Source organism: Bacillus sp. 204(2023) (assembly GCF_037027505.1).
Classification (GTDB): Bacteria; Bacillota; Bacilli; order Bacillales; family Bacillaceae; genus Bacillus; species Bacillus subtilis.
Map to the genome: position 1 here is coordinate 461,374 of NZ_JAXCHE010000002.1, position 57,671 is coordinate 519,044.

The window sequence follows — 57,671 nt, forward strand, 5'->3', positions numbered from 1 at the left end:
TCGGTGTCTTTTTAGAGTCATTCGGCTCTAACAGTTACATTGTCCGCTGTCACCCGGCCTGGTTTCCAAAGGGAGAAGAAGCAGAGCTCATAGAAGAAATCATTCAGCAGGTGCTCGACTCCAAAAATATAGATATTAAAAAACTCCGCGAGGAAGCGGCGATTATGATGAGCTGCAAAGGCTCCATCAAAGCAAATCGCCACCTCAGAAATGACGAAATCAAAGCGCTTCTGGACGACCTCCGAAGCACATCAGACCCATTTACATGCCCGCACGGCCGCCCGATCATCATTCACCACTCGACATATGAGATGGAAAAGATGTTCAAACGCGTGATGTAGCGGGGGTGGTAGGCATTGATCCATTCTCTGAATGGATCAATGCTTTTTTTCTACTCCTTCGAGTGTCAGATTATAAGGAACGGTTGTAAACGAGTGGGCAGTGTTAACGCATTATACTTCATGGATATATCCCTCTGTATAACAAAAATTCCATTTACAGGTAATTGAAATTAATGTATATTTTGGGTGAGGGGGTGGAAACATATGGCATGTGGACCAAAGATAATTGTCTTTTTGGATGAACTTGATGATCCGAATGTAAGAATCATTTTAGAATGCAGAATTTAAATTACAACATTGTGTTTTGCTCCCTGTTCGTGTGAACAGGGAGTCAGCTTGTAGAGAAAACGGTGTTTTTTTCTACAAGCTTTTTTGTTTTGTGCTGTTTCTTTACATATTCATCTGATTTCAGGTGCAGAAAAAGCACTCCCACATGCCTAGCCTTGCTTGGCTAGGTATGTGGCAATCTTCTTCATGTTTTGGCATGCGGCTGTGAGGAGAACTTGTTCGCTCACATTCCGTTTTCCCCTCAACCTGCAATAGCGAAGCCCGTGCAGTTGTTTTGAATCTGCAAAGCTTCGCTCTATTTTTTCTTTTCTTTTTTTGTAGAGGTTTTTTCCTGAAACAGACAAGCGATTTTGTCTGACCTTTTCTTTATGATCTTCCCATACATGCCGGGTGATGACTTTCTGATGTTTTTTTGATTTTGTGCAGTTTTCAAGAAAAGGGCATGAGGAACATGTTTCAGGATTTGATTTATATGACCTGTATCCTTTTCGGTCAGTTGTTGAGTATGTGAGTGTTTGCTGGTTCGGGCAAATGTACCTGTCTTTTTCAATGTCGTAATGAAATTTCCATTTTGGAAACAAGCCTCTAGTAGGGTGATATCGTCTGTGGGCAATGACGCCAAAAATATGACGGTCAGATAATCCTTTACAGATAGGAGCTGTTAAATATCCGGAATCAAGGGCGACAGCTTCTACTTGAAAACCAAATCGTGCGATTTGGTGATCTAATCGGTCAAGATAAGGCACAGAATCATGGACATTTCCCGGTGTGACATGGGCATCGGTGATAATGTTGTATTTCATATCCGTTGTGCGGTGATCTAAATAGAAAAAACCTTCTGGTTTGTTTTCGCGATACAGATATCCACTTTCGGGATCAGTTGTACTGTGGCGGATCTCTTTTTCAGCTTTCACCTCCTCTTTGACTATTAGTGGCTTTTTTCCGTGTTCCTCTCGATCTTCTTGGATGGCGTCATTTAAATCTTTGATATAGTTTTGTGTATCCTGTTCAATCGTTTTTCTTGTGTATTTATGCTTGTTGGCATTGGCTTTAAGGTGAGTGGAATCGGTGAATAGGACACGTCCGCCCACCATGTCATGATTGATAGCCTGAAGAACGATCTCATCAAAAATATCTTGGAAGATGGTTGTATCTTTAAAACGTGTGCGTCTGTTCCAGCTGATGGTGGAGTGGTGTGGAACTGGATCGTTTATGTTCAATCCGAGAAACCATCTGTACGCCATATTGTAGTAAATTTCTTTTTCGAGCTGTCTTTCTGAACGGATACCATAGAGGTATCCGATAAACATCATTTTGAATAAAATCAGCGGATCAAGTGAGGGGCGGCCTTTGTTTTCACTGTAGTAAGGTTTAACCTTTTCAATGATGAAAGAGAAGTCTATGTATTGATCAATTTTTCGAAGCAGGTGATCCTCTTCGACGAGTTGGTCAAGCAGAACAAATTCGGCTGTGTTTTGAGAAGAGTTTCTTGTGTGGAACATGAGAAAGACACCGTCCTTTTCAGTCTTTCTTTTATTTTATTACAGGGGAATTGATATTTTAAGGGAAAAATAAAGGCTGTCGAGATTTTCTCGACAGCCTGGCTCCCTGTTCGTGTGAACAGGGAGTTTTTTTCGTTTATATAACTGATGATGTCCAAATATAAGGTGTTATGAATTCTCCATATCTCCCATCGGCATTTTTAAGCTGCTTCTCTATTAGGCTGGTTATCAAAAGCAAGTTCAATGAAAGCCATGAAAGCTGATATCACAACAAGCAAGATATCTGGAATATAAATAGACTGCATAAAGTAATCTGCAAAACAGATCGTTATAAGATTGCTGATAAAATACAGTATAAAAGCAAAAAGTGCAGTCTTTTTCAATGAAAGTGATTTTGCCAAAATGATAGAGATAATCTTTGTGAGTGGGTCTATGATTAAACCTACAGCAAAGCAGGCTAAAATAAATAAAGCTAATGTTTGATTGGAAGCGTATGTGATGCCAAGTATGGAGAATAAGCCTTTCATCCCGAAGAAAAAGCCGCCGAAGATGACTGCAAGCGCAATGGCCGCGATAAAAGTAATAGATACAATTCCGATTAATTTTGATCTCAGGTTAAAATCTTTAGAGTGCTCGTTCTGTTCTTTATGGTTCAAGTATGACACTCCCTTCACTGCTTACTCATACAAACAGTACCCTTGAATCAGCCCAAAATATCTATAAGTCTGTTTTCTAACGAAAATAGTATAGCATATTTTAACAAAACCAAAAAAGGTCCTTTCCACTGGGGAAGGGCCTTTTTCTTCATGTTAACTCCTGAGATTCGCCGAAGCTTTCTCTTTTTTTGGCCAAATAAAATAGCTGGCTGTAATGAGAAAGTCAATGCCTATAATGACAGTCCACAGTTTAAGAATGCCGCTCAATGCCTCGGTTCGGGCAGAGTCATTGATAAAATAGATCATCCCTGCCAATAGTCCCGCACCAATTAAGTAGGCCAGCACATGTCTTAGCCAGCCTTTCGCACCGTGCTTGGCATGGTCCATTCCAAAACGTTTCAGCGGTTTTGTGCCTTTTTTTGTCACATAATATTGAAATTTTTCATCTGCCCATTGAATCATTTGTTTCCCATAAGCGATCGATATACCGATGTAAACAGCTGCAATCCCATGGGCTGCGGTCGCTGAGGCTCCGCGGTAAAGGTCCACACCAGTTGCCGCTAACAAGATCAAATCAATAACTGGAGTTAAGGCAAGGAATAGAAGTCCTAATGTATGTCGTTTGAATACGTAACGTACAGCAAGTCCCAAAACAATGACAACCCAAAACGCAATTTCACAGAAAACAATCATCCATGCGATACCGTTCAATCCATTCCCCTCTTTTCAATACAGTTGTATTATTTAAATAATATGTTACCATCTTTGTTTTTGTAACACAACTGTATTATAAAAATTGCCCTCTCATTATTTTCTTGTTACAATAAAGCTATGCCAAAACAAATTGACCATGAGAAAAGAAGAAAACAAATTGCAGAAGCAACGTGGCGCGTCATTTTAGAACGAGGGATGGAGGGAGCATCAGCCAGGAACATTGCAAAGGAAGCAGGATTGTCATTAGGTGCGCTGCGTCATTATTTCTCTACACAGGATGAATTGCTTGCTTTTGCAATGAAACTTGTCCAAGAAAAGGTGACGGCCCGAATTAAGGACATTGCAGTGAGGGATTTGCTCCCTAAGAAAAAAGTGTTGCAAATTTTGCTTGAAATGGTCCCAACGAATGAAGAAACGATTAGAGAGATGGAGGTTTGGTTTGCTTTTACTGCTTACGCCAGACATAAAAAGGATATGTTTGATGCGAATCATGACGGGATTTTCAGCGGCATGCGGAATCTGATTGCCTATTTAGATGAATCCGATTTACTGAAGCAGAATGCTGATAAAGACATTGAAGCTGAGAGACTTTACGCGCTTGTTGACGGCTTGGCTTTACATGCCATGCTTGACCCTGTGCGCGTGAATAAAGACCGAATCAAGCGGGTCATTATGCAGCATGTAGAGTCAATTTGCGTGGAAGATACACGTGAGACACAAAAACGACATCCTTAAGGCACTAGTGCGAAAAGCGATTCTTGTTGGGCATGCGTCCAAAAGAGTCGCTTTTTTATTTTCAAAGAACAAGGATCTCTGAAAAAAATGGAAAACAATCATGCTGTTTGGTAAAGTGGAATGAAAGACGGACTGAGGGGTGAACACTGGTCCATCGTTTAAGAACTTTACATGATAGGGATGGTATAAATGAATCTTACTTACAAGGTGCATCCAATTAAAACAAGGTATCAGGGCTGGACGAATTATTGCTATATCATTGAAGATATTGTAAGCAGATCTGCAATTGTTGTTGATCCCTCATGGGAATTGAGTAAGATAACCACTACACTTTCTGAACTCGAAGCGGAATTAAAGGCAGTCGCATTGACACACTCTCATTATGATCATGTAAATCTGGTAGACCCGCTGACGAAGATGTTTAACGCTCAAGTTTATATGTCAAAAAAAGAAATTGATTATTATCAATTCCGATGCAGAAATTTAATTAGCCTAGATGATCATCAGACAATCAGCATAGGAAACACAAGAGCACAATGCCTTCTCACACCGGGGCATACAGCCGGCGGAATGTGTTATTTGTTTTCTGAGAGTATTTTTACCGGAGATACGGTGTTTACAGAAGGGTGCGGCATATGTGAGGATGATGGCAGTTCTGCGGAAGAGATGTTTGATAGCATTCAAAGAATAAAGTCGGAAGTTTCACCCCATGTACGGGTGTATCCTGGTCACTCATTTGGCAAATCGCCCGGCCATTCAATAAAGGATCTTTATCAGCATAATATTTACTTTCAAATTGATAAGAAAGAATATTTTGTGAAATTTCGCACTCGTAAAAACCAAAAAGGTATTTTTGATTTTAAATAATCCTTCTGAATCTATTATCCTATTTTTCTTCGAATATCTAAATGATTTTTATTTTCGAAAATGATTACATAGAAGGTGTTATTTATTTTGAAAACTCATTTGAAAGAAAATGACGCGCATTATCATGATATGGCGCCCTATACATAATTCGGGTCTTTTTTCTTATGTTCTGTTATATCTCCTGATCCTTTATTCCTCAATGGAAAAAAGCAGAAAAACAATCGAGCAAACTGTAGGAAAAATTAACTTGACGGATAATATTTACAGAGGTTACCATCAACATGAACATGCTACTATTTATCCGGTCATCACTATTATAAAGTCATACAGAAGTGAAACACATCTACTAATCGGAAGGGTGGCTTTGAGAGAATGATCACATATGTTTTTCCAGGTCAGGGTTCACAGAAACAGGGAATGGGCAGCGGCCTATTCGATGAATTTAAAGAACTGACGGATCAGGCAGATGAGATCTTAGGATATTCAATCAAACGTCTTTGCCTGGAAAATCCTTATTCCAATTTAAACAAAACGCAATTTACTCAGCCGGCGTTATATGTGGTAAACGCACTAAGCTATCTGAAAAAAATCAAGGATGAAGAAGTTAAACCTGACTTTGTCGCCGGGCACAGCTTGGGTGAATACAATGCGTTATTTGCAGCTGAAGCCTTTGATTTTAAGACAGGTTTACAGCTTGTCAGAAAAAGAGGCGAACTGATGAGTCTGATAAGCAACGGCGGTATGGCAGCTGTTATGGGACTAAATGAAGAGCAGGTTGCAAAGGCTCTGAAAGAATATCATTTACATGATGTTGATATCGCTAATGTGAATGCCCCATATCAAATTGTAATTTCAGGAAAAAAAGATGAGATTGAAAAAGCCGCATCTCTTTTTGAAACGATGACTGAAGTTACAATGGTACTCCCCTTAAACGTAAGCGGCGCGTTTCATTCCAGATACATGAATAAAGCAAAAGAAGAATTCGAGGAATTCCTTCATGCCTTTTATTTTTCGCCTCCGTCTATCCCGGTTATTTCTAATGTGTATGCCAAACCGTATACATACGAATTCATGAAACAGACGCTGGCTGATCAAATTAATCACTCAGTGAAATGGACTGACAGCATAAGATACTTAATGAAAAAAGGCCATATGGAGTTTGAGGAGGTAGGGCCTGGAAATGTTTTAACTGGGTTAATTCATCGCATAAAGAAAGATGCGGAAGCAATGCCCCGCTAAAGCATTTGCCCCTATGGCCGTGTACCTCATCAATCAGATCTAAACACAGATTTCCTTTCATTTAAGGTATAAAGTTTTAAAGATTCAATCGTTCGATTGACACTGTTTCTAATTGAATAACTTTATATACTGTTACATAAAGAGGCTGATAAATTAAGTTAGACATTTGAACTATGTCAGCCGGTCTGTCAAACCATCGCTCCCACATCTAGATGGTCCATTTTTTAACCTCACCCACCAATCATAGAGTCGATGTTCTTTGCTGATCCTGTTATCATGTTACATCAATTTTGAGATATCAACATACATCTACGATCACATCATAAATGAACCGCATCCAGAGCACCAATAGCAATCCTTCCAAGTTGAATCTCCTTTACTTTTTCACATATGTCTTTTCCATTTATTAATTTCATTTCAATCGCTGCTATGTGCTTTACAACATACATGGAAATAAGAAATCCAATAGCCGTCATAAATATAAAAAAAGAAGGTTATACACATGAATGAACCGCTTGTTTTTATGTTTTCCGGGCAAGGTTCCCAATACTATCACATGGGGAAAGAACTATTTAAGGAAAATACCGTGTTTCGCCAATCTATGCTTGAAATGGATGACATTGCAGCACGGCGAATTGGCACATCCATTGTTGAAGAAATCTACCATCCAGGTAAACGTATGTCAGATCCGTTTGACAGTATTCTTTTTTCCCACCCCGCCATTTTTATGATTGAGTATTCCTTATATAAGGTTTTGGAAGACAGGGGAATGTATCCTGATTACGTATTGGGATCAAGTCTGGGAGAATTCGCAGCAGCGGCAGTTTCTGGTGTGTCAGACGCAGAGGATATACTGGATTGCATACTTGAACAGGCTATTATCATCCAAAATTCCTGCGATAAAGGAAAAATGGTGGCCATTCTGGACAAACCGCAATTGCTGAATGATCATCATCAACTGTTTGGAAATAGTGAACTCATTTCTATCAATTATGATTCGCACTTCGTCATTTCTGGTGAAGAAGATCATATAAGGAGGATTATGGAGGATTTAAAGGAGAAGCAGATTCTTTTCCAGCTGCTTCCTGTGTCCTATGCCTTTCATTCTTCGCTTATTGATCCGGCAGAGAGTGCCTATGCAGAATTTTTAAGATCAAAATCTTTTAAAAAACCGTCAATACCGATTGTATCGAGCTTAACGGGAAGCTGCCTTCACGTAATGGACGAGAATTTCTTTTGGAATGCGGTCAGAAAGCCAATGATGTTTCGTGAAGCGATTCGATATTTGGAAAGCCAGCATGCATGCAAGTTTATCGATTTAGGGCCATCCGGCACCTTAGCTGCTTTTGTGAAACAGCTGATTCCGGGTGATTCAGCTGACCGTTGCTGCTCAATCATAACACCATTTCATCAGGAGCTGAAAAATCTGAATACGGTTGAGTATTTCCGTACACCAGAAAGGAAGTTTACAAGATGATTACATATGTCTTTCCAGGGCAAGGCTCCCAGCAAAAGGGGATGGGACAAGGCCTATTTGAACAATATCAGCATTTGACTGATCAAGCAGATCAAATATTGGGCTATTCAATAGAGAAGCTATGTACCGAAAAATCCTATTTGGATGTAAATCATACTGAATACACGCAGCCGGCTTTGTACGTTGTTAATGCACTCAGTTACTTGAAGAGAGTGGAGGAGACCGGCAGAAAACCTGATTTTGCGGCAGGACACAGCTTAGGAGAATACAATGCGCTGATGGCAGCCGGTGCCTTTGATTTTGAAACCGGATTAAGGCTCGTCAAAAAAAGAGGAGAATTGATGGGACGAATTACAGGGGGCGGAATGGCTGCTGTGATCGGCCTGAGTAAGGAACAAGTTACAGCCGTTTTAGAAGAGCACCGTCTTCATGACATTGATGTGGCAAATGAAAATACGCCCCGGCAAATTGTGATTTCTGGCCCGAAAAAAGAGATTGAAAAAGCTCGTGCTGTTTTTGAAAACACCAAGGATGTAAAGCTGTTTCATCCATTAAATGTGAGCGGAGCTTTTCATTCCAGATATATGAATGAAGCCAAACAGGTATTTAAGCAATATATTGACTCATTCCAGTTTGCACCTTTGGCGATCCCGGTTATCTCCAATGTCTATGCAGAGCCATACCATCAAGACAGATTAAAAGATACATTATCTGAACAAATGGACAACACAGTGAAATGGACGGACAGCATTCGTTTCCTGATGGGAAGAGGAGAAATGGAGTTTGAAGAGATTGGGCCTGGAACTGTTTTAACTGGTCTCATTCATCGGATTAAAAATGAAGCTGAACCATTGACATATATACCGAAAAAGAACCCCGCGATCAGTGCGAATCTAAAGGAGCAACGCAATGTTCAAGCTGGGATTACGGCAGAATCTTTAGGAAGTGCTGAATTTAAACAAGATTATCATCTTACATATGCTTATCTTGCAGGAGGAATGTACCGCGGGATTGCTTCGAAAGAAATGGTAGTAAAGCTGTCAAGAGCGGGAATGATGGGGTTCTTTGGCACAGGAGGTCTGAGCCTGAAAGAGGTTGAAGATGCGATCCATGCTATACAAGGTGAATTAGGGAAAGGACAAGCCTACGGCATCAATCTAGTCCACAATATGAAACATACTGAATCAGAAGAAAAAATGATCGATCTTTTATTGAGGAATCAAGTGAGCATTGTGGAGGCTTCAGCATTTTTAAGTGTCACTCCTGCATTAGTAAGGTACCGCGCAAAAGGAGTGAAACGAAATCAAAATGGTGACGTTATAAGCTCAAATCGTCTCATAGCAAAAATATCACGGCCGGAAGTTGCAGAATCATTTCTGAGTCCTGCGCCTGAGAATATGCTGCAAAAGCTTTTAGGAGAAAATAAAATCACTATGAACGAAGCTGAGTTGTTGCGGTGCATTCCGATGGCTGACGATATTTGTGTAGAAGCTGATTCAGGCGGTCATACAGATGGCGGTGTAGCATACAGCCTGATGCCGGCAATGACATCTTTAAGAGATGAAATGATGAAAAAATATCAATACCGGAAAAAAATAAGAGTTGGTGCAGCTGGAGGAATTGGAACACCTGAGGCAGCGATGGCGGCTTTTATGCTAGGAGCTGATTTTATTCTAACAGGCTCAATCAATCAATGTACGGTTGAGGCGGCAACAAGTGATAAAGTAAAGGATTTGCTTCAGCAGATGAATGTACAAGATACAGCCTATGCGCCTGCAGGTGATATGTTTGAATCGGGCAGTAAAGTGCAGGTGCTAAAGAAAGGCGTGTTCTTTCCCGCACGGGCAAACAAGTTATATGAACTGTATCAGCGGTATGGGTCTATACGTGAGCTGGATGCAAAGATGCTGGCCCAGCTTGAGGAGAAATACTTTAAACGCAGTATAGAAGACATATATAAAGATATTGCATTGCATTATCCCGCTGCAGACATTGAGAAGGCTGAACAAAATCCGAAGCATAAAATGGCTTTGATTTTTCGATGGTATTTCAGATACAGCTCAAAATTGGCAATCAGCGGAAGCGAACATTCGAAGGTCGATTATCAAATTCACTGCGGTCCCGCGCTGGGAGCCTTTAATCAATGGGTTAAAGGATCGCAATTAGAAAATTGGCGAAACCGCCATGTGGATGAAATCGGAAAAAAATTAATGACAGAAACGGCAGTATTGCTTCATGAACGGATGCAATCGATGTATCAGCCGTCGCATGAAACAGACAGCATAAAAATGAAAGTTTGAATATTGTGAAAATATACCTATAAAAATCATTAAAATAATCCCTTTGAAGGAGAGAGCGTATTATGGATAAACAGAGAATCTTTGAAGTACTAATCACCAATATTTGCGAGGTGCTTCCTGAATTAGACGGACACAGATTTGAGCCTGAAGATCAGTTAGTTGAGCTAGGAGCTGACTCTGTAGACAGAGCTGAAATTATCACGATGGTGCTAGAGGATTTATCGTTAAAAATCCCTCGCATTGAGCTATCCGGGGTGAAAAACATCGGTGAATTAGCTGAGGTGCTTTATGACAAAGTGCAATCTGCCTGAGGTGGTGGTGACCGGTGTAGGCGTCACGGCCTCTATCGGTCAAGGGAAAGAGGACTTTGCTTCCTCGCTCTTGTCCGGCAGACATGCCTTTGATGTCATGAAGCGTTCAGGCAGACAAAAAGACAGCCGGTTTATCGGAGCCGAAATTGCGTCATTGTCTTATCCTGACCGACTCTCTAAAAAAATGTTGCGAAAAGCATCATTCTCCAGCCGCGTTGCATTGGTAACTCTCACAGAGGCTTGGGAGGAGGCTGAATTGGACGATGCAGATTCCTCACGTATCGGACTGGTTGTTGGCGGATCAAATTTTCAACAGAGAGAAAACTTTGAAGTTTATGAAAGGTATCAAGACCGCTCCGGTTTTATTTCTCCGGCGTATGGTCTGTCTTTCATGGACAGCGATCTTTGCGGGATATGTACAGATCAGTTTGGCATCACGGGATTAGCATATACGGTGGGAGGAGCTTCGGCCAGCGGCCAGTTAGCAGTCATTCATGCGATTCAGCAAGTCCTGTCAGGCGAAGTTGATACTTGCATAGCACTTGGTGCTTTAATGGATCTTTCTCATATGGAATGCGAGGCGCTAAGGGCTTTAGGCGCTATGGGGACGGACAAATATGCTGATGAACCTGAAAAAGCGTGCCGTCCCTTCGATCAAAACAGAGACGGGTTTATCTATGGAGAATCGTGCGGTGCATTGGTAATAGAACGAAAGGAGACGGCTTTACGAAGAGGTCTTAAACCTTATGCAGCATTGTCTGGCTGGTCAATCAAACTGGACGGAAACCGGAATCCTGATCCTTCATTAGAAGGAGAGATTCATGTCATACAGAAGGCACTGGAGCGTGCCAGGCTTTTACCAGAAGATATTGATTATATTAATCCTCATGGAACAGGCTCTTTTATTGGAGATGAAATAGAATTAAAGGCGCTCCGTGCATGCCGGCTTTCCCATGCTTATATCAATGCAACAAAATCGATAACCGGACACGGGCTTAGTGCGGCGGGCATCGTAGAGATTATTTCTGTTTTGCTGCAAATGAAAAAATCTGCCCTGCATCCGAGCAGGAATTTGGATCATCCAATCGATGATTCCTTTCATTGGGTAAATGAGAAATCGATTTCATACCGCATCAAAAATGCGCTGAGCTTAAGCATGGGGTTTGGCGGAATGAACACCGCGGTTTGTATACAAAACATTGAGAAATGTGGAGGCGAATCATAAATGGTTTCAGCCGGAATAGAAGCGATGAATGTCTTTGGCGGAACGGCATACCTTGATGTCATGGAGCTGGCCAAATACAGACACTTAGATACTGCGAGATTTGAAAACTTATTAATGAAAGAAAAAGCGGTAGCACTGCCTTATGAAGATCCCGTGACCTTCGGAGTCAATGCAGCTAAGCCGATTATTGATGCTTTATCTGAAGCAGAGAAGGACCGGATTGAATTGCTGATCACTTGCTCTGAATCCGGGATCGACTTTGGGAAATCGTTAAGTACATATATCCATGAATATTTAGGTCTCAACCGCAACTGCCGTTTGTTTGAGGTTAAACAGGCGTGTTATTCAGGGACAGCGGGATTTCAGATGGCGGTGAATTTTATATTATCCCAGACTTCTCCGGGTGCCAAAGCACTGGTTATCGCCAGTGATATTTCACGTTTTTTAATCGCTGAGGGCGGAGACGCTTTAAGCGAAGATTGGTCTTATGCGGAACCGAGCGCCGGAGCGGGAGCGGTGGCCGTTTTAGTTGGCGAAAATCCCGAGGTGTTTCAGATAGATCCCGGAGCAAATGGTTATTACGGCTATGAAGTGATGGACACGTGCCGCCCCATTCCCGACAGTGAAGCGGGAGATTCTGATCTGTCTTTAATGTCATATTTGGATTGCTGCGAACAGACCTTTCTGGAATATCAAAAGCGTGTACCGGGTGCCAATTATCAGGACACGTTTCAATATCTTGCTTACCATACGCCCTTTGGCGGGATGGTGAAAGGTGCGCACCGGACAATGATGCGTAAGGTGGCGAAGGTGAAAACATCCGGGATTGAGCCGGATTTTTTAACTCGGGTAAAACCAGGTTTAAACTACTGTCAACGGGTTGGAAATATTATGGGGGCAGCTTTGTTTCTGGCATTGGCCAGCACGATAGACCAAGGGAGGTTTGATTCCCCTAAACGAATTGGCTGTTTTTCCTACGGATCCGGCTGCTGTTCTGAATTTTACAGCGGAATTACAACTCCGCAAGGCCAGGAGCGTCAGCGAACATTTGGTATTGAGAAGCATTTGGACCGCCGGTATCAGCTCTCCATGGAAGAGTATGAGCTATTGTTTAAGGGGAGCGGGATGGTGCGGTTTGGGACGCGCAATGTAAAGCTGGACTTTGAGATGATACCGGGCATCATGCAGTCCACTCAAGAGAAGCCGCGCTTGTTTTTAGAAGAAATTTCTGAGTTTCATCGGAAGTACAGGTGGATCTCGTGACCTATCAAACGATAAAGGTCCGCTTTCAAGCGTCGGTTTGCTATATTACCTTTCACCGTCCTGAAGCGAATAATACGATTAATGACACGCTGATAGAAGAATGCTTGCAAGTGTTAAACCAATGTGAAACATCAACGGTGACGGTTGTCGTTTTAGAGGGGCTTCCCGAGGTGTTTTGTTTCGGAGCGGATTTTCAAGAAATTTATCAGGAATTGAAAAGGGGCAGAAAACAGGCAAGCTCCCAAGAGCCTCTCTATGATTTGTGGCTGAAATTGCAGACCGGCCCTTATGTCACGATTTCGCATGTCAGGGGAAAAGTGAATGCCGGCGGTCTTGGATTTGTATCTGCCACAGATATTGCCATTGCTGATCAGACGGCGTCATTCAGTCTCTCTGAGCTGCTATTCGGCTTGTACCCTGCTTGTGTTTTACCGTTTCTGATCCGCCGTATCGGCCGGCAGAAAGCGCATTATATGACGCTTATGACAAAGCCGATTTCCGTTCAGGAAGCCAGTGAATGGGGGTTAATAGATGCTTTTGATGCTGAAAGTGACGTGCTGCTGAGAAAGCATTTATTGCGTTTGCGGAGGCTGAATAAAAAAGGAATCGCACATTATAAACAGTTTATGAGCTCACTTGATCATCAAGTCAGTCGTGCGAAAGCCACCGCTTTAACTGCAAATCAAAACATGTTTTCTGATCCTCAAAACCAAATGGGAATCATCAGGTATGTTGAAACAGGACAATTCCCATGGGAGGATCAGTAACCGTTTAAAAATGACAATCAGAACCGTTAGGAGGACATCATGACGCATTCTGTTGTAGAGCTTATCGAAATTGAACCCGCCATTATTCAGGTAAAGATGCAAGATCGCACTCATAAAAACGCGTTTTCACAAGAACTTACAGACGGTTTAATTCAAGCGTTTGAATACATACGGCAGAACCCCAAATACAAAGCGGTCATTTTGACAGGATATGATAATTATTTTGCTTCAGGAGGAACGCAAGAAGGACTGCTACGAATTCAACAGGGATTGACCAAGTTCACAGATGACAATCTTTATTCTCTGGCGCTGGATTGTGAGATTCCAGTTATTGCGGCAATGCAGGGCCATGGAATTGGAGGCGGCTTTGTCATGGGGCTCTTTGCTGACATAGTCATTCTGAGCAGAGAAAGCGTGTATACGGCTAATTTTATGAAATACGGATTTACGCCTGGAATGGGCGCTACCTTTATCGTTCCTAAAAAACTGGGTTTCAGCCTGGCCCAGGAAATATTATTGAATGCGGGCAGCTACCGCGGAGCTGATCTTGAAAAAAGAGGGGTTCCCTTTAAGGTGCTGCCCCGTGCAGAAGTGTTAGATTATGCAGTGGAGCTGGCGCAAGAACTGGCGGAAAAGCCGAGAAACTCACTGGTTACACTGAAAGATCATTTGGTTGCCCCGCTTCGCGATCAGCTGCCGCGCGTCATTGAACAGGAATTGATGATGCATGAGAAAACATTTCATCATGAAGAAGTCAAAAGTAGAATCAAAGGTTTATATGGGAATTAACTGAAAATATATAAAAATTTCGCAGGTGAAATGGAGGCAGCGTGATGAGAAATAATGATAATATCCGCATATTGGCTAATCCTTCTGTCAGTCATGGTGAGCCTTTACATATATCTGAAAAGCAGCCGGCAACAATACCTGAAGTTTTATACAGAACGGCGGCGGAGCTTGGGGATACAAAGGGAATCATTTATTTGCAGCCGGATGGAACTGAAGTTTACCAATCATACAGACAATTATGGGATGATGGACTGCGCATTGCGAAGGGGCTTCGCCAATCAGGCCTGAAAGCAAAACAAAACGTGATTTTGCAGCTTGGTGACAATTCACAGCTTCTCCCTGCGTTCTGGGGGTGCGTGTTAACAGGGATTGTTCCGGCTCCGTTAGCCGTTCCGCCAACGTATGCTGAATCGAGCAGCGGCACTCAAAAGCTGAAAGACGCATGGACGCTTCTTGACAAGCCAGCGGTGATCACGGACCGGGGGATGCACCAGGAAATGCTCGATTGGGCAAAAGAACAAGGGCTTGAAGGGTTCAGGGCAATTGCTGTAGAGGATCTGATCAGCGCTGAAGCGGACACAGATTGGCATCAATCCAGTCCCGAAGACTTAGCGCTTTTATTGCTGACTTCAGGCAGTACGGGAACGCCCAAAGCAGTTATGCTTAATCATCGTAACATTATGAGCATGGTGAAAGGGATTATTCAAATGCAAGGCTTCACCAGAGAGGATATTACGTTTAACTGGATGCCGTTTGACCATGTCGGAGGGATCGGAATGCTGCATTTGCGGGATGTTTATCTTGGCTGTCAGGAAATTAACGTCTCAAGCGAAACAATCTTAATGGAGCCGTTGAAATGGCTGGATTGGATTGATCATTACCGAGCTTCTGTTACGTGGGCGCCGAATTTTGCGTTTGGTCTGGTCACTGATTTTGCAGAAGAAATAAAAGATAGGAAATGGGATCTGTCTTCAATGCGATACATGCTAAACGGCGGTGAAGCAATGGTAGCCAAGGTAGGGCGCAGAATACTTGAGCTTTTAGAACCACATGGACTGCCCGATGACGCTATCCGACCTGCATGGGGAATGTCCGAAACTTCATCGGGCGTTATTTTTTCTCATGAATTTACCCGGGCTCGAACAAGTGATGATGATCATTTTGTTGAAATAGGCTCTCCAATCCCCGGCTTCTCTATGAGAATTGTGAATGACCATAATGAATTGGTTGAAGAGGGCGAGATCGGCCGTTTTCAAGTCTCGGGTCTTTCTGTTACTAGCGGTTATTACCAGCGGCCTGATTTGAATGAGAGTGTGTTTACAGAAGACGGCTGGTTTGAAACCGGAGATCTTGGCTTTTTGCGAAACGGGCGCTTAACCATAACAGGCCGTACGAAAGATGCAATTATCATTAACGGCATTAATTATTACAGTCATGCAATTGAGTCTGCTGTTGAAGAATTATCTGAAATTGAAACTTCTTATACTGCTGCCTGCGCTGTCCGTCTGGGCCAGAATTCAACAGATCAGCTGGCTATCTTCTTTGTTACTTCCGCAAAATTAAATGATGAGCAGATGTCTCAGCTTCTTAGAAACATACAATTCCATGTCTCACAGGTGATCGGAGTCACCCCGGAATATTTGCTGCCTGTACAAAAAGAAGAGATTCCAAAAACGGCTATCGGAAAGATCCAGCGCACCCAGCTAAAAACTTCATTTGAAAATGGAGAGTTCGACCACTTGCTACATACACCCAATCGGATGAACGATGCGGTCCATGATGAGGAGATACAGCAAGCAGACCAGGTGAAAAGAGTAAGGGAAGAAATACAGAAGCATCTGCTCACCTGTTTGACTGAGGAGCTGCATGTTTCCCGCGATTGGGTGGAGCCAAATGCAAATATCCAAAGTCTTGGTGTGACTTCTATCAAGATGATGAAGCTCATTCGATCGATTGAGAAAAACTATCATATCAAACTAACAGCCAGAGAGATACATCAATATCCTACAATTGAACGCTTAGCCAGCTATCTATCAGGACATGAAGACCTCAGCAGTTTGTCTGCTGACCAAGACACATATAAAACCGAACCGGAAAGGAGTCAGGCAACTTTTCAGCCTCTCTCTGAGGTTCAAAAAGGATTATGGACATTGCAAAAAATGTCACCCGAAAAAAGTGCATATCACGTACCTCTCTGTTTTAAATTTTCGTCAGGGCTTCACCATGAAACATTCCAGCAGGCTTTTGGCCTTGTATTGAATCAGCACCCAATCTTAAAGCACGTCATCCAAGAGAAAGACGGAGTGCCATTTCTTAAAAATGAGCCAGCACTTTCAATTGAAATCAAGACAGAAAATATCTCAAGTTTGAAAGAGTCTGATATTCCTGCTTTTCTTAGAAAGAAGGTAAAGGAACCGTATGTAAAGGAAAACAGCCCGTTAGTGCGTGTCGTGAGCTTTTCCAGATCTGAACAAGAGCATTTTTTATTAGTTGTCATTCACCATTTGATTTTTGACGGAGTATCGTCTGTCACATTTATACGCAGTCTGTTTGATACCTATCAGCTTCTTTTAAAAGGACAGCAGCCGGAAAAAGCTGTTTCTCCTGCCATTTATCTTGATTTTGCGGCATGGGAGAAAAACATGCTTGTCGGCAAAGACGGTGTGAAGAATCGTACATATTGGCAGAAACAGCTATCGGGAACTTTGCCGAATCTTCAGCTGCCTAAGGTCAGCGCAAGTTCAGTCGATTCTGAGTTTAGAGAGGATACATACACCAGGCGGCTGTCCAGCGGCTTCATGAATCAGGTCAGAATGTTTGCGAAAGAGCATTCTGTAAATGTCACGACGGTATTCTTAAGCTGCTATATGATGCTGCTTGGCCGTTACACCGGCCAAAAGGAACAGATCGTCGGCATGCCGGCCATGGTGAGGCCGGAAGAAAGATTTGATGATGCCATTGGACATTTTCTCAATATGCTCCCGATTCGGAGTGAGCTGAACCCGGCAGACACATTTTCTAGCTTTATTTCAAAATTGCAATTAACGATATTGGATGGGCTTGATCATGCAGCATATCCTTTTCCAAAAATGGTGAGGGATCTGAATATTCCTCGCAGTCAAGCAGGTTCACCGGTATTTCAAACCGCTTTTTTCTATCAGAATTTTCTTCAATCCGGAAGCTATCAAAGCTTGCTGAGCCGCTATGCTGACTTCTTTTCTGTCGATTTCGTTGAGTATATTCACCAAGAGGGCGAATACGAATTAGTATTTGAACTGTGGGAAACAGAAGAAAAAATGGAGCTGAACATCAAGTACAATACTGGTCTGTTTGATGCGGCTTCTATATCCGCCATGTTTGACCATTTTGTTTATGTAACAGAGCAGGCGATGTTGAATCCTTCTCAGCCTTTAAAAGAGTATTCTTTATTACCTGAGGCAGAGAAGCAGATGATTCTCAAAACATGGAACGCCACAGGAAAAACGTATCCATATATCACTTTTCATGAGTTGTTTGAGCAGCAGGCGAAAAAGACGCCTGATAGAGCGGCTGTCAGCTATGAAGGTCAAACATTGACGTATCGGGAGCTTGATGAAAGAAGCACACAGCTGGCCATTTATTTGCAGGCGCATGGAGTGGGTCCTGACCGTCTGGCGGGGATCTATGTGGATCGATCGCTGGACATGCTAGTGGGTTTATTAGCGATCCTCAAGGCTGGGGGAGCGTATGTGCCGCTAGACCCGTCCTATCCAGCTGAACGATTGGAGTACATGCTTGAGGACAGTGAAGTTTTCATTACACTGACGACATCGGTATTAGTAAATACGTTGAGTTGGAATGGTGTCACAACAGCTCTTTTAGATCAAGATTGGGATGAAATTGCTCAAACAGCCTCTGATCGAAAAGTGCTTACACGCACTGTCACGCCGGAGAACTTGGCATATGTCATTTATACATCCGGCAGCACAGGAAAGCCAAAAGGTGTCATGATACCGCATAAAGCTTTGACAAACTTTCTCGTTTCGATGGGGGAAACACCAGGTCTTACGGCAGAGGATAAAATGCTTGCTGTCACAACCTACTGTTTTGATATCGCAGCTCTGGAATTATTTTTGCCTTTAATAAAGGGCGCACACTGCTATATTTGTCAAACGGAGCATACAAAAGACGTTGAAAAACTGAAACGGGACATCCGCACGATCAAACCGACAGTGATGCAGGCAACCCCTGCTACGTGGAAGATGCTCTTTTATTCAGGCTGGGAAAATGAAGAGAGCGTGAAAATTTTATGCGGAGGCGAAGCATTGCCTGAGACATTAAAACAATATTTCCTGCATACGGGCAGCGAAGCCTGGAATATGTTCGGGCCAACCGAAACAACTATCTGGTCAGCGGTTCAGCGTATTAACGATGAATGCTCTCATGCCACGATAGGAAGGCCAATCGCCAATACACAAATCTATATTACGGATTCTCAGCTCGTGCCAGTGCCGGCAGGTGTCCCGGGTGAGCTGTGCATTGCAGGAGACGGTGTGGCGAAGGGCTACTACAAAAAGGAAGAATTAACGGATTCGAGATTCATTGACAACCCTTTTGAGCCTGGGTCTAAGCTTTATAGAACGGGAGACATGGCCCGCTGGCTTCCGGGAGGGCGAATTGAATATATAGGCCGCATCGATAATCAAGTAAAAATCCGCGGATTCCGTATTGAACTTGGTGATATTGAAAGCAGGCTTAGTGAGCATCCCGGCATTCTGGAATGCGTTGTGGTCGCAGATATGGATAACCTAGCTGCCTATTATACAGCTAAACATGCAAATGCTTCTCTCACAGCGAGAGAGCTGCGTCATTTTGTGAAAAACGCTTTGCCTGCCTATATGGTGCCTTCTTATTTTATTCAGCTTGATCATATGCCGTTAACTCCGAACGGAAAGATAGATAGAAACAGCCTTAAGAATATCGATTTATCAGGGGAGCAGCTAAAGCAAAGGCAGACCTCTCCTAAGAACATTCAGGATACTGTTTTTACCATTTGGCAGGAAGTGCTGAAAACGAGTGACATTGAATGGGATGACGGATTTTTCGATGTGGGCGGGGATTCTCTTCTCGCGGTCACTGTGGCTGATCGCATCAAACATGAACTATCCTGTGAGTTTTCTGTCACAGACCTGTTTGAGTATTCAACCATTAAAAATATCAGCCAGTACATCACTGAACAGCGAATGGGCGATGCAAGTGACCATGTGCCGACAGAACCGGCAGCTCATATAGAAGATCAGTCTACCGAGATGAGTGATCTCCCGGACTATTATGACGATAGTGTGGCGATTATTGGCATATCGTGTGAATTTCCAGGGGCAAAAAATCATGATGAATTTTGGGAGAACCTCAGAGACGGCAAGGAAAGTATTGCGTTTTTCAATAAAGAAGAGCTTCAGCGCTTTGGCATTTCAAAGGAGATAGCGGAGAATGCCGACTATGTCCCTGCTAAAGCTTCAATTGAGGGGAAAGACAGATTTGATCCAAGCTTCTTTCAAATCTCTCCTAAAGACGCTGAATTTATGGACCCTCAGCTTCGGATGCTGCTGACTCATTCATGGAAAGCAATAGAAGATGCCGGTTATGCTGCGGGACAGATTCCGCAAACCAGTGTTTTTATGTCGGCAAGCAATAATTCTTATCGCGCGCTGTTACCGTCAGATACAACAGAGAGCCTGGAGACGCCGGACGGCTATGTTTCGTGGGTGCTTGCACAGAGCGGGACGATTCCGACAATGATTTCTCATAAGCTCGGGCTGAGAGGGCCAAGCTATTTCGTTCATGCCAACTGCTCATCATCTCTGATTGGATTGCATTCTGCCTATAAAAGCCTCCTGTCGGCTGAATCTGATTATGCTTTAGTTGGCGGTGCAACGCTGCATACTGAGTCAAATATCGGATATGTGCATCAGCCTGGGCTGAACTTTTCGAGTGATGGACATATTAAAGCTTTTGACGCTTCAGCTGACGGAATGATAGGCGGTGAGGGCGTTGCTGTTGTATTGCTGAAAAAAGCAGCTGATGCAGTAAAGGACGGGGATCATATCTATGCCTTGCTGAGAGGCATTGGTGTAAATAACGACGGCGCTGACAAAGTCGGCTTTTATGCTCCAAGCGTTAAAGGCCAGGCTGACGTGGTCCAACAGGTCATGAATCAAACGAAGATACAGCCTGAATCCATCTGCTATGTAGAAGCACACGGAACCGGAACGAAGCTGGGGGACCCGATCGAGCTCGCGGCTTTAACAAACGTTTACAGGCAATATACAAATAAAACGCAATTTTGCGGCATTGGGTCGGTGAAAACCAATATCGGACATTTAGATACAGCCGCCGGTCTTGCGGGCTGCATTAAGGTCGTGATGAGTCTTTATCATCAAGAGCTTGCACCGAGTATCAATTATAAGGAGCCGAATCCAAATACAGACTTAGCCAGCTCTCCTTTTTACGTCGTCGATCAAAAGAAAACGTTAAGCCGTGAGATCAAAACGCACAGGGCTGCACTTAGCTCGTTCGGGCTTGGCGGGACAAATACCCATGCTATTTTTGAACAATTCAAAAGGGATTCAGATAAGGGAAAGATAGACGGAACCTGCATCGTCCCGATCTCGGCGAAAAATAAAGAGAGGCTGCAAGAGTATGCCGAAGACATTCTGGCCTATTTGGAAAGAAGAGGGCTTGAGAACAGCCAGCTGCCTGATTTTGCGTATACCCTTCAGGTGGGGCGCGAAGCGATGGAGCATCGCGTTGTCTTTATTGCCGATCATGTAAATGAGTTAAAACAGAGGCTCACAGATTTTATCAATGGAAATACAGCGATTGAAGGCTGTTTTCAAGGAAGTAAGCACAATGCCAGAGAGGTTTCATGGCTGACGGAGGATGAGGACAGCGCTGAACTCATACGTAAGTGGATGGCCAAAGGAAAAGTAAACAAGCTTGCAGAAATGTGGAGCAAGGGAGCGCATATAGATTGGATGCAGCTTTACAAGGGTGAGCGCCCAAACAGAATGAGTCTGCCGACTTATCCATTTGCAAAGGAACGATACTGGCCGTCGCAGGATGACCGCAAACCGGTGGCGCAGATATCCGGAAATCAGACAGGGATCGGCTCTATTCATCCATTGCTTCATCAGAATACATCTGATTTTTCTGAACAGAAATTCAGTTCGGTTTTCACTGGTGACGAATTTTTCCTGAGAGACCATGTGGTAAGAGGAAAGCCTGTGCTTCCTGGTGTTGCGTACCTTGAAATGGTGTACGCGGCTATAAACCAGGCGGCAGGAAGTGAAATTGGCCAAGATGTCAGAATCAGATTGAATCATACAGTCTGGGTTCAGCCTGTTGTGGTTGACAGACATTCAGCTCAAGTGGATATCAGTCTCTTTCCTGAAGAAGATGGAAAAATCACCTTTGACATTTACAGTGCACAGGAAGACGGGGACGACCCTGTTATTCATAGTCAAGGCAGTGCGGAGCTGGCATCTGCCGCCGAAACGCCAGTCGCAGACCTCACTGAAATGTCACGCCGCTGCGGCAAAGGAAAGATGTCGCCTGATCAATTTTACGAAGAAGGCAGAAGCAGAGGAATGTTCCATGGCCCGGCCTTTCAAGGAATTAAGAATGTGAATATAGGAAACAGAGAGGTTTTGGCGCAGCTGCAGCTTCCGGAAATCGTTTCTGGAACGAATGAACAGTTTGTGCTGCACCCAAGTATCATGGACTCCGCCTTGCAGACAGCAACGATATGCATCATGCAGGAATTGACGGATCAAAAGTTGATTTTGCCATTTGCGCTTGAGGAACTTGAGGTGATCAAAGGGTGTTCTTCTTCTATGTGGGCTTATGCTCGCTTAAGTGACAGCGATCACTCCGGAGGGGTTGTTCAGAAAGCGGATATCGATGTCATTGACGAGAGTGGAAGCGTATGTGTCAGGATCAAAGGATTTTCAACGAGAGTATTAGAAGGGGAGGTTCATACTTCAAAGCCTTCATCACGGCACGAACGCTTAATGCTTGAACCGGTGTGGGAAAAACAGAATGAAGAACGAGAGGACGAAGATCCTTCGTACACGGAGCATATCATTGTTCTCTTCGAAACTGAACGAAGTGTCACAGACAGCATTGCCTCCCACATGAAAGATGCCCGTGTGATTACTCTAAACGAAGCTGAAGGACATATTGCTGAACGTTATCAATGTTACATGCAGAACATTTTTGAACTCCTGCAAAGCAAGGTCCGTGAGCTTTCTGCAGGCCGTATCATCATTCAAGGGATTGTTCCGCTGGAAAAAGAGAAGCAATTGTTTGCCGGCGTTTCCGGTCTGTTTAAAACAGCAGAAATAGAGTTCAGCAAACTGACTGCTCAGGTCATCGAAATTGAGAAACCTGAAGAGATGATAGACCTTCACCTCAAGCTGAAAGACGACAGCCGGAGACCATTTGACAAACAGATTCGATATGAGGCAGGACACCGTTTTGTGAAAGGCTGGAGGGAAATGGTGCTTCCTTCAGCTGATACGCTTCACATGCCGTGGAGAGACGAAGGTTTTTATCTAATCACAGGCGGAGCAGGAAGCTTAGGCCTTCTGTTTGCAAAGGAAATTGCCAATCGAACTGGCCGGTCTACTATTGTGCTGACGGGACGATCTGTTTTAAGTGAGGATAAGGAAAGCGAACTGGAGGCTCTTCGAAGCATCGGAGCGGAGGTTGTCTATCGAGAGGCTGATGTAAGTGATCAGCATGCGGTTCATCATCTTTTTGAGGAAATCAAAGAAAGATATGGCACTCTCAATGGAATTATTCACGGTGCAGGCAGCATTAAAGATCACTTCATCATTCATAAAACGAATGAAGAGTTTCAAGAAGTATTGCAGCCAAAAGTGAACGGGTTGTTACATGTAGACGAATGCAGCAAGGATTTCCCATTGGACTTTTTCATTTTCTTCTCATCTGTTTCGGGATGTTTAGGAAACGCTGGACAAGCCGATTATGCGGCAGCCAATTCGTTTATGGATGCATTTGCTGAATACCGCCGTTCTCTTGCGGCATCAAAAAAGAGATTCGGCTCCACCATTTCCTTCAATTGGCCGTTATGGGAAGAAGGCGGTATGCAAGTCGGCGCTGAAGATGAAAAGAGAATGCTGAAAACGACGGGAATGGTCCCGATGCCGACAGATAGTGGCTTGAAAGCATTTTATCAAGGGATAGTATCTGATAAGCCGCAAGTTTTTGTGATGGAAGGACAGCTTCAGAAAATGAAACAAAAACTGCTTTCCGCAGGATCGAAAGCCAAGCGGAACGATCAGAGAAAGGCGGATCAGGATCAAGGACAAACTAGAAAGTTGGAAGCAGCCTTAATCCAGATGGTTGGCGCAATTTTGAAAGTAAACACAGACGATATCGATGTCAACACAGAGCTGAGTGAGTACGGATTCGACTCAGTTACATTCACTGTCTTTACAAACAAGATCAACGAAAAATTTCAGTTGGAGCTAACACCGACCATTTTCTTTGAATATGGTAGCGTCCAAAGCCTGGCTGAATATATAGTTGCTGCGTATCAGGGCGAATGGAATCAAGATGCTACTGCTAAAGGCATAGATGAAAGAACAAACTTAGTGCACAGTTTAAGCAGCCTGGAGGCATCATTAAGCAACATGGTCAGTGCAATTTTAAAAGTAAATAGTGAAGATATTGATGTCAATACAGAGCTGAGTGAATACGGATTTGATTCCGTTACATTTACGGTTTTTACAAACAAGATTAACGAAGAATTTCAGTTGGAGCTAACACCGACCATTTTCTTTGAATATGGAAGCATCCAAAGCCTGGCTGAGTATTTGACTGCTGAACATGAGGACACCCTGGTTCAGGAGCGCGAAAAACCAGAGGGGCAGGAAGAGTTACAGACAAAATCCCCTGAAGCGCCGAAAATCACATCACGTAGAAAGCGCCGCTTTACACAGCCTGTTATTGCAAAAGCAGAAAGAAACAAAAAGCAGGCTGCCGATTTTGAGCCGGTTGCAATTGTCGGCATCAGCGGCCGATTCCCTGGCGCTATGGATATAGACGAATTTTGGAAAAACCTAGAAGAAGGAAAAGACAGCATCACAGAAGTTCCAAAAGATCGATGGGATTGGCGGGAGCATTATGGAAACCCAGACACTGACGTCAATAAAACCGACATCAAATGGGGCGGGTTTATTGATGGTGTCGCAGAGTTTGATCCGTTGTTTTTTGGTATTTCGCCGCGAGAAGCTGATTATGTAGACCCTCAGCAGCGCTTGTTAATGACATACGTGTGGAAGGCACTGGAAGATGCGGGTTGCTCGCCGCAAAGCCTTTCGGGTACAGGGACTGGTATCTTTATCGGTACGGGAAACACCGGTTATAAAGATCTATTCCATAGAGCGAATCTTCCAATTGAAGGCCATGCTGCTACAGGTCATATGATTCCTTCGGTAGGCCCGAATAGAATGAGTTATTTTTTAAATATTCATGGTCCGAGCGAGCCAGTAGAGACGGCTTGTTCCAGTTCTCTTGTAGCCATTCACCGTGCTGTGACTGCGATGCAAAACGGTGATTGTGAGATGGCGATCGCTGGAGGCGTGAATACGATCTTAACCGAGGAGGCGCATATTAGCTACAGCAAGGCGGGGATGCTCAGCAAAGACGGCAGGTGTAAAACCTTCTCTGCCGATGCGAATGGCTATGTCAGAGGCGAAGGGGTCGGAATGGTCATGTTGAAAAAGCTGGAAGATGCCGAGCGCGACGGAAATCATATTTACGGCGTTATTCGGGGCACGGCGGAAAATCACGGCGGAAGAGCCAATACCCTGACATCGCCTAATCCGAAAGCACAAGCTGATTTGTTGGTGCGTGCATATCGCCAAGCAGGCATAGATCCAAGCACTGTCACATATATCGAAGCACATGGAACAGGGACGGAATTGGGCGATCCGATTGAAATAAATGGGCTGAAAGCCGCGTTTAAGGAACTATCCAATATGAGAGGCGAGAGCCAGCCGGATGTTCCGGATCACCGTTGCGGCATCGGCTCAGTTAAAAGCAATATCGGTCATTTAGAGCTAGCAGCAGGTATTTCCGGTTTGATCAAAGTGCTTTTGCAAATGAAGCATAAAACGTTAGTGAAAAGCCTGCATTGCAAGACGCTTAATCCTTATCTTCAGCTGACTGACAGTCCGTTTTACATCGTTCAGGAAAAACAGGAATGGAAGTCTGTCACAGATCGTGACGGAAACGAGCTTCCGCGCCGTGCCGGAATCAGTTCGTTTGGGATTGGCGGAGTAAACGCGCATATTGTGATTGAAGAATATATGCCAAAAGCAAATTCAGAACACACGGCTACAGAACAGCCAAACGTAATTGTGCTGTCGGCTAAAAATAAAAGCAGGCTGATGGATCGTGCTTCGCAATTGCTTGAGGCGATTCGCAATAAAAAATATACAGATCAGGATTTGCACCGCATCGCTTACACCCTGCAAGTCGGGCGCGAAGAAATGGATGAGCGTCTGGCGTGTGTTGCGGGGACGATGCAGGAACTTGAAGAGAAACTGCAGGCGTTTGTTGACGGTAAGGAAGAAACAGACGAATTTTTCCGGGGACAGTCTCATCGAAATAAAGAGACCCAAACTATTTTTACAGCAGATGAAGATATGGCGTTGGCACTTGATGCTTGGATCAGAAAAAGAAAATACGCCAAACTTGCTGATTTATGGGTCAAAGGGGTCTCAATCCAGTGGAACACATTATACGAAGAGACCAAACCGCGCCTGATCAGCCTCCCTTCATATCCGTTTGCGAAGGATCACTATTGGGTGCCGGCAAAGGAACATTCAGAAAGAGACAAAAAAGTACTGGTTAATGCGATTGAAGATCGCGCCCCATGTTTTTTGACGAAACAATGGAGTTTGAGTCCAATTGGCTCAGCAGTGCCGGGGACAAGAACTGTTGCCATCCTGAGCAATCATGAGACAGCAGATTTAGCAGCAGAAGTGTCTTCGTATTTTCCGAATCATCTCTTAATAGATGTGAGCCGGATAGAAAATGATCAGTCAGACATTGATTGGAAAGAGTTTGACGGCCTAGTGGATGTCATCGGATGCGGTAAAGATGATGAGGGCCGGCTGGATTGGATTGAATGGGTGCAAAGACTGGTTGAATTCGGGCATAAAGAGGGGCTCAGGCTGCTTTGTGTGACGAAGGGGCTCGAATCGTTTCAAAACACATCTGTCCGGATGGCTGGCGCCTCACGGGCTGGGTTGTATCGAATGCTCCAATGCGAGTACAGCCATCTTATATCAAGGCATATGGATGCTGAGGAGGTTACTGATCATCGCCGTCTCGCGAAGTTGATCGCTGATGAGTTTTATTCCGATTCTCATGATGCCGAGGTTTGCTACAGAGATGGTTTACGGTATCAAGCTTTTCTAAAAGTTCATCCGGAAACAGGTAAGGCCACGGAACAGAGCGCGGTCTTCCCGAAAGATCATGTGCTTCTCATTACAGGCGGCACACGAGGCATCGGACTATTATGCGCCCGTCATTTTGCAGAGTGCTATGGAGTGAAAAAACTGGTGCTGACCGGACGAGAACAGCTTCCTCCGCGAGAGGAATGGACTCGTTTTGACACCTCGAACACATCAGTTGCCCAGAAAATCCAGGCAGTGAGGGAGCTAGAAGCGAAGGGTGTACAGGTGGAGATGCTGTCGCTGACGTTATCTGATGATGCTCAGGTTGAGCAAACGCTGCAACATATCAAGAGAACATTAGGACCGATTGGCGGTGTCATTCATTGTGCAGGTCTGACGGATATGGATACGCTGGCATTTATCCGAAAAACTTCAGATGATATCCAGCGGGTGCTGGAACCTAAGGTGTCAGGTCTTATAACGTTATATCGCCATGTGTGTAACGAGCCTTTACAGTTTTTTGTCTTATTTTCTTCTGTTTCAGCCATTATTCCGGAGCTTTCGGCAGGACAAGCTGACTATGCGATGGCCAATAGCTATATGGATTATTTTGCAGAAGCACATCAGAAACATGTGCCGATCATCAGTGTTCAGTGGCCGAACTGGAAAGAAACCGGTATGGGTGAAGTGACAAATCAAGCGTATCGGGACAGCGGCTTGTTCAGCATTACGAATTCAGAAGGCTTACGTTTTCTAGATCAAATTGTATCGAAAATGTTCGGACCGGTTGTTCTCCCTGCAATGGCGAATCAAACAAACTGGGAGCCGGAACTGCTGATGAAGAGGAGGAAACCGCATGAGGGCGGTTTGCAGGAAGCTGCTTTACAGAGCCCGCCAGCCAGAGACATTGAAGAGGCCGATGAAGTTTCCAAATGTGATGGATTATTATCTGAAACACAGTCCTGGCTTGTTGATCTGTTTACCGAAGAGCTGAGAATAGATCGTGAAGACTTCGAGATTGACGGGTTGTTTCAGGATTATGGCGTGGATTCGATCATTTTGGCACAGGTGCTCCAGCGTATAAACCGCAAATTAGAGGCAGCGCTCGATCCATCGATTCTATATGAATACCCGACAATTCAAAGGTTTGCAAATTGGCTGATCGGTTCTTATTCCGAAAGGCTGTCCGCTTTATTCGGAGGCAGGATATCGGATGCATCAGCACCTTTGGAGAACAAAATAGAGGCGGAGGCATCTGTTCCTGCGGAGGATCGAGCTCTTATACCTCAGATTCAGGCGCCAGCGATTTTGTCACCGGACTCTCATGCAGAAGGTATTGCCGTTGTCGGACTCTCTTGCCGATTCCCTGGAGCAGATACATTGGAATCATATTGGTCGTTACTATCCGAGGGGCGTTCGTCAATCGGCCCGATTCCGGCAGAGCGTTGGGGCTGTAAGACGCCATATTATGCCGGCGTGATTGATGGCGTCAGCTATTTTGATCCTGATTTCTTTTTGCTTCACGAAGAAGACGTAAGGGCGATGGATCCGCAAGCACTGCTCGTGTTGGAAGAGTGTCTGAAACTCTTGTATCACGCCGGTTATACACCTGAGGAAATAAAGGGCAAGGCCGTCGGTGTTTATATCGGAGGCAGAAGCCAGCACAAACCTGATGAAGACAGCCTTGATCATGCCAAGAATCCGATCGTGACAGTCGGCCAAAATTATTTAGCGGCTAATCTTTCACAATTTTTTGATGTCCGCGGCCCGAGTGTTGTAGTTGATACCGCATGCTCGTCAGCTCTGGTCGGCATGAATATGGCCATTCAGGCGCTGCGTGGCGGAGATATTCAATCCGCCATAGTCGGCGGTGTCAGCTTGCTGAGCTCAGATGCCTCTCACAGGCTGTTTGACCGGCGCGGCATTTTAAGCAAGCATTCATCCTTCCATGTGTTTGATGAGCGTGCTGACGGAGTTGTGTTAGGTGAAGGCGTCGGAATGGTTATGCTAAAAACCGTAAAACAGGCACTGGAAGACGGAGATACCATATATGCTGTCGTGAAAGCGGCCTCGGTCAATAACGACGGAAGAACGGCGGGGCCTGCAACACCTAATCTTGAGGCGCAAAAGGAAGTCATGAAAGATGCGCTTTTCAAAAGCGGAAAAAAACCAGAGGACATCAGCTACCTTGAGGCAAACGGGTCAGGTTCAATCGTAACCGATCTCCTTGAGCTAAAAGCGATCCAATCAGTGTACCGTTCTGGGCACTCATCGCCTCTTTCTCTTGGCTCAATCAAGCCGAACATCGGGCATCCGCTATGTGCTGAAGGGATCGCCAGCTTCATTAAGGTTGTGCTGATGCTGAAAGAGCGCCGCTTTGTCCCATTTTTATCAGGTGAAAAAGAGATGGCGCATTTCGATCAACAGAAAGCGAACATCACGTTCAGCCGAGCCCTGGAAAAATGGACAGATTCGCAGCCTACTGCGGCTATTAACTGCTTTGCCGATGGGGGGACGAATGCCCATGTCATCGTAGAGGCGTGGGAAAAAGATGAAAAACACGCCATCAAGCGCAGTCCAATATCGCCTCCTCAATTAAAGAAACGAATGCTTTCGCCAGGCGAGCCAAAGCAGGAAGCGGAGACTTCAAAAATGACTGCGGCAAACATATGGGATACTTATGAGGTGGAGGTCTAACGTGAAAAAGATAACGAAACAACTCACATTATCGTTAAAAAATCCGTTTATTTATCACCATGTGGTTTACGGACAAAATGTCCTGCCGGGATTGGCTTATATCGATATAATCTACCAGATATTCAGAGAACACGGTTTCTCCTGCTCAGAGCTTCAGCTGCGGAATTTATCCATCTATCAGCCATTGACGGCGGAACAGGATGCAGTAATTGTTCTGAATATCCAATGCGCGGAGAAAAAAGAAGGACAGTGGCAAATCACAGCCAAGGGAATTGAAAAACGTGATGGGAAAGAAGCTTCAGAAGAAAAGCTCTATATGAAGGCTGACATGCACGCAGACTCCCCAGCCATATTTGAAGAAACACTAGATCTCAGTCAAATCAAAGCATCTGCACAGAACGTTGTTCAGCTTGATGATGTATATGAACAATGCAGACGTCAGGAATTGGTGCACAGCGAATATATGAAAGCAAGTGGCTGCATCTATGAAGAGGAAGACGGCGTCCTTCTTGAGCTTTCTCTCGGTTCGGAAGCCATGCTTCACGCAGAAGGCTTTATGTTTCACCCGACTCTCATAGACGGGAGCGGGGTGGGTGCCAATCATTTGCTCACATCTTTGCTTAAAGGAGAGCAGAGGCTGTATTTGCCTCTGTTCTATGAATCCTTTTCAGCTTCTGCACTTTTGCAAACGGATTGCATGACAAGAATTAAGCGCTCCTCCGTCCGGCGGGAAAAAGAGCTGATTTATGTAACACTTGAATTTTTTAATGCGTCGGGAGAAAAAGTGGCTGAGTTGAAAAACTTTACAAGCAAATTGGTGCGAGAAGCGGAGCTGATTAGAGGAAAACATCAAGATGCACAGGAGACACAGATGACAAGAGCGGACACTGCTGAGCGTGATAAACCTGCTGACATGGTATCTTCTCCCGTTAATTCCTTTAGTGGGGCTGAACAGTTCGTAAGCCAATTAATCGCAGAGAAAATCAATAAGCCGGTAGAACAAGTTGAAAAACATGTCGGTTATTACCAAATGGGACTGAATTCATCGGGCTTGCTTGAGGTGGTAGAAACGATCAGTGATAAGATCGGTGAGAGCCTTTCGCCGACTCTTCTGTTTGAGCATACCACCATAGCGGAGCTGTCAGCGTTTCTTGCCGAGGAATATGCTGAGCATTTTAGTGCCGCTGGTTCCCTTGACCTTGGCCAGAATGAAAGAGAACGCGTTTCCGACACAATAAACGATCGTAAGACTGTTGAAGCTTCTCATGCTGTACCTATTGAGGCAGCAGGCGACATTGCGATTATCGGCTTGGCGGGCAGGTATCCGAAGGCAGCCAATATTCATGAATTTTGGAACAATCTGAAAGAGGGGAAGGACTGCGTTAGCGAGATTCCTGAGTCGCGCTGGGATTGGCAGCGACTTGAAGGAATCACATCTCCTTCGGGTAAGGACATTTCCAAATGGGGAGGATTTATTGATGATCCCGACTGCTTCGATCCCCAATTTTTCAGAATCACGCCAAGAGAAGCGGAGACAATGGACCCACAAGAGCGGCTGTTTTTAGAAACATGCTGGGAAACGATTGAGGATGCGGGCTATACGCCAAAGACGTTGGCCAAGCCTAAAGGACGAAATAAAAGGCAGCATGTAGGAGTTTTTGCAGGCGTCATGCACAAGGATTATACATTAGTCGGAGCTGAAGAAGCATCAGCAGAAAATGTGTTTCCTCTTTCGCTCAACTATGCGCAAATCGCCAACCGTGTTTCTTACTTTTGTAATTTCCACGGTCCGAGTATGGCTGTCGATACGGTATGTTCATCCTCTTTGACCGCAGTGCACTTGGCGTTGGAAAGCATACGTCACGGTGAGTGCGATGTTGCGTTAGCAGGCGGAGTGAACCTGTCTTTGCACCCGAATAAATATATGACATACGGGGTCTGGGATATGTTTTCCACTGACGGACACTGCCGTACGTTTGGAAAGGATGGGGACGGTTATGTGCCTGCCGAGGGTATAGGCGCGGTTTTATTAAAGCCTTTGCGCCAGGCGGAGGAAGACGGAGATCGCATTTATGCGGTTATTAAAGGAAGTACTGTGAATCATGTGGGCACTGTAAGCGGCATTTCAGTGCCGAGCCCTGTTTCTCAAGCTGATCTGATTGAGACATGCTTGGAGAAAACGGGAATCGATCCGCGGACGATCAGTTATGTGGAAGCCCATGGTACCGGCACGTCCTTAGGAGACCCGATCGAAATACAGGGATTAGTGAAAGCGTTCCGCCAATATACGCAGGATCGGCAGTTCTGTTCAATCGGTTCTGTAAAGTCAAACATTGGGCACGCCGAATCCGCCGCGGGGATCAGCGGTTTAAGCAAGGTTGCCCTTCAGCTTCACCATCAAAAACTTGTGCCTTCTTTGCATTCGGAAGAACTGAATCCGTACGTTGATTTTGAAAAGTCTCCATTTTATGTACAGCATGAAACAGAAACGTGGAAGCAGCCTGTTATCAAGGAGAATGGGGAAGACGTCCCTTATCCGCGACGGGCGGGGATCAGTTCCTTCGGAGCAACAGGTTCAAACGCACATATTATCCTTGAGGAATATATTCCTCAAACAGCGGTGCAGGACGTTTCTTTCGATTCTGACATATCCGCAGTTATTCCGCTTTCTGCCCGTAATCAAGAACGTCTCCGTGTATATGCAAAACGTCTCTTGGATTTTCTTCATAATGGGATTCAGATTAGAGATTTGGCGTATACATTGCAGGTAGGCCGTGAACCGATGGAAGAACGGGTTTCTTTCTTAGCATCCGGAATTCAAGAATTGAGTGACCAATTGAAGGCTTTTATAGAAGGACGAAAAGCCATTCAGCATTGCTGGAAGGGCCGCGTGTCAAGAGGAAGCGAACCATCGCGTCCCGCCGAATCGGTACATAAATTGCTGGAGCAAAGAAAACTCGATCAAATTGCGGAGCTGTGGGCGAACGGATCTGGTGTTGACTGGAAGCTGCTTTACGAGGGAAACAAACCAAAGCGGATCAGCTTGCCGACTTACCCATTTGAGAGGGTGCGTTATTGGGTGCCGAAAGCGGAGAAAAAGACTGATCGTTCAAAACAGGAGCGGCACATCCTGCATCCTCTTCTGCATCAAAATGTGTCCGACATATCGGGTGTCCGCTTCCGTTCAGCGTTTACAGGACGTGAATTTTTCTTGAAGGATCATGTCATAAAGGGCGAACACGTTTTACCTGGCGCAGCTTTATTGGAGATGGTTCGGGCAGCTGTGGAAAGGGCAGCTGCGGATCAGTTCCCGGCAGGATTCCGGCTCCGGAATATCGTCTGGGTCCGGCCGTTCGCCGTCACGGAACAGCAGAAAGATATAGATGTACGTCTATATCCTAAGGAGAATGGTGAGATTACATTTGAAATCTGCCGGGACCCTGAAAGCGCAGAGGAGTCGCCGATTGTATATGGGCAAGGGAGTGCAGTGCTTTGTGAGGCTGGTGAAAATCCGGTTATCAACATTGAAGAACTGAAGGCAAGCTATAATGGCCGGACGGTGTCACCTTTTGATTGCTACGAGGCTTATACAGAAATGGGTATTCATTATGGTGACAGCCACAGAGCGATCGACAGCCTATATGCCGGCGAAAACGGAGTTCTAGTGAAATTGACGATGCCTCCTGTAATCTCTGATACAGAAGACTGTTATATTCTGCATCCGAGCATGATAGATTCGGCATTTCAAGCATCTATCGGTTTGAGGCTGGGAGGAGCTACGAGTTTAGAAGACAGAAAGGCAATGCTGCCTTTTGCCATACAGGATGTCCAAATCTTCAAAGGCTGCGAGGCATCTATGTGGGCGCGGATCACATATAGCGAGGGCAGTACAGCTGGGGATCGTATGCAGAAGCTTGATATCGATTTATGCAATGAAGAGGGGCAGGTTTGCGTGCGATTGACGGGCTATTCTGCAAGAGTGTTAGAAACAGGTCAAGAAGATCCTTCTGAAGCGACTGACACGCTATTGTTCGAACATATTTGGGAAGAACGTGCTGCAGAGAGGCAAGAGCTCATAGAGTACGACACACATAAAGTCGTTGTCTGTGATGTTGGAGAACAAATGGAAAGCCTCCAAAATCATCTTGACTGTACAGTTCTGCAGCATGATACAGAGACAATTGATGAACGGTTTGAAGGTTATGCCATACAGTTATTTGAAGAAATCAAACAGCTAATGCACTCAAAAACAGGGGGACATACATTCATTCAAGTGGCGGTGCCTGCGTTGGACGAGCCTCAGCTATTAAGCGGCTTAACTGGATTGCTCAAAACGGCTGAACTGGAAAATCCAAAACTGACAGGACAGTTGATCGAAATAGAAACCGGGATGTCAGCTGGTGACCTATTCGAAATATTGGAGGAAAACAGACGCTATCCGCGTGACACGCATATCCGCCACTGGCAAGGAAAGCGATTTGTAAGCAAGTGGAAAGAAGTATCTGGTGAGCACCTAAGAGCTGACATGCCATGGAAGGATAAAGGCGTGTATCTGATCACAGGCGGTGCAGGCGGTCTTGGATTCATCTTTGCAACTGAAATTGCGAACCAAACGAATGACGCGGTTGTGATCCTGACAGGACGCTCTCCGCTTGATGAAAGGAAGAAGAAGAAGCTTCAAGCCTTACAGAAACTTGGCATCCAAGCGATTTACAGACAAGCTGATCTGGCTGACAAACAAACGGTTGATGCCTTATTAAAAGAAACCCAAAACGTTTACGGAGACTTAGATGGCATCATTCACAGCGCCGGTTTAATAAAAGATAATTTCATTATGAAGAAAAAGAAAGAAGAGGTTCAAACCGTTCTTGCTCCAAAGGTCACAGGACTGGTTCACCTTGACGAAGCAACGAAAGATATTCCGCTCGATTTCTTTATCCTTTTTTCCTCAGGTGCCGGAGCAGTAGGAAGCGCGGGACAGGCTGATTATGCAATGGCCAATGCATTTATGAATGCATTCAGCGAATATCGAAATGGCCAAGCAGAGCTGCACAAGCGTTACGGAAAAACTCTTTCAGTGTGCTGGCCGCTGTGGAAAGACGGGGGCATGCAAATTGATGCGGAAACTGCAAGGATGCTGAAAAGAGAAACAGGCATGGTGGCCATGGAAACAGATCGTGGGATTCAGGCGCTATATCATGGCTGGACGTCAGGAAAGCCGCAAGTGTTAGTTGCTTCCGGTGTTACTGATCGGATTCGTGCATTTTTACATGAAACGGGACATGGCAATGGCCAATCTCACAATATCAAAAAAAGCAGTCTCAATCAGGAGGCAGAAAAAGCAGACATGATCGGGGAAATTGATGAAGAGATACTAAGAGAAAAAGCGGAGAACTATTTTAAACAGGTGCTTTCTTCGGTGATTAAGCTGCCAGCCGGCCAGATTGATGCTGAAGCTCCTCTCGAGGATTACGGGATCGATTCTATCATGATCATGCATGTAACGGGTCAATTAGAAAAAGGATTCGGTTCTTTGTCCAAGACGTTGTTCTTTGAATATCAGGATATTCGCTCATTAACACGGTATTTTATTGATTCCCACAGAGAAAAACTGCTGGACATCTTGGGAATTGAAACAGGAAAACCTTCTGTTGAAAGAAAATCAGAACCTGAAAAACAAGAAATCCCAGTTACCCCAAGAAAGTCTGGATTTCTTCCTTTGCAAGATAAAGAGCAGAAGCAGTTAAGAGAGAAGGAAACGGAAGAAATCGCAATCATCGGTATCTCAGGTCGCTATCCGCAGGCAGACAACATTGATGAATTGTGGGAAAACCTGAGAGACGGTCGAGACTGTATTACTGAAATTCCTGCAGACCGCTGGGATCACAGTCTTTATTATGACGACGATAAAGACAAGCCTGGAAAAACCTACAGCAAGTGGGGAGGCTTCTTGAAGGATGTAGACAAGTTTGATCCGCAGTTTTTCCATATATCGCCGCGTGAGGCAAAATTAATGGACCCGCAAGAGCGTTTATTTTTGCAGTGCGTGTATGAAACGATGGAAGACGCAGGCTATACAAGAGAGAACCTCGGCCGTAAGCGTGATGCTGAGCTTGGCGGAAGCGTCGGTGTTTACGTCGGTGTCATGTACGAAGAATATCAGCTGTACGGGGCACAAGAGCAGGTGCGGGGAAGGTCTCTGGCTTTAACGGGAAATCCATCATCCATCGCAAACCGGGTATCTTATTATTTTGATTTTCACGGACCGAGTATTGCATTAGACACCATGTGTTCTTCTTCTTTAACGGCTATCCACTTGGCCTGCCAAAGCCTGCAGCGCGGAGAGTGTGAGGCGGCATTCGCGGGCGGCGTGAATGTGTCAATCCATCCAAATAAATATTTGATGCTCGGGCAGAACAAATTTATGTCCAGCAAAGGCCGGTGTGAAAGCTTCGGACAGGGCGGAGACGGCTATGTGCCGGGGGAAGGCGTTGGAGCAGTGCTTCTGAAGCCATTGTCTAAAGCAGTTGAAGATGGTGATCACATTTATGGAATCATTAAGGGGACAGCCATTAACCACGGGGGAAAAACAAACGGGTACTCAGTGCCCAATCCAAATGCCCAAGCAGATGTCATCAAAAAGGCGTTTGTGGAAGCGAAGATTGATCCGCGGACAGTCAGTTACATCGAAGCACACGGCACGGGAACCTCTCTCGGTGACCCTATTGAAATCACAGGGCTGTCCAAAGTGTTTACGCAAGAAACCGATGACAAACAATTTTGTGCAATAGGGTCAGCCAAATCAAATATCGGGCACTGTGAGAGTGCGGCAGGTATCGCAGGAGTAACGAAGGTATTGCTCCAAATGAAATACAGGCAGCTTGCGCCTTCCCTGCATTCAAACGTGCTGAACCCGAATATTGATTTCCTTAACTCGCCGTTTAAAGTACAGCAAGAGCTAGAAGAGTGGAAGAGGCCGATCATCAGTGTCAATGGCAAAGACATCGAATTACCGAGAATCGCAGGAGTCTCTTCATTTGGTGCCGGGGGTGTGAACGCCCATATTTTAATAGAAGAGTATGCTCCGGAACCTGTGGAGGAACGTTTACCAGGGAGGAAACAGCCGGCTGTCATTGTGCTCTCAGCAAAAAATGAGGAAAGACTTCAGAAACGCGCGGAGCGATTGCTGCATGCCATTCGTGAACAAACATATGTTGAAGCAGATTTACACCGAATTGCCTATACGCTTCAAGTCGGACGGGAAGCGATGAACGAACGGCTGGCGTTCGTTGCGGAATCGATGCGGGAGCTTGAAGAAAAGCTGAATGAATGTATCTCTGGAACAGAAAATCGTGAATATGTCTATCGCGGACAAGTAAAGCGCAACAAGGAAGCCATTGCTGCTTTTGCTGCTGATGAGGATATGTCAAAAACAATTGAGGCATGGCTGCAAAAAGGAAAATATGCGAAGGTTTTAGACCTGTGGGTAAGAGGTTTGCGAATCGACTGGAGCACGCTATATCAGGATCAAAAACCGCGGCGCATCAGTTTACCTGCCTATCCTTTCGCAAGAGATCGCTATTGGATAGACGTACATGCAAAGGCTGAGGAAAAAAGAACGGAGGAGCCATTCGCTCCAGTACAGCCCGTCATTCCAAAGCCGTCTGTAGCCAGAGAAGCCAGCGGCAAGCCTGCCAATATTACGTTACAGCCTTTAATGACCAATCAGGATCGTTTGGAGCGGACAGCACCTCTGGTTCCATCAGATACAGAAACAGAGACGATCACGGCGGAAGCCTTGTGCGATGAACTGACAGCGGGCTTAGCGGAAGTGCTGTACATGGACCAAAACGAGATTGATCCAGACGAAGCATTCATAGATATCGGTATGGACTCGATTACCGGGCTCGAATGGATAAAAGCAATAAATAAACAGTATGGCACATCACTAAATGTCACAAAGGTATATGATTATCCGACAACACGTGATTTCGCTGTTTACTTAGCACATGAGTTAAGCACACAAGCTGGGGAGAAAAAACAAACGGAGACGTACACGCCGATAAGACAAAGAACAGCGGTACCTGCTGCTAAACCGGCTAATATATCTCTGCAGCCGTTAGAACATCATCAGCCAGTGCAAGAGGAGGCTGAAGAAACGATTCAATATGCAGCGGCAGAAATATCTGCATCAAGACAATATACTGTAGCAATTGAAACGCTGCATGAAAAATTGAGGGAAAGCATAGCAGACGTGTTATACATGGAGCCATACGAGGTGGATATTGACGAAGCGTTCATAGATATCGGAATGGACTCGATTACCGGACTCGAATGGATAAAAGCGGTGAACAAGCAATACGGAACGTCTTTTACGGTAACCAGAGTATATGATTATCCAACGATACGTGATTTTGCCGAAATGCTAAAGTCCGAGCTTGGAACTCATCATGATAGAAAGATAGAGCATACTGACTCTTTCGAAGCAGCCCAGCAAAAGCCAGCAGAGCGACCGCTACAGTCTGTTCAACATCCTATAAAGAAAGAACATGAGAAGGAACAAGTCTCTGTTCGTCAAGACCGCCCGGAGGATGCGATAGCGATTGTCGGGATGTCGGGAAGATACTCGGGCGCTCGTAATGTAAGAGAGTACTGGGATAACCTGGTTCATGGGAGAAATGCCATTCGGGACATTCCAACATCACGGTGGGATGTAGACAAATACTATGATCCTGTCCTCAACAAAAAAGGGAAAGTCTACTGCAAATCAATGGGGATGCTTGATGATATTGAACATTTTGATCCGTTGTTTTTTAATATTCCGCCGTCAGAAGCGGAATTGATGGACCCGCAGCATCGAATCTTTTTGCAGGAAGGCTATAAAGCCTTTGAGGACGCTGGGTACAACGCTCGAACTTTAAATGAGAAAAAATGCGGTGTATATCTCGGCATTATGAGCAGTGAATACGGGGTCATGCTGAATCGGCAGGCAAGAGCAAATGCCACGGGGAACAGCTTTGCGATCGCTGCGGCGCGTATTCCGTATTTTCTTAATTTAAAAGGGCCTGCGATTCCTATTGACACCGCTTGTTCATCTTCATTGGTCGGCACACATTTAGCGCGGCAGGCACTTATAAACAAAGAAATTGATATGGCGCTGGTCGGCGGGGTCAGCTTATACCTGACGCCGGAATCTTACATGAGTATGTGTGAGGCCGGCATGCTTTCACCTGATGGACAATGTAAAGCATTTGACAATAGCGCGAATGGTTTTGTGCCCGGCGAGGGTGCGGGTGCGCTGGTTCTGAAAAGGCTGAAAGATGCGGAAGCGGACCGTGACCATATTTATGGCATCATCATTGGCTCGGGTATTAATCAGGACGGGAAAACAAACGGAATCACAGCACCGAGTGCGAAAAGCCAAATGGACCTGGAAAGAGACATATATGAAACATACGGCATACATCCTGAGAGTATCAGTTATGTCGAGATGCATGGCACAGGAACAAAACAAGGCGATCCAATTGAATTAGAAGCTCTGTCCACCGTATTTCAAGAAAAAACAGACAAAAAGCAGTTTTGCGCAATCGGTTCCGTCAAAAGCAATATTGGCCATACATCCGCGGCGGCAGGAGTAGCCGGGGTTCAAAAAGTGTTATTGTGCATGAATCATAAAACACTTGTGCCGACATTGAACTTCACGACACCGAATGAGCATTTTGAATTTGAGCATTCTCCTTTATACGTAAATACGGAGCTTAAGCCTTGGGAAACGGGTGATGGAAAACCGCGGAGAGCATGTGTGAGCTCTTTCGGATATAGCGGAACGAATGCCCATATTGTGATAGAGGAATATCAGCCTGACAAGAGGAACGATCGATTAACAAAGCAGCACCGCTCAGCATTATTTGTACTTTCAGCGAAAAAAGAGAAGCAATTGAAGGCCTATGCGGAAGCAATGAAAGATTTCGTAACTTCCAATGAAGATATCGATCTGGAGGATATGGCATACACGCTTCAGACGGGCCGGGAAGCAATGGATTATCGCATGGCGTTTTTGGCGGATTCGAGAGAAATGCTGATCAAAGCTTTAGATGATTATTTGGCTGAAATGCCGAACAGCAGCATATTTGCTGCTCACGTGAAAACGAAGAAGAGCGAAATCAAGCTGTTTGAAACGGATCATGATGCCAAAGCATTGCTGCAAACATGGATAGAGAAAAAAAGGCTGGAGAAAGTAGCAGAGCTATGGGTGAAAGGGCTGCAGATAGATTGGAACAAGCTTTATCGGGAATACAGGCCTCGCCGAATCAGCCTGCCTGCTTATCCGTTCGCGGAAGAGTATTACTGGCTGCCAACTCAAGAAGGTGAACCCGAAACCATTGCTACAGCTCTGCCTCAATCCGAACTGATGCCAAAGCGCTGCTTTCTGCGTAAACAATGGCAGCCTTGTCTGATTGAACCGGCAGAAATGACGAATCAAACCGTCGCCATTTTGGCAAATAAGGAGACAATGGCATTAGCGGAAGAGCTTTCGACGTATTTCTCGACATACCGTATATTTGACAGCCAAGAGCTGGATCGGGTATCTGCTGCTGACTATGAACACGTTGCTGGAGCAATCGATCTGATCGGGTGCGGAACGAGCCATGAGCATTCTATGGGCTGGATAAACTGGCTCCAAAAGCTGATCGAGCAAGGACGTACAAGCAAGCATCATTTGACGATCTTAGGTGTAACAAAGGGGCTGGAGGCCTACGCAAATGACGCTGTTCATTTGTCTGGTGCTTCACGGGCCGGTTTATACCGCATGCTTCAAAGCGAGTACAGCCACCTTACTTCAAGACATGCAGATATGGAATGCGAAACCTCTTTTGAGGAGCTGGCCAGACTGATTGCAGTTGAATATTATGCCAAGAGCACAGAATCAGAAGTCTGTTATCGAAACGGACAGCGATATCGCGCATATTTGGCAGAGCAGCCAGCAGAAGCCGCTCTTAGTCATAAGCAAGTATCGTTTTCAACAGACAAAGTCCTGCTTATTACAGGCGGGACAAGAGGTCTCGGCTTGCTGTGTGCGCGGCATTTTGTGAAAACATACGGCGTTAAGCGGCTGGTCCTTATCGGCCGTGAAGAGCTTCCGCCGCGTGACCAGTGGAATTCGGTAAAAATGGCCTCGCTTGCCGAGAAAATAAAAGCCGTTCAAGAGCTAGAAGACATGGGTGCGGAAGTTCAGGTGCTGTCTCTGGCTCTCACAGACAGGGTTGCTGTCGAACAGAGCCTGAAGACAATACACGAAACAATGGGGGCGATTGGCGGAGTCATCCATTGTGCCGGGATGGTGAACAAGCAAAACCCGGCTTTTATCAGAAAATCACTAGAAGAGATCGGACAGGTGCTTGAACCGAAAGTTGAAGGTCTGCAAACGTTGTTTGACCTGCTTCAGGATGAACCATTGGCGTTTTTCACCTTGTTTTCATCAGTATCAGCGGCCATCCCTGCACTAGCAGCAGGACAAGCTGATTACGCGATGGCAAATGCTTTTATGGATTATTTTGCGGAGGCTCATCAAGATAAATGTCCCATTGTAAGCATTCAGTGGCCTAACTGGAAGGAGACCGGTTTAGGCGAGGTGCGAAGCAAAGCTTTAGAACAAACTGGATTGATCAGTTTGACAAACGACGAGGGATTACAGCTGCTTGACCAGATTCTATCAGACAGACAGTATGCTGTCGTGCTGCCGGCAGTACCAGATACAAACGGTTGGAAGCCGGACAAGCTGATGCAGCCGTCACTGCCTGTCGAAGCTCTCTCGCATCCTGAGACGAAAGAGCAAACCGGCACTCGCAACCTGTTCCCTGAAACAGTCGACTGGCTCGTAACTCTTTTTTCAGATGAACTGAAAATAGCTGCAGAAGACTTTGAAACGGATGAACCTTTCCAAGAATACGGAATCGACTCGATTATATTGGCCCAGCTGGTACAGCAGATGAACCAACAATTAAATGGAGATATTGATCCGTCAATTTTGTTTGAATACCCGACAATAGAATCCTTTGCACACTGGCTCATTTCGAAATATGACATATCAGCTGTTTTACAGCCATCTGTTCCTGAGAAACAGACACCTCTCAAGCCGCAATCAGCAATGAAACAGAAGCTGGTGCCAGAACAGCGGCCGCTAAGCCATGAAAAAACGGCACTTCTTGCTGAGGACATCGCTATCATCGGTCTTAGTTGCAGGTTCCCAGGAGCAGAAACCCTAGAGGAATACTGGGAACTAATACGTGATGGACGGTCTGCGATTGCGCCTGTTCCGCCTGAACGATTCGGGAACTCCAGCCCAAATTACGCGGGCCTCATTGATGAAATGAACCGATTTGATCATGATTTCTTCATGATGTCCGAAAGCGATGTCAGAGCGATGGACCCTCAAGCTTTGGCTGTATTGGAGGAAAGCTTGAAGCTGTGGTATCACGCGGGTTATACAGAGAAAGAAGTGAAAGGCATGAGGGCTGGTGTTTATATAGGAGGCCGCAGCCAGCACAAGCCTGATCCGGCCAGTCTTTCAAAAGCAAAAAATCCGATAGTCGCTGGCGGACAAAACTATTTAGCAGCTAACATCTCACAATTTTTTGACTTGAAGGGACCAAGTATTGTCCTGGATACCGCTTGTTCCTCTGCGCTGGTGGGGCTGAATATGGCCATTCAGGCTCTGCGAAGCGGAGATATTGAGGCAGCGGTTGTAGGCGGCGTCAGTTTGCTTGATGCTGATGCGCATCGAATGTTTTATGAGCGCGGACTTTTATGTGACAAACCGTCATTCCATATTTTTGATAAGCGGGCAGACGGTGTCATTTTAGGAGAAGGCGTGGGCATGGTTCTCGTCAAAACCGTCAGCAAAGCGCTTGAAGACGGAGATTCCATATATGCAGTCATTAAAGCTGCTGCGATTAATAATGATGGAAGAACGGCTGGCCCATCATCTCCGAATCTCGAGGCACAAAAGGACGTCATGCTGTCAGCGCTTGAAAAAAGCGGCAAAAAGACTGAAGAGATCAGCTATCTCGAAGCGAACGGATCGGGGTCGGCAGTAACAGATTTACTTGAATTAAAGGCAATCCAGTCCATTTACCGTTCTGAATCAAAGGCTCCGTTAGGGCTGGGATCGGTGAAACCTAACATCGGCCATCCATTATGTGCAGAGGGGATTGCGAGCATGATTAAAGTAGCTTTAATGCTGAAGCATAGACAATTGGTTCCGTTCCTGTCAGGTAATGAAAATATGCCGTATTTTGATATAGAAAAAACAGATTTGTATTTCAGCAGATCGCAAGCCGAGTGGAAGGAGACAACGCCGGCTGCGGCAATTAATTGTTTTGCAGATGGCGGAACGAACGCCCATCTCATTATAGAAGCCTGGAATGAATCGGTTGCTCGTCCAATTAGCAGAAAACCTCTGCCTTTGCCGGAATTAAATAGGCAGCCCGTTTTAATCAAACCATCAGCTCAAAACGTGCAGGAAAAAGTGCATTCAGACTCAGGGGCTTCTAAAGATATGTTTTGGAAAACTTTCAAATAAGAGAGGAGTGGGAAAATGATAACTGAACAACTGCACATTTCATTAAATAATCCAATCATGTCCAACCACAAGGTATATGGACAAGCGTTATTACCCGGCCTTGCTTATATAGATTTAATCTACCAAGTATTCCAGGAACATGGTTATGCATACCAAGAGCTTGAATTAAAAAACCTGACCATTTTTTACCCTTTGATCGCAGATGAGTCATATGACATTGCCCTGACCATTCACGTGTCTGAAAGAAAGGAAGGGACATGGTCCATCATCATCGACGGACAAAAACAGCATGGAGAATCACTATCTGACAAAAGACAATATGTGACTGCTGACATGCATCGTAAAGAGCAAACTTCTTTTGCCGAATCAATAGACCCTAATCAGTGGAAAAAAACAGCTGACAGGATTCTGAATTTAGATGAAATCTATGAACAATGCCGCTCTCAGGAGTTAGTGCATACCGGCATGATGAAGGCGGAAGGACAGATTTATGAAACCAAAGAGGGTGCTTTAATTGATTTAGCAGTTGGACAGGACGCCCTGCGCCATTCTGAAGCTTTTCTGTTTCATCCGACGCTTATTGACGGCAGCGGCATAGGTTCAAGCTGCCTGCTCTCAGATCAAACGATGTACCTGCCATTGTGTTATGAATCGTTTTCTGCTTCAGAACAATTGCAAAAAGGATGTACAGCACGAATCCTCTCCTCATCTGTGCGCCAAAAGAAAGAGCTCACTTATATGACGATTGAATATTTTAATTCATCAGGACAAAAAGTGGCCGAGCTGAAACAATTTGCAGGCAAGTCTGTACGGAATATGTCAGCCTTTCATTCTGCAAAAGAAATTCAAGAAGAAAGAGCTGCTGTCTCTCAGAACATCAGTCGGGACTATCCCGCATTTGAAATGTATTTGCGTCAGCTGCTTGCTAAGCAGCTTGAAAGGCCGGCAGAACAAATGGATATCCACGCTGGGTACTATGAGCTTGGTCTGGATTCTCCGTCATTGCTTACCGTGGTTCAGGAAATTGGAGATAAGGTTGGAGCGGATCTTGCTCCGACACTGCTGTTTGAATTTACAACAATTGCAGAACTAGCTGCTCATCTTGCTGATCACTATTCAATTGGAGAGGCGGACGATGCTGTCCGCCAATCTCCTTCACCAATGAAGGATTCTCCTGATGGTGTTACCTCTTCACCAGAGATCGGGGAGGACATAGCCATTATCGGAATGGCGGGACGCTATCCTAAGGCGAAAAATATACAGGAATTTTGGGAACAGCTTAAAGCGGGTACCGACTGCATCACAGAGATTCCAAACTCACGCTGGGAATGGAAAGAAAACAATGGACTGGATTCACCTTCGGGCAAGCCATTGTCAAAATGGGGCGGGTTTATCGAGGATGCTGATTGCTTTGATCCTCAATTTTTCAGAATCTCTCCGCGTGAAGCGGAAATGATGGACCCTCAGGAACGGTTATTTTTAGAGACGTGCTGGGAAGCTATTGAAGATGCGGGTTATACACCAGAGACAATTGCTTCACCGCAGGGAGAAAATAAAAGGCAGCATGTCGGTGTGTTTGCCGGCGTTATGCATAAGGACTATTCCCTTATAGGGGCTGAAGCTCTATCAGAACACAATCCATTTCCTTTATCGCTGAATTATGCGCAAATCGCCAACAGGGTCTCTTACTATTGTAATTTCCACGGTCCAAGCATGGCGGTGGACACGGTCTGCTCTTCCTCATTAACTGCGGTTCATTTGGCAATAGAGAGCATCCGGAATGGAGAATGTGAGGCCGCGCTTGCCGGAGGCGTCAATTTGTCACTGCATCCGGCTAAATATATCAGCTATGGCAGTGTAGGGATGCACTCAAGTGACGGCTATTGCCATACTTTCGGCAAAGGCGGGGATGGCTACGTATCTGGAGAAGGTGTCGGCACAGTATTGCTAAAACCGCTGCGAAAAGCTGAACAGGACGGTGACCGAATCTATGCTGTCATCAAAGGCAGTGCGATAAATCATGTAGGGAAAGTAAGCGGAATTACAGTACCGAGCCCGGTAGCTCAAGCTGATGTTATCGAAGCGTGTCTAGAAAAAACAGGAATTGATCCGCGCACCATCAGTTATGTTGAAGCCCATGGCACTGGCACCTCATTGGGAGATCCGATTGAAATACAGGGGTTAGTAAAAGCTTTCAGCCGCAATACGCAGGACAAGCAATTCTGTTCAATCGGTTCTGTTAAATCGAATATTGGCCATGCTGAAGCTGCAGCCGGCATTAGCGGCTTAACGAAGACTGTTCTGCAGTTGCATCATAAAACCTTGGTGCCGTCATTACATTCAGAAGAGCTGAATCCTTATTTGAAGCTCGATCAAACCCCATTTTTTGTCCAGCATGAAACAAAGGAATGGGAGCAGCCATCTTTTACAGAAAACGGGGTGGACGTCACATATCCCCGCCGTGCCGGTTTAAGTTCGTTTGGCGCTTCAGGATCAAATGCGCATCTTATTTTAGAAGAATATATTCCGGCAGAGAGTCATTCAGAGACGATTTTAACGAAAAATGAAGAAATAGTGATACCTTTGTCTGCGAGAAACAAAGATCGTCTGCAGGCTTACGCTCTTAACCTTCTTGATTTTCTTAGCGAGGACGTCAATCTTTTAGCGTTAGCTTATACCATGCAGGCAGGACGGGTTGAAATGGAGGAGCGTGCGGCCTTCATCGTAAAAGACATAAAAGATTTAACGGCTAAACTTCGGGCGTTTGCCAATGGAGAAGAAGAGATCGAGGGCTGCTGGACCGGACAAGCCAAGGAGAATCAGGAGGCGGCTGGGCCGACATCGGTAAATGCGCTGAATAACCATTTGATAAAAGACAGCGAAATGATGGAAATGGCGAAAGCATGGGTTCAAGGAAAGCGGGTCACCTGGGACGACCTATACGGCGATCGCAAGCCGCTTAAGATCAGTGTTCCGACCTATCCGTTTGCAAGGGAGCGCTACTGGATCCCGGTTCCTGAAATGAAAACCAGCACTGTGAATCATATCTTACATCCGCTGGTGCACCGCAATACATCAGACTTTACTGAGCAGCGCTTTAGCTCTGTATTTACAGGCACGGAATTTTTCCTTTCTGATCATGTTGTACAGGGACAGAAGATTTTGCCGGGCGTTGCCTATTTAGAAATGGCAAGGGAAGCAGCGGAAAAAGCTGCAGGCGATCTGGACGGCGAACAAAGAGTGGTGTCGCTTAAAGACATTGTGTGGGTGCGTCCTATCACGATAGAAAGTGAACCAAAAGAAATACATATTGGCCTTTTTCCTGAGGATAACGGGGACATCTCCTTTGACATTTATAGCAGCTCTGAACATAAAGAAGAAGCCCTGACGATACACTGCCAAGGCCGCGCTGTCATTTCAGATGAAGCGGACACTTCCATTTTAAACCTTTCATCAATACAGACAGAATGCAGTTTGGACACAGTGACGTCAGAACAATGCTATGCAGCGTTTCGAAAGATTGGGCTTGACTATGGAGAGGGCTATCAAGGGATTGAAAAAGTCTATGTCGGCAAAGATCAATTGCTTGCAAAAATCTCGTTACCCGCTTTTCTAAAAAACGATAAGCAGCATTTTGCGCTCCACCCGAGTTTGATGGATTCCGCGTTCCATGCCACAGTCGGTTTTATCGTTAGCTCAGTCAATGCCGCTGGACAAGCTCAGACGCTGTCTCTTCCATTTGCGTTGCAGGAGGTTGATATTTTCAGCCCATGTCCAGAGAAGATATGGTCTTATATTCGATACAGTTCAGACAGTAAAGCGGAGGACAAAGTCAGAAAGTATGATATTGATTTGTGTGATGAGAACGGACACGTTTGTGTGCGAATGAAGGGTGCCTCGATGCGGGCGCTTGATGGAGAGCAGCATTCAATGCCGCAACTATTAACTGATTCTCAGATGACCGGGCATACGATGATGATCCCTGTCTGGGAACCGGTCTCTTCAGATACGGAGGATAATGCTTCGTTTGCTGGTACACGAGTTGTTTTATGCGGTGCTGATGAAGCTAATCGGGCATTAATAAAGCATCATTATCCGCAAGTTTCCTTTATCGATATCCGGCCTGCAGATGACATTGAGGGAATAGCGGACAAACTGCAAGCGTACGGAAGCATTGACCATGTATTGTGGATTGCCCCGTCACACCGGGGAAGTATAGGTAGTGATGGACAAGGAGAAGCTGTTCTTCACTTATTTAAGCTTGTGAAAGCATGCCTGCAATTAGGCTATGGCGAGAAACAACTTGAATGGTCTCTTGTGACCGTCCAAGCGCAGCCGGTTACGCAACATGAGGCAGTACAACCCGCTCATGCAAGCATTCATGGGCTTGCCGGCACAATGGCAAAGGAATATCCACACTGGAAAATCCGTCTTCTCGATCTTGAAAAAGGCTGCACATGGCCGGTAAATCACATGTTTGCGCTCCCAGCTGACCGCCTTGGCCATGCTTGGGCCTATCGTAATCGGCAATGGCATCAGCAGCAATTGATCCCATATCGGCACTCACTGTCAGGCGACACGCTGTATCGGAAAGGCGGAGTCTATGTGGTCATCGGAGGAGCCGGGTATATCGGAGAGGCGTGGAGTGAGTACATGATCCGCCGCTACCAAGCGCAAATCGTTTGGATTGGGCGAAGTCAACTTAATGCTGCCATCCAGTCAAAAATAGACCGACTTTCGGCGCTTGGCCCTGAGCCTTTCTACATTGCAGCCGATGCAGCCGATAAGCATTCATTGCAGCAGGCTTATGATCAAGTGAAAATGCGCCATCCTCATATTCACGGGATTGTTCACTCTGCGATGGTTTTATTTGAGCAAAGCCTGGAAAAAATGAAGCCAGAAGAATTCACCGCTGGACTGGCGGCGAAGATCGATGTCAGTATTCGGATGGCCCAAGTGTTCCGCCAGGAGAATGTAGATTTTGTTTTATTCTTCTCTTCGCTTGTAGCCCATATCAAAAATGTGAAGCAAAGCCATTATGCCTCTGGCTGTACATTTGCAGATGCTTTTGCCCACCAGCTTTCTCAGAGCTGGGCATGCCCTGTAAAAGTCATGAACTGGGGATATTGGGGGGATAGTGAAGCGGCTGAGGATGAACATTATGTACAGCTCATGAATCAAATCGGCTTAGGTTTAATTGAGCCTGCGGAGGCTATGAAGGCGCTGGAAGCACTGCTTTCTGGGCCAGTCAGCCAAACAGCTTTCATTCATACGACAAAGCCTGTAGCAGTCGAAGGCGTGAATCAGAATGAATTCATCACTCTTTATCCAGAGCAACCTTCAGCAGATACAGAGAGCCTGATGGAGCGTCTGCCGACTACGGGACAATTCCAAAGAGTGACACATGAAGAGCTTGATGATCTTCTTTACAGGCTGTTGTTAGGACAGCTGCAAACGGCCGGGCTGTTTGATGGTTATACATTATCGGTTGAACGTCTTCAACAATATAAGACTCGTGAATTTTATGGAAAATGGATTCGGCAAAGCAGCGAATTTCTCTTGCAGCATGGCTATCTTAAGAAAGTTGGAGATTCATTGGTGAGGAAGGACCAAGCAGAGGATATCGAGCTGCTTTGGCAAGAATGGAATGCGAAAAAAGAGAAGTGGCTTAAAGACAGCGAGACAAAGGCGATGGTTGTATTAGCAGAGGCCATGCTGAAAGCATTACCGGATATTTTGACAGGGAAAGTCCCTGCAACAGATATCATGTTCCCGCATTCCTCGATGGAACTGGTGGAAGGCATTTATAAGCATAACCAAGTGGCAGACTATTTTAATAAAGTGCTTGCCGATACATTATTAGCTTATCTGGATGAACGTCTGAAGCACGACCCTGAGGCATCGATTCGCATTATGGAAATAGGCGCAGGCACAGGCGGCACGAGTGCCGGAATCTTTGAAAAACTGAAACCATATCAAAAGCACATCAATGAATATTGCTATACAGATCTGTCTAAAGCATTTTTGCTGCATGCAGAAAAGGAATATGGGGCGGAAAATCCGTACCTGACATATCAGCTTTTTGATGTGGAAAAACCGATTGACCAGCAGGAATTTGAAGCGGGAGGCTATGATGTCGTCATTGCCGCTAATGTCCTTCACGCAACAAAAAATATCCGTCAAACACTGCGGCATACAAAAGCAGTAATGAAAAACAACGGAATGCTGCTGCTGAATGAAATGGCGGGAAACAGCCTGTTCCCTCACATCACCTTTGGTCTTTTGGAAGGCTGGTGGCTGTATGAAGATCCTGAAGTGCGGATTCCCGGCTGTCCAGGCTTACATCCTGACAGCTGGAAAGCGGCACTTGAAAGCGAAGGCTTTGAATCTGTCTTTTTCCCGGCCGAGGCGGCACATGATCTGAGTCACCAAATCGTCGCAGCCTCAAGCAACGGGCTGGTTCGACGTATGATGAAAAATGTGATCTTGCCGGAGAAGGTTGTTTCACAAGCGTCTAATCAGGAGCCAGCCTACATTCATACCATAGATTCAGAGGAAGCTGGACAATCAAAACATGCTCTCCTAAGAGAAAAAAGCACAGAATATATGAAAAAACTAATCGGGGAAACGTTGAAAATTCCTGCAGGAAAGATTGAGTCATCTGAACCGCTTGAAAAGTACGGTATTGATTCTATCGTTGTTGTCCAGCTGACGAATACATTGCGTAAAGAATTTGACCATGTAAGCAGCACTTTATTTTTCGAGTACCAGACCATTGACGCATTAGTGGAGCATTTCATCAAAACAAAAACAGAAGCGCTGATGAAATTAACAGGTCTTGACCGTCAAGTTCAACAACAAACACCGGCCGAAAGCAGAACCCAATCTTCACAGAAACCTGATCAGGCCGCTAAAAGAACACGGCGCTACCGCAAGCTTGGCTTCAGCGGGGAGAAAGAAACACCGACAAACACTCTTGCAAGCCGTGACGTTGCCATTATCGGCATTTCTGGACGCTATCCTCAGGCGGAAACAGCAGAAGACTTTTGGAACAACCTAAAAGAAGGAAGAAATTGTATTGAGGAAATTCCGAAAGATCGCTGGGATTGGAAAGCTTATTACGATAAAGAAAAAGGAAAAGAAGGATCAATTTATACGAAATGGGGCGGATTTATCAAGGATATGGACAAGTTTGACCCATTATTCTTTCAGATTTCTCCGCTTGAGGCAGAAAGAATGGACCCTCAGGAGCGATTATTTCTGCAAACCGCTTATGCAAGTATTGAAGACGCGGGATACACGCCTGACTCGCTCTGTTCAAGCAGAAAAATCGGCGTCTTTGCCGGAGTCATGAACAAAAATTATCCGACCGGCTACGGCTATTGGTCTATCGCCAACAGAATATCCTATTTACTGAATTTCCAAGGCCCGAGTCTTGCAGTCGATACAGCCTGCTCATCCTCCCTGACAGCGATTCATTTAGCGCTGGAAAGCATCTATAGCGGATCGAGTGATTGTGCCATTGCCGGCGGTGTCAATTTAGTTGTCGACCCGGTTCACTATCAGAATTTATCTGTCATGAATATGCTCTCTGCTAGTGATACATGTAAATCATTCGGCGATGATGCAGATGGATTTGTCGACGGTGAAGGCGTAGGCGCCATTGTGTTAAAGCCGCTGCAGCAAGCAATAGCGGACGGTGACCATATTTACGGTGTGATAAAGGCAAGTGCCATTAATAGCGGAGGAAAAACAAATGGATACACGGTTCCAAATCCTCATGCACAGGCACAGGTAATTAAAGAAGCAATGGAGCGCGCCGACATTCCTGCCCGAACCATCAGTTATTTAGAGGCGCATGGAACAGGCACTGCATTAGGAGATCCGATTGAGATAGCGGGGTTAACAAAAGCATTTGAGAAAGATACGCAGGAGAAACAGTTTTGTGCGATCGGCTCCAGCAAATCAAATATCGGTCATTGTGAAAGTGCAGCCGGAATTGCAGGGCTGACAAAAATACTTTTTCAGTTTAAATATGGCCAAATTGCACCATCATTGCATGCTCAGCGGTTGAATCCGAACATCGAGTTCAGCCATACGCCATTTGTCGTTCAGCAGCAACTTGGTGAATGGAAACGCCCGGTGATTGGCGGGCAAGAGGTGCCTAGGCGCGCTGGCTTGAGCAGTTTTGGCGCCGGAGGGTCCAATGCCCATATCATCCTGGAAGAATATATTCCAAGAACGGGGGCGCAAACGCCGAAAGACCATCCTCCAGCGCTGATTGTGCTGTCGGCCAAAAACATGGAACGCTTGCAAGAAAAAGCGAAACAGCTGCTTACAGCCATCAAACAAAAAAGGTACCGCGAAACAGACCTGATCAGGATTGCCTATACCTTGCAAACAGGCCGTGAAGCAATGGAGGAACGGCTGGCCTTTATAGCGGAATCACTAGAGGATCTAGAGAGAAAGCTGAACGATTTTATCGAAAACAAAGCAGACAGCCTGTATCTGGATCGCATCGATGATAACAAAAAAGCGTTAGCAGTCTTATCAGTGGATGAGGATACGGGAAAAATCATAGAAGCATGGATGAGCAAAGGGAAATATACGAAACTGCTGGATCTTTGGGTGAAAGGCTTGTCTTTCGACTGGGGCATGCTGTACGGCACCCAAACGCCTGTCCGGATCAGTCTTCCGGCCTATCCATTTGCAAAAGAACGTTACTGGGCACCAGGCGCGGCAAAGGCTCCGGCGTCTATAGAACAGGATCATGATCAGCAAACAGAAGAACCTTTCAAGGTTATGACTTTTCAAGAAGTGTGGAAAGAAGAGCCGGCGACTCTCACATCGAAACGTATCAAAACGCTCATCTGTTTTCTGACTGAAAGAGAAAAGCAAAACGCATTTGCTTCAGCCCTGAAAAACGTTGATCAAGACACCAAGGTCATTTTTATATCACAGGGCGAAGTGTACAGCAAACAGTCTGAATATAGCTACCAGATTGTGCGGCAAGAACCCGTTACTTTTGAAAAGGCCTTCCAGAGCATTAAAGAAGAACTTGGAGAGCCAGATGCAATCCTCTATATGTGGCCTATGGAAGACAAGCGCTGTATAAAGGACCATTCCTGTATTGTTTACCTATTACAAGGTATGTCCGCAGCAAAGCTTCATCCTTCACGGCTGCTGCTGGCAGGATGTTTTGAAGATGGTCTTGACAGAAGCTATCTGGAATCATGGATTGGCTTCGAACGTTCACTCGGGCTTGTCCTTCCGCACACAAAAGTGACTGGAATCTTTCAGCCGGCGGAACAAGGATCGATGGATGATTGGACACGTAATATATGGGCAGAATTACAGGCTTCAGCTGAACAAACGGTTTTGTATCAGAATGCGAAACGATATGTAAATCACATTGAACAGACAACGATACAACCGGACGACAGCAAATTGAAGTCTGGCGGTACTTACCTGATTACAGGCGGTGTAGGAGGGCTTGGTTATTTATTTGCCAAGCATTTGGCTAAAAACTATGCCGCAAACCTGATTTTGACAGGGCGGTCGCCTTTTAATGATGAGAAGCAAAAGCAAATAAAAGAATTAAATGATCTAGGCGGCGAAGCGATGTATGCAGAAGCAGATGTGTCTGATCCTATCGCAATGGGAGACTGCGTAAAAAGAGGGAAAGACCGATTCGGTGCCATCAACGGTGTCATTCATGCAGCCGGAATCGAAAGCGACTCTGCTATTTTTGACAAAAAGATCGAAAGCTTCCAGCGCATCATTGAACCGAAAATCAACGGCACGATAGCGCTTGATGAATGGCTTAAAAATGAAGTCCTTGATTTTATGTGTTATTTTTCTTCTTCTTCTGCGGTTTTAGGGGATTTTGGATGTTGTGATTATGCGATTGGCAACAGGTTTCAGATGGCTTACGCACAATACAGAAATGAGCTGCATAACGGTAAAACGTTTGCCATCAACTGGCCTGTATGGAAGGATGGCGGAATGAAGATCGGTGATGAGGAAACAACGGATATGTACCTGAAATCAAGCGGCCAACGCTTCCTAGAAGCCGAGGAAGGCATCCGTATGTTTGAGCACATCCTAGCTCAGCAGGATGCTCAGCATCTCGTCATAGCCGGTCAGCCCAGCCGTGTCAGCCGATTTTTAGGAATGACTGAACCAGCTATTCCAGAACCGGCCACTCAAGCCCCTCTAGCACAAGAAAACAAGGATGAGGTAAAAACGTTAAGCGTTGAAAAGCGTTTAGAACACGACTTGAAAGAGCATATTCACACATTGCTTAAGATTTCAAAGGACAAGCTGAATGTGAACAAAAATTGGGCCGACTTCGGATTTGATTCAATCTATTTGGCTAAATTTTCGAATGTGTTATCAAAGCATTTCAACATCGAAGTAACACCGGCTTTATTTTTCGGCTATTCGACTTTACAAGAATTGATCGGCTTTTTCTTAACCGATCATAAAGAGCTGATTGAAGCATTTTACCGGGATGATGCATCAGAGGCGCAAAAGTCCCCTGAAGCTTATGCAGCAATTCCTGTAGCTTTAGAACCAGAAACCAGTAAAAAAAGCATTCGGCAGGTTCACGATGAGCCTATTGCCATTATCGGCATGAGCGGCAGGTTCCCTCAAGCTGATTCGGTCCATGAGCTGTGGGATAATCTGAAAAACGGTAAATCGTGTATCTCTGACATCCCGAGTGAACGCCGGGACTGGGGGAGAGCTAACAGAGATCCAGAAAAAGCAGTGCCAAGGTGGGGTGCATTTTTGAAAGACATAGACCGGTTTGATCCGCTGTTTTTTCAAATATCGCCTAAAGAAGCCGAAAGCATGGATCCGCGCCAGCGCATTTTTCTAGAGGAAGCATGGCACACGTTTGAAGACGCCGGCTATATGGGAGATCGGATAAAAGGAAAATCCTGCGGTGTTTATGTAGGTGTGGAAGAAGGGGAATATGCGCACCTAACCGGAGATTCGGATTACATTAACGGAACACAAAACGCCACATTGTCTGCGAGAATCGCATACGCATTGGATTTAAAAGGGCCTAATATGGCTTTGACAGCAGCATGTTCATCTGGACTGGTGGCGATTCACCAGGCATGTTCAGCTCTGCGTCAGGGGGATTGTGAAATGGCTTTAGCCGGCGGCGTCAGCTTGAATATTTCTCACATGTCTTTTGAGGCGCTGACAAGGGCCGAAATGCTGTCTCCGAACGGACAATGCAAAGTGTTTGACCAGGATGCCAATGGTCTTGTGCCAGGTGAAGCGGTGGCTGCTGTTCTCTTGAAACCATTATCAAAGGCAATTGAAGATAAAGATCATATTTATGGCTGCATCAAAGCCAGCGGCGTGAATTACGATGGCAAAACCAACGGCATTACTGCGCCAAATCCTTTTAGCCAGGCAGAATTGATCGAAAACATTTATGAAAAAAATGAAATCAATCCGCTCGATATTCAATATGTGATGGCGCACAGTACCGGCTCGAATCTTGGTGATCCGCTTGAGGTCCAAGCTTTAACGAGCGTGTTCAGCAAATATACGAAGCAGAAGCAATTCTGTATGATCAGCTCAATTAAACCTTTAATCGGACACACATTTGCAGCGTCAGGAACGGTTGCTTTAATCAGTATGCTGATGGCTATGAAAAACCAGATCATTCCGGCCACTCATCACTGTGAATCGGAAAACCCGTATATTCCGTTTAAAGAAAGCCCATTTGTGCTTTGCAAAGAAAACCGTTCGTGGATCAGGAAAAATCAGAAGCCGAGGATGGGAACGATCAGCACGACTGGAATCAGCGGCACCAATGCACATGCAGTCATTGAAGAATACATTCCGGAAGATCAGCCGCCCACACAGCGGCATCAAGGGTCACCGCAGGTCATCGTGCTTTCAGCCCAAAATGACGATCGGCTTCAGGATGCTGCCTGCCGCATGATTGCGTATCTGGAGCAGAATCATAACCTTTCTTTACCTGATATGGCATATACGCTTCAGGTTGGAAGAAAAGCCATGGAAGCAAGGCTCGCGATCGTTGCAAACAATCAGAAGCAATTGGTGCGAAAATTGAAGGAATATGTGGAAGCAATGAAGAATGGTGGGGTATCAGGCCAACAGAGATCCCTTTATACAGGATATACAGAAGGGATGTTAGAAGAACAAGATGAAGCAGTTCTGCAAGCTCTCGCAAAAGAAAGAAATTTGGAAAACATCGCGGAATGCTGGGTGAAAGGATATCAGATTCCTTGGGAACTCCTTCATGATGGCGATCACGTTCGGATGGTTTCTTTACCTGGTTATCCATTTGCAAGGGAGCGGTATTGGGTTTCGTCAGGCACTCAGCAATCAGAGGCCGTTAAACAGCATTCACAAGATATGAAAACAGAGATTGACGAGCCGAATGGCAAAACCCATATTCAAAAGATCATTGTTCAATTTTTAGCACGAGAATTGGGCATATCTGAGGATCGAATCAATTTCAAAAGAAACTTGCTGGATTATGGGATGGATTCAATTCTTGGCCGAAAATTGATGCGGCATATCGAAAAAACCACGCAGCTGAAGATGGCCGGCCGGGAAATCCTTGAATGTCAGACAGTCCAAGCTCTATCTGACCGTTTGGCCTTAAAAGCGGAAAAACAAAATCATAGCGCAGCAGCACATCACATAAAGGGCACGTATACAGACGAGCACATCATCGGAATGATGCAAGAGGTGGCGCTAGGGAAATTGGATTTTAAGAGTGTGCAAAACATCATAGAAGGGAGTAAATCGTATGAATCATAAAGAAATTCTCGATGCCTTCAGATCAGGAGAATTAACCATTTCTGAGGTGGAAGAACATCTTAAAGGCATGAAGCGGCAGTTGAAAAGCCCGCTTTCAGAAGGGCAAAAAGGGCTGTGGATGCTTCAAAAAATGTCTCCTGGGATGAGTGCATATAACATTCCTTTATGCTTTCGCTTCAGCAAGCCAATACATGCAGAGACGTTCAAGAAAGCCCTTCTGTTTGTACAGAGACAATATCCGGTCTTAGCCAGTGTGATTCAAGAAGAGAATGGCATTCCATTTCAATCGGTTCAGTTATCAAAGGATCTTTATTTTGTGGAAGAGGATATATCAGCAATGAAATCAGCAGATATCTTGCCTTTTCTAAAAGAAAAAGCAAAAGAACCTTTCCAGTTGGAAGCTGGTCCGTTATGGCGCACACACCTTTTTCATCGGTTAGAAGAATGCATTGCTCTTATAACAATTCACCATATCATATTTGATGGTGTGTCGATGCTGACATTGATATCGGCGCTATTCGAAGCGTATCAACAATTGCTGAATGGGATTGAGCCCTTGCAGCAGCCATTAACAGCTGATTATTACGATTTTGTCGATTGGGAAAAACGGATGCTGACTGGCAGAGAAGGGGAAGAGCATCTCGCTTACTGGAAAGAACAGTTGTCTGGGAGTCTGCCAGTTCTTGATTTGCCTTGTGACCGTCCGCGGTCTTCAGCACGAAAATTCAAGGGGCAAGCTTATAAAAGCTTGCTCCCCCATCACCTGAGAAATCAAATTAAATCGTTTGCCCGCACCAATCATGTGAATGAATCGGTTGTGTTTCTCTCCATTTACAAAGTGCTGCTGCATCATTATACAAAACAAAAGGATATCATTGTTGGCGTTCCGACAATGGGTCGGCAAGAAGACAGATTTGAAACCCTAATCGGTTATTTTATCAATATGATGGCTGTTCGGAGCAAGAATATCGGATCTCAGCCATTAACAGCATTTATTCGGGAACTGCAGCTGACAGTGGCTGACGGCCTGGATCATGCGGCGTTTCCGTTCCCTGCATTGGTAAGAGAGCTGAATGTAGACCGCTCGGCTGCGGATTCTCCGGTTTTTCAAACAGCTTTTCTGTACCAAAACTTTTTTCAGGCAACAGGCTTGCAAAAAGTGCTCGAACCGTATCAAACGCTTGGCATCGAATATATTGAAGACATTCGGCAAGAGGGTGAATTTGAGCTGGCGCTCGAAATATATGAGCAAGAAAATGAAACAGTGCTTCATCTTCTGTACAACCCTGATTTGTACGAACTGTCCTCCATTGAAAGCATGATGGAGAACTATATGAAGCTCGCGCAACACATGATGGAGGACCCGTCTTTGCCGCTTGAAGCTTACTCTTTGCAATTAAATCAAGAACAAACTAGTTTGCTGGAACAATGGAATGCGACAGGGACAAACATCGCAAATGACAAGTGTATACATGAGGTGTTTGAGGAAAAAGCGAAACAAACCCCCGATGCGGTTGCTGTCATGTTTGAAGACAGATCACTTACATATAAAGAAGTAGATGAAAAAAGCACATCTGTGGCAGTCTACCTTCAACATCAGGGTGTTGGACCTGAACAGCCCGTTGGCATTTG

General features: G+C 45.2%; 19 protein-coding genes (2 of these 19 only partly in view). 16 read left to right on the forward strand and 3 right to left on the reverse strand.

Annotation, left to right across the window (positions count from 1 at the left end; genetic code table 11):
* A protein-coding gene (gene mutL / locus WA279_RS06780) for a DNA mismatch repair endonuclease MutL (RefSeq protein WP_251187131.1) crosses the window boundary here: on the forward strand, window positions 1-341 show its end. Its footprint begins 1,543 nt before the window's first position; only the last 341 of its 1,884 coding nucleotides appear in the window; its start codon lies beyond the left edge, outside the window; the stop codon is at window positions 339-341.
* A 437-nt stretch (window positions 342-778) separates the two neighbouring features.
* On the opposite strand, the gene WA279_RS06785 is transcribed toward mutL, so the two are convergent.
* From WA279_RS06785 to WA279_RS06795, 3 genes are all read right to left on the reverse strand, one after another.
* Entirely contained in the window at window positions 779-2,131 is a 1,353-nt protein-coding gene (locus WA279_RS06785; protein ID WP_336154747.1) for an IS1182 family transposase, read from the reverse strand.
* A 200-nt stretch (window positions 2,132-2,331) separates the two neighbouring features.
* Entirely contained in the window at window positions 2,332-2,787 is a 456-nt protein-coding gene (locus WA279_RS06790) for a regulatory YrvL family protein (protein WP_251188416.1), read from the reverse strand.
* A 153-nt stretch (window positions 2,788-2,940) separates the two neighbouring features.
* On the reverse strand, window positions 2,941-3,498 hold the full coding sequence (locus WA279_RS06795) for a hypothetical protein (protein ID WP_086343851.1): 558 nt from the start codon (window positions 3,496-3,498) through the stop codon (window positions 2,941-2,943).
* A gap of 120 nt (window positions 3,499-3,618) precedes the next feature.
* On the opposite strand from WA279_RS06795, the gene WA279_RS06800 reads away from it, so the two are divergent.
* The 15 genes from WA279_RS06800 to WA279_RS06870 all read left to right on the forward strand — a co-directional run.
* A complete protein-coding gene (locus WA279_RS06800) occupies window positions 3,619-4,236 on the forward strand; it encodes a TetR/AcrR family transcriptional regulator (protein ID WP_015715907.1) in 618 nt (205 codons plus the stop codon).
* A 189-nt stretch (window positions 4,237-4,425) separates the two neighbouring features.
* Window positions 4,426-5,103 (forward strand): MBL fold metallo-hydrolase, encoded by a 678-nt coding sequence (locus tag WA279_RS06805; protein WP_003231824.1) that lies wholly within the window; start codon window positions 4,426-4,428, stop codon window positions 5,101-5,103.
* A 109-nt stretch (window positions 5,104-5,212) separates the two neighbouring features.
* Window positions 5,213-5,479, forward strand: a complete 267-nt coding sequence (locus WA279_RS06810; RefSeq protein ID WP_327827913.1) for a hypothetical protein — start codon at window positions 5,213-5,215, stop codon at window positions 5,477-5,479.
* Complete coding sequence (gene fabD, locus WA279_RS06815; RefSeq protein WP_021479264.1) at window positions 5,476-6,342, forward strand: ACP S-malonyltransferase; 867 nt, start codon at window positions 5,476-5,478, stop codon at window positions 6,340-6,342. Before WA279_RS06810 ends, fabD (WA279_RS06815) begins: the two co-directional genes overlap by 4 nt.
* A 502-nt stretch (window positions 6,343-6,844) precedes the next feature.
* Complete coding sequence (locus WA279_RS06820; protein ID WP_336154754.1) at window positions 6,845-7,819, forward strand: acyltransferase domain-containing protein; 975 nt, start codon at window positions 6,845-6,847, stop codon at window positions 7,817-7,819.
* A complete protein-coding gene (gene fabD, locus WA279_RS06825) occupies window positions 7,816-10,119 on the forward strand; it encodes an ACP S-malonyltransferase (protein WP_336154756.1) in 2,304 nt (767 codons plus the stop codon). Before WA279_RS06820 ends, fabD (WA279_RS06825) begins: the two co-directional genes overlap by 4 nt.
* A 62-nt stretch (window positions 10,120-10,181) precedes the next feature.
* Window positions 10,182-10,430: an acyl carrier protein gene (locus WA279_RS06830; RefSeq protein WP_003231809.1), complete on the forward strand. Its 249-nt coding sequence runs from the start codon at window positions 10,182-10,184 to the stop codon at window positions 10,428-10,430.
* The gene (gene pksF / locus WA279_RS06835; RefSeq protein ID WP_336154757.1) at window positions 10,408-11,655 is read left to right on the forward strand and encodes a polyketide biosynthesis malonyl-ACP decarboxylase PksF; all 1,248 of its coding nucleotides are present in this window, start codon (window positions 10,408-10,410) and stop codon (window positions 11,653-11,655) included. The genes WA279_RS06830 and pksF overlap by 23 nt, the downstream gene beginning before the upstream one ends.
* A complete protein-coding gene (pksG, locus tag WA279_RS06840; RefSeq protein ID WP_033883755.1) occupies window positions 11,656-12,918 on the forward strand; it encodes a polyketide biosynthesis 3-hydroxy-3-methylglutaryl-ACP synthase PksG in 1,263 nt (420 codons plus the stop codon).
* Window positions 12,906-13,685, forward strand: a complete 780-nt coding sequence (locus WA279_RS06845) for an enoyl-CoA hydratase/isomerase (RefSeq protein WP_080009804.1) — start codon at window positions 12,906-12,908, stop codon at window positions 13,683-13,685. The genes pksG and WA279_RS06845 overlap by 13 nt, the downstream gene beginning before the upstream one ends.
* 39 nt (window positions 13,686-13,724) lie before the next feature.
* Window positions 13,725-14,474 carry a polyketide synthase gene (locus tag WA279_RS06850; protein ID WP_268549398.1) on the forward strand — a complete coding sequence of 250 codons (750 nt, stop codon included), beginning with the start codon at window positions 13,725-13,727 and terminating at the stop codon, window positions 14,472-14,474.
* Window positions 14,475-14,518: 44 nt separating this feature from the next.
* Window positions 14,519-29,641: a polyketide synthase PksJ gene (gene pksJ, locus WA279_RS06855; RefSeq protein WP_336154762.1), complete on the forward strand. Its 15,123-nt coding sequence runs from the start codon at window positions 14,519-14,521 to the stop codon at window positions 29,639-29,641.
* Window positions 29,625-43,223 carry a polyketide synthase PksL gene (gene pksL, locus WA279_RS06860; RefSeq protein WP_336154764.1) on the forward strand — a complete coding sequence of 4,533 codons (13,599 nt, stop codon included), beginning with the start codon at window positions 29,625-29,627 and terminating at the stop codon, window positions 43,221-43,223. Before pksJ ends, pksL begins: the two co-directional genes overlap by 17 nt.
* 15 nt (window positions 43,224-43,238) lie before the next feature.
* A complete protein-coding gene (gene pksM, locus WA279_RS06865) occupies window positions 43,239-56,039 on the forward strand; it encodes a polyketide synthase PksM (protein ID WP_336154765.1) in 12,801 nt (4,266 codons plus the stop codon).
* Window positions 56,040-56,106: 67 nt separating this feature from the next.
* Window positions 56,107-57,671, forward strand: partial view of a non-ribosomal peptide synthetase gene (locus WA279_RS06870; protein WP_336154843.1) — the beginning only. It continues 14,902 nt past the right edge of the window; only the first 1,565 of its 16,467 coding nucleotides appear in the window; its start codon is at window positions 56,107-56,109; its stop codon lies beyond the right edge, outside the window.

Coding starts and splice junctions, on each gene's coding strand:
- WA279_RS06785 (WP_336154747.1), bottom strand. CDS start 2,131: ATGTTCCACACAAGAAACTCTTCTCAAAACACAGCCGAATTTGTTCTG.
- WA279_RS06800 (WP_015715907.1), top strand. CDS start 3,619: ATGCCAAAACAAATTGACCATGAGAAAAGAAGAAAACAAATTGCAGAA.
- WA279_RS06805 (WP_003231824.1), top strand. CDS start 4,426: ATGAATCTTACTTACAAGGTGCATCCAATTAAAACAAGGTATCAGGGC.
- WA279_RS06810 (WP_327827913.1), top strand. CDS start 5,213: ATGACGCGCATTATCATGATATGGCGCCCTATACATAATTCGGGTCTT.
- fabD (WP_021479264.1), top strand. CDS start 5,476: ATGATCACATATGTTTTTCCAGGTCAGGGTTCACAGAAACAGGGAATG.
- WA279_RS06820 (WP_336154754.1), top strand. CDS start 6,845: ATGAATGAACCGCTTGTTTTTATGTTTTCCGGGCAAGGTTCCCAATAC.
- fabD (WP_336154756.1), top strand. CDS start 7,816: ATGATTACATATGTCTTTCCAGGGCAAGGCTCCCAGCAAAAGGGGATG.
- WA279_RS06830 (WP_003231809.1), top strand. CDS start 10,182: ATGGATAAACAGAGAATCTTTGAAGTACTAATCACCAATATTTGCGAG.
- pksF (WP_336154757.1), top strand. CDS start 10,408: ATGACAAAGTGCAATCTGCCTGAGGTGGTGGTGACCGGTGTAGGCGTC.
- pksG (WP_033883755.1), top strand. CDS start 11,656: ATGGTTTCAGCCGGAATAGAAGCGATGAATGTCTTTGGCGGAACGGCA.
- WA279_RS06850 (WP_268549398.1), top strand. CDS start 13,725: ATGACGCATTCTGTTGTAGAGCTTATCGAAATTGAACCCGCCATTATT.
- pksJ (WP_336154762.1), top strand. CDS start 14,519: ATGAGAAATAATGATAATATCCGCATATTGGCTAATCCTTCTGTCAGT.
- pksL (WP_336154764.1), top strand. CDS start 29,625: ATGAGGTGGAGGTCTAACGTGAAAAAGATAACGAAACAACTCACATTA.
- pksM (WP_336154765.1), top strand. CDS start 43,239: ATGATAACTGAACAACTGCACATTTCATTAAATAATCCAATCATGTCC.